Origin of the sequence: Roseovarius sp., from assembly GCF_040219995.1 — a bacterium.
In the GTDB taxonomy this organism is placed as follows: domain Bacteria; phylum Pseudomonadota; class Alphaproteobacteria; order Rhodobacterales; family Rhodobacteraceae; genus Roseovarius.
On record NZ_JAVJUC010000014.1, the window covers coordinates 785,691 to 843,361 of the forward strand.

Here is a 57,671-nt window from a genome sequence, read left to right on the forward strand (position 1 = left end):
CCGCGCGCCCTCGGCCAGATCCTGCTCCTCGGTCACGAACTGCAGAACCGTCTCCGGGCTCTCGCGCTCTTCGGGCAGCGCAAGGGTGCGTGCGATCGGGGCCGTCCCAAGATCGTCCTCGGAAATCTGCGGAAGAACCCCGCGACCGCCAAGCCCGACCGCCATCAACACCGCGTCGGACAGACCCGCCCCGACGTTAAAGCTGGTTTCGCCGATCGTGACCTCGCCGGTTTCCGGGTTGAATTCGAAATCACCCAGGAAGTTGCCTTCGATCACGATCCGGTCATCCTCGTTCAGACCGCTGAACGTATCGCCTGCCAGTTCCGCAAGGGTTCCAGAAATGGTCTCAGGCGTCTCGGGGTCGAGGTCGAACGTCTCCTCAATCGCGCCCGGCTGCACGTCCGGGGTGCCCGCGAAGTCGTAGATGACCGTATTTCCGTCACCCTCGTAGGCCACGGCGATCTGCGCTTCACCGGTCGCGCTCTCGCTTGCGGGGATGAACTGGATGGTCTCGGGGCTGATATTCCCGTTGGCCTCGCTGTCGATATACTGATCAAAGACCGGCGCGGACGGATCGGTGATGTCGAACACCATGATCCCGTTGTCACGCTCCAGCCCGACGAAGGCATAGTAGCGCCCGTCGACCTCGCCTGCCGCAATCGCCTCGGGCTCGACACCCTTGTCGTCCGAGCGGTCGTCAATGTCGCCCTCGTCCTGATTGAACAGGTCGGGGCGGATTTCAGCGATCAATTTCGAGAACTGCGAGCCGCTGTCAAAGACCACGTCCCCCGCCGCGTTGTAGATCGTGAACGAGCGCGACCCGTAGTGGTAGAGCCGGTCGAAATCACCGTCGCCGTCGGTATCGCCGATATCCGAACGCACGTTGAGCCGACCAAGATTCTCATCCAGCTGCAGGATTTCGGCATTCGGGAAGGCAGTGGGATCAAGGGTCAGATCCTTGACCCGCGCTTCCGTGTCATCGCGCGCGTCACCCTCATTGGCGGTAAGGATAAAGGTCTCGCCGCCGATCTCGATCGAGGTGATCGCATCGGGCTGACGCATGCCGAAGAGGTTGTCGTAGTTCTGCAGGTTGATCGCATCATCGCGGTTCGAGGCGTCAAGTTCGTTGCCCGGCAGCGACCGGTCGATCAGCCCGAAGCTGCGGATATCCGTGATCTCGTTCGTGGTCAGATCGATGACCGCGTAGGCATTGGCCTCTTGCAGCGCGACCCAAGCGGTTTCACCATCCGGCAGCACGGTGATGTATTCCGGCTCCAGATCCTCGGAGACGGAATTGCCCGGCTGCAGCAGAACACCAGCCTCGGACAGGGCGTCTTCCTGCCCGTCAAACGCGGTGAAGTCCAGGGTCAGGGCGGTAGCCTCCTCGACCCCACCGGTAAGGTCGATGATCGACACAGACCCGAGCGGATCGGTGCCGTCCACCGGTTCACCTTCGTTGGCGACAAGGATCTTGTTGCCATCGGGGGTAAAGGTCAGCATGTCGGGCAGATTGCCGACCTCGACCGTGTTGAGCAGCGTGCCCTCGCTGTCGAAGATTGCCACAATGCCGTTCTGATCCTCGGGCGTGACCGAGATCGCGGCGGCGACAACACCGTCCTTGGCCGCGACCGACTGCACCCCGTCAAAGCCTTCGACAACGCTCAGGTCGAACTCCGCCAGCTTTTCGCCGGTGGCGGTGCTGAACACGTCGATGCGATCCTGCGCGCCATTGGTGACATAGGTGCGGTCCCCATCGACCGAGACCACCTCGGCCCCGCCGGTGAACAACTCGGTTTCACCGCTGAGCAGTTCGGCGGCGATGCTCGCCTCCAGCTTGGGCTGGTTCTCATCCAGAAGGATGCGGTCCTCGCCCCCGTTGCGCGCCAGTTGCACGATGCGCAGATCGTTGGTGACGTCGGTCTCCGCCTGAGTGAAGGCATTGTCCTCGTCCGGGAAATTCTCCTGCATGAAGTCTGCAAGCGCCGTCTGCTCGCCAAGGCGGTCGACCTCGGGATCAGCGGTCAGGCCGCCCTCGGGTGTCAGGAACTGCACGTTGGAGACCAACTCCTGGAACGGATACCCATCGCCGTTATTGAGCAACAGGAAGTCGAGCGTCACCATGTTGATCGTGTCGGGCGCATCGGCGGTGAATGCACCATCGCGGAAGATCACCATATCCTCGCCGGTCTCGGGATCGATCAGTGCGACAGTCTTGATCCGGTCACCCGCAACCGCGACTTCGGGCATGTCGGTGGCCGGATCGACCACGTAATCGCCGCTCTCGTCGGTCACCAGTTCCTGCGCGGTGCCTGCCTCGTCAAAGGTGACGCGGAAGCCGCCGATCTGAAAGAAGCGGCCCGGCGTGTTGCCGGCCTCGGTGTCGGTATCGGCCACACCATGCTCAAGCAGCATGAGGAAGCCTTCCTTGCTGACCGAGGCGGTCACCAGACCGTTGTTGAAACGCAGCGAATTCTGCACGTCGAGTTGCGACAGGATACCGTCACCCTCATCGGTGCCCTCATTGGTGGCCGAACCGATTTCAGCGCGGATACCGCCACCGTTCTTGAACGACACCATAACCGCCGCATCGGCACCGCGCGCAGCATCGAGATTGGCATCCGCCGTCAGGTTGCCAAGATTGCTTTCCTCGGTACGCACGGTTTCGCGGCGCCCGTCAAGGAACACGTCGTGATTGCCAAAGGCGATTGCATCGGCGGCATCCACGATGGTTTGCACGGCACTGGTCAGATCTTCGACGATATCGGCCTTGAGCGAGCCGTTGATCGCCTCGTCCAGCGTCGTGGCACCGGTCACGTCCAGCACGCCCTGCTCGTCGGTGGCGAAGGTGCCCGAGACGTTCTGGTCAATCGATTCGGCGATCAGGTTGCCGTCTTCATCGAACTCCACCACGAGGCGGCCCAGATAGCTGTACTCTCCATCGGTCGAGACGATGGCCACGTCATTGCCACCCGCATCTGTGGTCAGGAACGGATAGCCCTCGGCGGCCTCGTCTCCATCGCGCAAGCGGTCCTGCGCGTCGGCCTGAAGCGTGTTCGAGCCACCGGCGATGATGATGTCCACACCATTGAGCAACCCGGCCAGTTCCTTTTCCAGCGCGATCTGCTGGAGATGCGACGTCAGGATGATCTTGTTGGCCCCCGCCGCGACCATCGCGTCGATCTGCGGCTGGATCACGGCGGCAAGGGCCGCCATGTCGTTCGCGCCGCCGGTGATCTCGTCGGTGCCGCCGGTGGAAGAGATCGTCTCGATGATCTGCGTTGTGGCCCCCACGATGCCGATCAACTCGCCGTTTTCCTCGATGATGGTGGCCGGTGCAATCGAAGGGGTGTCCGCCAGCGCCGCCAGATCGGCGAGGATGTCACCGGTCGCACCTTCGGTGAGTTCGTCAAGGCGCAGCAGGTCCTCGCTCGCCAGACCCGACAGGTTACCGTCGCCGGAAAAGTCGATATTGCTCGTCAGATAAGGGAAGGTCGCGCCCAGCCACTCGATCAGTGCGCCATCCTCGGTCAGGGAAATCTCGCGGCCGATGATCTCGGAAAACGCGCTCGTGCCGGGGTCGAATTCGTGGTTGCCGACAGCCGAGGCATCGAATTCGAGGATGTTCATGATGGTGATGTCGATACGACCGCCACCGCGCCCGAGATCCAGCTCAATGCCTTCTGCCTCAAGATCGGCCCCGAGCAACTCGGTGAAGAATCGTTCATAGGCCGCAGTCAGCGTGCCACCCATCGAAAAGTCGGCCGCCGTCGAAAAGAACGGACCGGGGATATAGTTGTCGCCCGCCGACAAAAGGATCGTATTCTCGAACGTGTCTTCGAGCGTATCGACGATCGCGGCAAAATTCGGTGCGTTATCAAGCGCGGCGACGCCGCCTTCGAGATCGTTCGCATGCAGCAGCTGAAGCGTATAGGCCATAAAGATCCCACCCTGGATTTTTGAAGAAGATAGGCCGCAGCGATAGAGCCTGTTTGTGACGGCTGTTTGAGGAATCTGTAACGAACGCATGAACCGGGACGCGGCAGCCAAGTTTCTTGCCACTTGCAAAAACTGTTACAAAACGGTCACCTTACAAACCTATACGCCGCCACATTGGCCACTCGGCGCAGCCCCGGGCCGATCCGCGCCCGATACCGAAACACAAGGATCGCCATGACACCGCACGAGAAGATGCAGCAAGCAGGACGCGAGGAGTTGCGCGCCGCCCGCAAACAAAGCCGCGCGCTCTATTGGGTGGTGGGCGTATTCAGCGTGTTTGCCAACCTGCTGATGCTGACCGGGCCGATCTACATGCTGCAGGTCTATGACCGGGTGCTCAGCAGCCGCTCGGTGGAAACGCTGGTCGCGCTGTCGGTGCTGGTGCTGTTTCTCTACACGATGATGGCGTTGCTGGATTTCGCGCGCGGGCGCATCATGGGGCGCGTCGGCGCGCGGTTTCAGGCAACACTCGATAGGCGGGTCTTCGACGCCGTGATCCGAAAATCGGCGGTAAAGCCGGATGAAAGCACCGCCACCGGGCTGCGCGATCTGGAATCGGTGCAGCGACTGATGACATCGCCGGTGCTGCTGGCGCTGTTCGACCTGCCCTGGACCCCGCTGTTCATCGCGGCGATCTGGGTGTTTCACCCCTGGCTCGGCAGCCTTGCACTGATCGGCGGGGCGATTCTGGTAACGGTCACGCTGATCAACCAGATCGTGACGCGCCGCCCCTCGGGGCGAGCGGGCATGGCCGGGGTGCAGGCCGATACCGTCTCGGACCAATTGCGCAACGATGCGGAAATGGTGCAGGCCCTCGGTATGCGCGACGCGGCCTTTGACCGCTGGCAGAAAAGCCGCGAGAGCGCGCTGCGCGATCACCTTCACGCCGCCGATCTCGGCGGCAGTTTCACCAGCGCCAGCAAGGCCATTCGCCTGCTTCTGCAATCGGCGATGCTCGGCCTTGGCGCGCTGCTGGTGCTGCGCAACGAACTGACCCCCGGCGCGATGATCGCAGGCTCGATCTTGCTGGGCCGTGCGCTCGCCCCGCTGGAACAGGTGATCGGCCAATGGGGCGCGGTGCAGCGCGCCAAGCGCGGCTGGGACAATATCGCCAGCCTGCTGGGCGAGGTTCCGCCAGAGCAGCCGCGCACGGCCCTGCCCCGGCCCAAGGCGCGGCTTGCGGTCGAAAAGCTGGTCATCGTGCCCCCGGGCGACAGCCAGGCCGCGCTCAAGAATGTCAGTTTCGCCATCACCCCCGGCCAGGCGCTTGGTGTGATCGGGCCCTCGGGGGCCGGAAAATCCACCCTCGCCCGGGCGCTCACCGGGGTCTGGCGTCCCGCACAGGGCAAGGTGCGGCTCGATGGCGCAGCACTTGACCAGTACAGTCCCGGCGTCTTGGGGCAGTTGATCGGCTACCTGCCGCAAAAGGTGCAGCTTTTCGACGGCACCATCGCCGAGAACATTTCCCGGCTCGCGCCAGAGCCCGATGCCCGCGCCATCGTCGAGGCCGCCAAACGTGCCGACGCGCATGAGATGATCCTCAAACTGCCCGACGGCTACGAGACCCGCGTGACCGCCAGCGGCGGGCGCCTCTCGGGCGGGCAGATCCAGCGCATCGGGCTGGCGCGCGCGATGTATGGCGATCCGGTCGTGCTTATTCTGGACGAGCCCAATGCCAATCTCGACAATGCCGGCAGCGAGGCCGTCAATTCCGCGATCCGCCGTTTCAAATCCGAGGACAAGGCGGTGATCGTGATCGCGCACCGCCCCGCCGTGATCAAGGAATGCGACATGCTGCTGATGCTCGAACACGGGGCCACCCGCGCCTTTGGCCAGCGGGACAAGGTGCTCCAGGACGTGGTGCAGAACCACCAGCAACTGGCCGAGGCCCAGACCGCCGGAGGCGTGCGATGAGCGACAGGACGACAGGCACGGTCTCGACGGTGCGCGGCCCGATGCTGGTGGGGCTTCTGGGGCTCGTCCTGCTGCTGGGCGGCTTTGGCACCTGGGCGGTGACGACCACGATCTCGGGCGCGATCATCGCGCCGGGGCGCATCGAAGTCGATCAGAACCGGCAGGTCGTGCAGCACCCCGATGGCGGCGTCGTCGCCGAGATCAACGTCAAGGAAGGCGACCGCGTGTCCGCCGGGGACGTGCTCTTGCGGCTCGACCCGACCGACTTGCAATCGCAACTGATGATCACCGAGAACCAGCTGGTCGAACTGATGGCCCGCCGCGCCCGTCTCGAGGCAGAGCGTGATCAGCGCAAGGAACTCGATTTCGACCCGCTTCTGGTGCAGATGGTCGCCGACATGCCCGATGCCGCGGCCCTTATGCAGGGCCAGACCACATTGCTGATGGCCCGCGCCGAAACCGCCGAACAGCGCATCGCGCAATTGCACAAGCGCCGCGATCAGACCCGCGACCAGATCAGCGGCATCGATGCGCAAAGCACCGCGCTCTCAAAGCAGCTCGACCTGATCGCGGAGGAACTCGTAAGCCAGCAATCGCTGCTGGACCGGGGCCTTGCCCAGGCGGCGCGCGTGCTCAGCCTGCAACGCGAAGAGGCCCGCCTCAGCGGCCGCATGGGCGAACTGGCGGCACAGCGCGCACAGGCCGAAGGACGCATCACCGAGATCGAGATCGAGATCCTGCAATTGGGCACCGACCGCCGCGAAGAGGCGATCACCACCCTGCGCGACCTGCAATTCCGCGAGTTGGAGCTGCGCGAACAGCGCCGTGCCCTCAAAGAGCGGATGTCCCGGCTTGAGATCACCGCGCCCGTGCCCGGCATCGTTTATAACCTTCAGGTGTTTGCCCTGCGTTCGGTCATCCGTCCCGCCGATCCGGTGCTGTTTCTCATTCCGCAGGATCGCCCGCTGGTGATCAATGCCCGGGTCGAGGCGATCCATGTCGACAAGCTGCATGTCGGTCAGGAGGTGACGCTGCGCTTTTCAGCCCTTGATCAGCGCACCACACCGGAATTGAGCGGTCATGTCACCCAGGTCTCCGCCGACGCCTTCGAGGACGAGGCGACGCGCGCCAGCTATTACCGCGCCGAGGTGGTGCTCGAGCCGGGCGAGACCGACCGCCTGCCACCGGACGTGACCCTGATCCCCGGCATGCCGGTCGAGACCTTCATCCGCACAGCCGACCGCACCCCGATCGCCTATCTGGTCAAACCCTTCACCGATTACCTGACCAAGGCTTTCCGCGAATAGCGAAGGCCACCGGTTTTCCTGGCTCTGGACCGAAATATTGCCCGCATGGGCCCGGTATGTGCGCGGTTCCTGCCGTGAAGGTGATGGCTGAGCCGACCTTGTTTCATGATGCTCATGACGCGCCCACCAATGAGGCCACGAATCAAGCGGCCCAAACACCGCCAAAATCGCGCAAGCACCGAGATCCGCACTGAACCCACTCTATTGGGCGAGCTCGCTTTGAGGCTGCGTGGCGGAGAGAGAGGGATTCGAACCCTCGAGACGGTTTCCCGCCTACACACTTTCCAGGCGTGCGCCTTCGACCACTCGGCCACCTCTCCGTTGCGCGGTTTCTAGACGCAGGACCGGGGGATTTGCAAGAGGCTCTCTTTCGCGATGCGGTGATGATTGTATCTTTCCCGCAATTTCCTGATACTCAGGCTGAATAATCCGTCCAATACGCAAAGATGACAGCGACGAGCCCCAAGTGACAGCCCAAAGCCCGACACCTCGCACCGACCACCCGCCCGCCTCCGAATTGCAGCGCATTCGCACCGTGGCGCAGATCATCATCGCCTTTGCGGTGGTGCTGTTCCTGCTCGTGCAGGCGCGGTTCCTGCTGATCTCGCTGGCCACCGCGATCATCCTCTTCAGCCTGACCTCGGATGCGATCAATTCCATTGCGCGGATGCGGGTCGGGCCGGTGCGGGTGCCCAACTGGCTGGCCAGCATCGTGGCCCTGCTGATGATCTCGACCGCCCTGCTCAGCCTGACGGCAATCATATTGTCACAGGCCAACACCGTGCTTTCGACCACGCTGGCCTATACCGACCGCGCGCCGCAGGCGATTTCGGCGATGTTCAAATGGCTCGGGCCCGATGCCGAAGAGGCGGTGTTCAACTCGGTCGCGACGCTCGACGTGGCGGGTTACCTGCGCACCATCGCGGGACAGGCGGGCGGCCTGATGCAGGGCACGGTGCTGGTCATTCTCTTCGTGGGCTTTCTCTTTGCCGAGCGGGTCTGGTTCGGCACCAAGCTCGAGAGCCTGTTCGGCGACGCCGTGCAGGCCGAGAAAGTGAGCCGCATCATCGGCTCGATCATCCACCGTGTGAACTATTACCTGCTGGTCAAGACGCTGGTGAGCGGGGTAACCGGGCTGCTGGTCTACGGCATCGCGCGGTTCTTCGAGCTTGATCTAGCGGCGGCCCTCGGGATTCTGACCTTCGTGCTGAATTACATCCCCTCGATCGGCTCCATCGTGGCGACGGTCTTGGTGGCGCTGGTGGCCTTCGTGCAACTGGCCGATGGCACACTGACGCTGGCGATCTTCCTTCTGGTCGGCGCGATCCAGTTCTTCTTTGGCAATATCATCGACCCGATGCTGATGGGCCGCGCGCTGCGGGTGTCGTCCTTTGGCATCATCATCAGCCTCGCCTTCTGGGCGGCCGTCTGGGGAATACCGGGGATGTTTCTGGCGGTGCCGATCATGGTCGCCCTGATGATCGTATGCAGTCACGTGCCGGGGCTGCGCGCCGTGGCGGTGCTCCTGTCGCGCGAAGGTTTGCCGGAAACCGACTCCGATCTCGACATCGCACTCCCCAAGGCCCAGAGGCGGCGGACCGGCTGAGCGCGTCTGTCGTTGCAAGACGCCGGGGTTCAGGGGTTTGAGCTGCCATTGCCGTGAGCCGCGCATCGACGGGCCGCGGTACGGCGATCCAACGATAGGTTCCTGGCACTTTATATCAGCCAAATCCGAAAAACATCAGTGCGCAGAGCAGGTTGCAGCCAAATCGCCGTGCCGGGGGGCGGCCCGGCGATGCGCGGCGGCCTTCGGCCGCGTTTCGCGCAGGTGCTTTAATCGGATGTCCGCTCAACGCCATTCCCGGCCCCTCCTAAAAGAGGCCGCACCACGCCACTACCCGTCCAGATGCAAATAGACCCGGCGGTTCTGGCGGCCCTTCTTCTCGATCTTCCCCAGGCGCAGCGCCCCGATCTCGCCGGTGCGCGCCACATGGGTGCCGCCACAGGGTTGCAGATCGACCTCGCGCTCGCCCTGCCCGATCCGGATAAGCCGAACCTGACCCGCCCCCTTGGGCGGACGCACCGACATGGTCTTGACCAGCCCCGGATTGGCGTCGAGATCGGCATCGGTGATCCAGTCCTCAGTCACCGCCAGATCACGGTCCACCAGCAGATTGAGATACTCTTCCAGCGTGTCGCGATCCTCAGGGGCCTCGGCCATGTCGAAATCGAGCCGCGACCGCGTCTCGCCGATCGCCCCGCCGGTGACTGGCAGCGGAATGACCACCGACAGAAGATGCAGCGCTGTGTGCATCCGCATGTGACGGTGCCGCCGCTCCCAGTCGAGATATTGGCGCAGGTCCGTGCCGACCGGCGGCAAGACCTGCGGCTCGGCAGGCACAAGCGCGATCTGTGCTCCCTCGCCCTTGACCGAGGTGGCCACGGTCACACGTCCCTGCCCCCAATCGAGCCGCCCGCTATCGCCCGGCTGGCCGCCGCCCGTGGGGTAAAAGAGCGTCCGGTCAAGCACCACACCCCCTTCGGGCGTATGCGCCACGACACGCGCGTCGGCCTCGGCCAGATAAGGATCGTCAAGAAAGAGCCGCTCGGTCACCGCCCATCGCCCTCGCCACCTGCCGCATCACTATCGAAATCGGCCTCTGTCTTCTGCACCGGGGCAGCGCTTGTGGGGGCTGCTTGCGCAGCCGGGGTAGCCGGCGCGCCCGGCTCTCCGGCCATGGCAGCGGGCATGGCATTGCGGAACCACAGATCCTGTTGCGGAAACGGGATCTCGATGCCCTCCTCGACAAAGCGGCGGGCGATCTCGTGGTTCATGTCGGAATGCACCGTCATCACCCAGTTCACGTCACGCAGGATCGCACGGATTTCGAAATCGAGCGAACTGGCCCCAAAGCCGCGAAAAACAACGTTGGGTGGCGGATTCATCAGCACCATCGGATGATCCTCGGCGACCTCCTGCAGGATCTTCTCGACCTTGCGCGTGTCGGTGCCATAGGCCACCCCCACCGGCACGATCACCCGGCCAACCGTGTTGCCGCGCGTGTAGTTGGTCACCGTGCCGCTGACGAAATCGGCATTTGGCACGATCACGTCAGTGCGGTCGAATGTCTCGATCCGGGTCGAGCGGACCGAGATCGACTTCACATAGCCGTGCTGCCCGCCAACCTCGATCCAGTCGCCTTCGGAGATCGGCCGCTCGATCAGAAGGATGATGCCCGAGACGAAATTCGACACGATGTTCTGCAGGCCGAAACCGATCCCGACCGAGAGCGCGCCGGCAACGATGGCGAGCGAACTGAGATCAATGCCCGCACTGGTAATCGCGATCAGCGCGGCAAGGAAAATCCCGACATAGCCAATGCCTGACACGATGGCATTGCGCCCGCCCGTATCGAGCTTGGTCTTCGGAAGGATCGTGTTCCTCAGCGCGCCCTGCAACAGCCGTGTCGCCAGATAACCAAGCGTGAAGACCAGCGCAAAGGTCAGAAAGATCGCCGGCGAAATCTGCGTGCCGCCAAGGTTGACCCCCTCGGTAAAGCGCGTCCAGAACTCCAATAGCTGCGCCGGGCGCGCGCCCCAGATCAAGGCGAAAACCGGCAGCGACAGCAGCACAAGGACAAAGCCCGCAAGAACCGGAAGAAGGGATTCCTGCGCCTTCTCGCGATTGCCGGTGATCATCACGTAAAGCTCTGTCAGCAGGCGTTGCAGAACCAGAAGCGACGCCAGCAACATGAGCGACAGCGCGGCCGGCAACATCATCGCCTGCGCGGCCTTCACATATCCGACGGCGGCCAGAACCGGCGCCAGCAGCGCCAGCGCTGTCAAAACTCGTGACAGCAATCGCGCAATGCGGTCCCGAAATCCGGCTTCAGCGTCGGCAACGCCTTCGCTCGCGCGGCTGTGCAGGTTCAGCAGGCTGGCCAATCGCCATAGCAAGAGCCCGGTAAGCGCCAGCACCGGGAACACCACGACATTGGTGGCCTCTTCGCTCCAGCTTGCGCCCTCGGCAACCGCTTGAATGAAATAGAAGGCCGCAACCACAAGCCCCATGAGCGCGCCATAAAGGCGGCCCGAATAGCGGCAGCGGTCATCGAGATTGAGCACCGGGCCGCGCGGCTCATGCCTTGGGAAAACCCGCTGCGCCAGCCAGCGTGCCAGAAGAAAGATGAACGCGGCGGGCAGCAGGTTGGACAGCAAAAGATCGGAATACGTCCCGGTCAGACCCGTGGCCTGCACCGCGCGCACCAGCGCATAGACCCCGGCATAGGGCAGGAACCACTCACCAAGCGAAATCAGAAAGGTGCTGATCCAGCGACCGGCGCTTGGCTCTTCCTGGCTCAATTGCCGCATCAGGCGGCTCGACCAGTGCCGCCCGCGCGCCAGCAGGATAAGCCCTAGCAGCAACCAGGCCACGACCGCCGGCAGGCTGTCATTCAGCACCGAACGCCCGACCGGGCTCCTCCATTCGAGCATCACCTCGGAGCGCACCGATTCAGCCAGCCCATAGGCCGCGCGCACGGCTTCCGGCCAGTGCAGGGGATTGACCGGCATCGGCCCCAGACGCAGCAACTCTGCGGTTTGCCGGTCACGGATGACCTGATCGATCCCTTGAATGAGGCCATCGGCGCGGCTGCGGGCAAGGTCCGCCGTGCGCACCGGGGCCTCCAGCCGCGTCAGGCGGCGGTTCAGTTCTTCGCGCTGCTCGGCCACCTCGTCTGGTTCATTGCCATCCTCGGGCACCGGTCCAAGCGCAGCAAGCTGATCGCGCACGGTCTTTATCGGCGTCGCGTTGACGCTTTGTGCATCGACGAACTTCTGTCGGAAATCGACGAGCAGACTACGCAAATCCTCAAGGATCTTGGTATCCACCCGGCCGCTTTCCAGCGCATTCTCGACACGGTCGGCCAGCGATTCCCAGGCCTCGTAGTCAGGTCCGCTCAGCGATTGTTGCGCCTGCGCCATCGGCACGAAAGACACCGCCCCGATGCCGCCAAAGGCCAGGGCCAGAACCAGCGAGAGAAGGCGCAGAAGCTGTATCACTCCGCAAACACTCCGGGGATGGAGCGCGGGGCCTGATCAAGCCAGTTCGGCGTCGGCAGACCCTTTTCGCGCAGGAATTCCGGGTTAAAGAGCTTGGACTGATAGCGGGTGCCGTAGTCGCACAGGATCGTGACGATCGTGTGCCCCGGCCCCATCTCGCGCGCCATGCGCATCGCGCCGGCAACGTTGACCCCGGTCGAGGCGCCCATGCACAGCCCCTCATGCTCCAGCAGATCAAAGACGATGGGCAGCGCCTCCTCGTCGGGGATCTGACAGGCGAAATCAGGCGTGAACCCGTCGAGATTGGCAGTGATCCGCACCTGACCGATCCCTTCGGCGATGGACGAGCCTTCGCTCTCCAATTCGCCACTGGTGTAATAGGAATAGAGCTTGGCCCCCATCGGATCGGCTATGCCCACCTTCACGCCCTTGGGCTGCAATGCCATGCCGACACCCGCGAGCGTGCCCCCCGACCCCACGGCACAGACGAACCCGTCAACCTTTCCGGCGGTCTGCTCCCAGATCTCGGGACCGGTGGTTTCGACATGCGCCTGACGGTTCGCAACATTGTCGAACTGGTTGGCCCAGATCGCGCCGTGAGGTTCGGTTTTGGCAAGTTCTTGAGCCAACCTCTCGGAATAACGGACAAAATTGTTCGGATTTGAATAGGGCGCGGCCGGCACCTGCACAAGGTCCGCCCCCGCCAGACGCAGCATGTCCTTCTTTTCCTGGCTCTGCGTTTCGGGAATGACGATCACCGTCTTGAAGCCAAGCGATGCCCCCACAAGGGCCAACCCGATGCCAGTATTGCCCGCCGTGCCCTCGACAATGGTGCCGCCCGGCTCCAGCTCTCCGCGCGCGATGGCGTCGCGGATGATGTAAAGCGCGGCGCGATCCTTGACCGATTGGCCGGGGTTCAGAAACTCGCATTTCCCGAAGATCTCGCAGCCGGTTTCCTCACTCGCGCGGCGCAGCCGGAGTAGCGGGGTATTCCCGACGGCGGCGGCCAGATCCTGTGCAATGCGCATTCCCGTTGCTCCTGTGCTCGGCATGTTCCCTCGGGTTTAGGCCCTCAGTTGACGGAACTCAAGCCGATGCGCGCAGCCTTGCACGTTCCCGCTCCAGCCAGATCAGGCTCAGCACCAGCGGCCCGTTATTGGCCTCGCCACTGCGCAACAGCGCCATCGCCTGATCGAAATCAATCACATGGCTGCGGATGTCCTCGTTCTCGGTCTCAAGCCCGCCTTGCCCCTGCGCGACATCCGGCAGATCACACAGCCCCAGAAAAAGGTGAAACACCTCCGTGGAATAGCCCGGCGTGCAGTAATGCGTCGAAATTTTCTCCAGCCCGCGCAGATCGATCCGCGCCTCCTCGCGACATTCGCGCAGGGCGGTCTCTTCCGGCGTTTCGCCCGCGTCGATACGGCCCGCCACCGGCTCCAGCATCCATGGACGCGGATCACCGCGCCCATAGGGGCCCATCCTGAATTGCTCGATCAGCAACAGCCGGTCACGCAGCGGGTCATAGGGCAGAACAAGCGCCGCATCGGTCGCCACGAACACCTCGCGATGCAGGACGGGGCTGGCGGTGCCGTCAAAACGCGGATGGCGCAGGTGATAGCCCCGCGTGCGAAAGAACCCGGCATGGGGCGTCTCGACGCGCAGCGCCTCGACACTGTCCGCTCCGGTGGCGCTGCGCAGCTCGGCAGGCACCGCGTCGCGGGCGGCGACCCGCGCCGCAGCGCGCGACAGGATCATCGCCCGCGTGGCCGCCAGATCGGCTGCCGGACGATGCGCCATATCCTCCACGATCTCGCGCACTGCCTCGCACAGCGTCAACTGTGACGCCCCCGACCAGCAATCAGCCTGCCAGGCCAGCGTGCCGGGCCGCCCGGCCAATGCGCGCGCCGGGATCTCCTGACCCTCGCAAGACAGCCGCACCTGCTGCACGGGCTCAAGCCCCAGCACCTCGCCGATATAAATCAACCGCGCGACCGCCTCCGCATCGCTGACGATCCGCCCCCTGACGGCCCCGACACCGCCGCTGAGGCCCGGAAGGGGCAGCGATACAGGCGCGGCGCTCGGGGCGTGATCGGGCAGCACCGCCTCCGGCGCAAGGCCGGGGTTGGCTGAACCCAAAGCCGCCTCCAGAAAATCCTGTTCTGCCATCGGCCCGTAAAGGAACAGCGGATTGGTCATGGCCAGCGGCGCGCCACCCACTCCGAGATCACACCGACCAACACGCCGCCTGCCAGCAACGCACCGATCAGCGTCCCGTCAACCATGGTCAGCGCATATTCCGTCGCCAGTTCGAACATCGAGGTAATGCCCTCGACCGCGCCGTCATAGCGATTATCGAGCGCCCGCTTGAGCATTTCGTTCAGGCTCTGCAGAAAGATCGCCCAGAACACCAGCGCGCCCAATCCGGTCAACCCCGCGCTGAAGCCTTCGGCATAGCCGCGCCCCAGCCGCGTGCCCGTCACCCGCCAGCCGCAGATCACCCCAAGCACGACATTGACGTAATTGAACCAGCCGAAATTGGTGTCGTCCGGCATCAACGGGCGGAACAATTCGGACCCGACCCAGCCCACGATGCCGAGCCCGATCGCGGCAGCCAGCTTGCCCATCGTGGGCATACGGTCGGTTACAGGCATCTATCCGGGCCTTGCGATGGTGATCTGTGTCACATCGCAACTACCCCCTTTGAAGGCCCCCGCGCAAGAGGTGAGGTAGAAATTCCACATCCGGCGGAACCGCTCGTCAAAGCCCATATCGGCGATCTCACCCCATTTCTCGTTGAAACTCTGATGCCAGCGGCGCAGCGTCTGGCTGTAGCTTTCCCCGAATTCGATCGAGCCCGCGACGGTCAGCCCGGCGCGCTCGATCTGCTGGCGCAGCACCGTCGGGCTGGGCAGCATGCCGCCCGGAAAGATGTATTTCTGAATGAAATCAACGTCATTGCGGTAGCTGTTCCACCGGCTGTCCTCGACCGTGATGATCTGCAAGGTGGCCTGCGCCCCGGGGCTGAGCCGGTCGCGCAGGCTCTCGAAGAACACCGGCCAATATCGCTCGCCCACGGCCTCGAACATCTCGATGCTGGCGATGCCGTCATAGGTGCCGCGCTCGTCGCGGTAATCCTGCAACTTGAGCGTCACCTTGTCCGACAGCCCGGCCCGTGCAATCCGCTCGCGCGCGTATTTCAATTGTTCCTCGCTGATCGTGAGGCCGGTCACGCGCAGCCCACGCTCGCCCGCCGCATATTCCGCGAAGCCGCCCCAGCCACAGCCGATCTCCAGCACGTGATCGCCGGGTTTCACACCCATCTGATCGACCATGCTGGCATATTTCGCGATCTGCGCCTGCTCCAGGCTGTTGCGCCCCTCGTCGAAGATGGCGCTGGAATAGGTCATCGTGTCATCCAGCCACAGCCGGTAAAAATCATTCCCCAGATCGTAGTGATAGCTGATGTTGCGCCGCGCCTGAGCCTTGGAATTGCGCTTGAACCAAAAGCGGATGCGCTCATAAAGCTGTGCGATCTTCTGGCCGGGATAGCCGTTATAAATCCCGTCATCATCGTTCAGCAGATCCATGAAGGATTGCAGGTCCGGCGTCGACCAGTCACCGTCAAGATAGGCCTCGCAAAACCCCAGATAGCCCTCGCGCACCAACCGGGCAAACACCTCCGGGTCGTGGATCTCCAGCACCGCCACCGGGCCGGGGCGCGGCCCTTCGGCGCGAAAGATCCGGCCATCGGGTAGCACGATATCGATCCGCCCGGCGCTGATCTGGCGGGCCACGCCAAAAGAGCGGGCGAAATAGCGTGGCAGGTCGGTCTGGCCGGTGGTATCGGTCAGGATCATGCGATTATTTCCTCGTTTCTCTTCGTCAAGGCTATTGGCATCGGTCCCGCGCGGGCAAGATTTTTCAACTGCGGCACTGCCCATTCAGAACCCCCGTCCTTGATATGCGGCAAGCGCGCGTTCGCGCCCCTCTTTCAGACCGACCACCGGGGCCGCGTAGCGATCCTGCGGCGAGAGGCCCCAGGCACGCGGGATCGCATCGAAATAGGACAGCGCCGTCTCGCTCGGGCTGCGCGTGCCTTCCGCGATCCAGCGGCGGATGTACGCGCCCTCGGGATCAAACTTATGCAGCTGCGTTTCCGGATTGAAGACGCGGAAATACGGCGCTGCATCCGGCCCGCAGCCCGCCGCCCATTGCCACCCCATGGCGTTCGAGGCCGGATCCCAGTCGGTCAGGCAATCGGCGAACCACTCAAGGCCGATCTTCCAGTGGGTCATCAAATGCTTGGTCAGGTACGACGCCACGATCATCCGGGCGCGGTTGTGCATGGTGCCGGTGACATACATCTCGCGCATCGCGGCATCGACAAAGGGCACGCCGGTGCGGCCCTGTTTCCAGGCGATCACCTCGGGTCGTGTCGCGTCCTCGTTCCACGGAAACGCATCCCATTCCTCGCGCCAGTTGCCGGACGCGATGCGGGGCGTGTGATAGATCAGGTGATAGGCAAACTCGCGCCACACGAGCTCCTTGAGCCACGTCTCGGCCCCATGTGCCCCCTCGTGCAGCGCACGCAGCCCGGCATGCCAGCACTGGCGCGCGGATACTTCGCCATAGGTCAGGTTCTCGGACAGGCCCGAGGTGCCGGGCTTGGCGGGCAGGTCGCGAGCGGTCGCATAATCGGCGATCACCCCGCCGACGAAGGCCCCAAGTCGCCCCTGCGCCGCCGCCTCGCCCACGCATTGATGCGGCAGGCAAACCTCGGCCCCGCGCTGCATGGCGGCCCCAAGGTTCCAATCCTCCAGACGCTCGCTCTCGGGCCAGGCCTCGGGCGCAGGAATGCGCTGTGGCGCGCTCTCGGGCGCGGGCACGTCGCGGTCCTTCACCGCACGCCAGAACGGCGTGTAGACCTTGTAGTACCCGCCCTGCTGCGTCTCGACCGTCCAGGGCTCGAACAGCAGATGCGCGTTGTGGCTCTCGGCCTCGACACCACGCGCCTTGAGCGCGGATTTGATCGCACTGTCGCGGGCAATCGCCTCCGGATCGTAGAGCCGGGACCAATGCACCGCCTCCGCCCCCGTCTCATTAATCAGATCGAGCAGCACATCGCACGCGTCGCCGCTGCGCAGGATCAAACGGCCACCCTTCGCCGCCAGCGCGTCCGCGAGGTCACGAAGCGACAGGCCAAGCCGCCATTTCGGCGCGGCACCCAACCGCGCGATGCTGTCATCATGAATGAACACGACAATGACCGGCCCGCCACGCGCGCAGGCCGCCGCCAAGGCAGGGTTGTCGCTCAGCCGCAGATCACGGCGTAGCCATACGATACTCGGTGTTATGTCGGTCATCCCCTGCCCCGGTCTTTAACTGTCTTACGCAAGGCCGCCGGGGCCGGATCAAAGAATATCGTCGAGCGCACTCAGAAGCTTATCCACCTCCGCGCGCGACGTGTAATGCACAAAGCTCAGCCGCAGCACGCCCTTCTCGGTATCCACGCCCATGGCCTGCAATGGCCGCACCGCGTAGAAATCACCGCCCCCCGCCATGATGCCATGCGCGGCCAGATCCGCCGCGGCCTCAACCCCCGGACGGTTGAGGGCAACGGCCACGGTCGGGGCTTTGGCCGCCGCATCGGTCCGCCCGATCAGGCGCACGGAATTGCGATCCTTCAGATAATCGAGCAGCGGCTGCAACAGCGCCGTTTCATGTGCGCGCATCAGGTCATGCACCCCCGCATTGCGCGCACCCGCCTCGCCGTCGATCCCATGATGCGCCGCGAGCGCGTCAATGTAATCGGCCATGCCAGCACTTGCCGCGACCTGCGCGTGATCGGGTCCGGCGGGGGTAAAGCGCTTGTAGAGCGTATCGGCATTGAAATAATGTGCCTGATTGGGCAGCAGGTTGCTCAACTCGCGGCGCATCACCATGATACCTTGATGCGGCCCGTAGGTCTTGTAGGCCGAAAAAAGGTAGATATCAGGGCCCATGCCGCCCACATCGGGCAGGCCGTGCGGCGCATAACTCACGCCATCGACGCAGACAAACGCCCCCGCAGCATGGGCAAGCGCGGTGACCTCGACCACCGGGTTGATCGCCCCCACCACGTTGGAGCAATGCGGAAAACACACCAGCCGCACCCGCTCATCCAGCAGGTTCTCCAGATCGGCAGGGTCAAGCAGGCCGGTGTCCGGGTCGATCCGCCACTCGCGCAGCTCGAACCCCTCATCGGCCAGCCGCCGCCACGGCCCGGAATTGGCCTCGTGATCCTGATTGGTCACGATGATCGCATCGCCCGGCTGCATCCATTGCCGGAACGCCTGCGCCAGAACATAGGTGTTCTGCGTGGTCGAAGGGCCAAAACTGACCTCGTCGGTGGCCACCCCCATCATCGCCGCCAGCCGCGCCCGCGCCTCATCCATCTCTTCACCAGCCAGACGGCTGGCCTCATATGGCGCATAAGGCTGCACCTTGCGCTGCCGGTAATACCGCTCCAGCCGGGCAATCACCGGCGCGCAGGTAAAAGACCCGCCCGCATTCTCGAAAAACGCCTGGCCCGCAAGCGACGGCTCGGAAAATGCCGGAAACTGCGCGCGCACGAATTCATTGTCCAGTATCACGACCCCAAGTCCCCCCATCATGATTTCGGCATAGCAAATAGCAAAGCCCCCCGGGGTGCAACACCCGGGGGGCCTCTCATTGGGTTAGGTCAGGCTGGGATCAGCGCTTCTCGGACGCCAGTCCCTTCCAGATCGCGTAGCACATCACCAACAGCACCAGCGTGAACGGCAGACCCGTCGAGATCACCGCCGATTGCAGGGCCGCAAGGCCCCCGCCGATCAGCAGCACGATCGCGACCGCGCCTTCGAAGATGCACCAGAACACACGCTGCGACACCGGCGCGTCGACCTTACCGCCCGCCGTAATCGTGTCGATCACGAGCGACCCGGAGTCCGACGAGGTGACGAAGAACACGATCACCAGGACGATCCCGATCACCGAGGTGATCGTCGCCAGCGGCAGTTCCGCAAGCATCTGGAACAGCTTGAGTTCAAGCGCCGCATCCTGCGCACCGGTATAGCCATCGGCCACCACCTGATTGAGCGCGGTGCCCCCGAAGACAGTCATCCACAGGATGCAGACCGTCGTCGGGATGATCAGCACGCAGATGATGAACTCGCGCACCGTGCGGCCACGGCTGACGCGCGCGATGAACATGCCGACGAAGGGCGACCAGGAAATCCACCAGGCCCAGTAGAACGATGTCCAGCCCTGCATGAAGTTGGTGTCTTCACGCCCGAACGGATTGCTCAGGGCAAAGAGGTTCTGGAAATACGCCCAGATGCTGTCGAAAAACAGCGTCAGCAGGAAGATCGGCCCACCCACGAAGAACACGAACAAGAGCAGGATCGCCGCCAGCCCCATGTTGATCTCCGAGAGCACCTTGACGCCACCGTCAAGGCCACGCACGACCGAGACCAGCGCGACAGCGGTGATCGCGGAAATCAGGATCACCAGCAGAAGCGGGTTGTTGGCCACGCCCGACTCGTCGCTGTTGCCATAGGTGATGCCCATGAAGGAGCGTGTCCCCTCTGCCGCGTCACCCGACCCGAAGAGGAAGGTCAGACCCGAGGCCGTCTGCTCCGCACCAAAGCCGAGCGAGGTGGCCAGACCGAAGAGCGTGGCAAACACCGCCAGCGTGTCGATGATGTGACCCCACCAGCCCCAGACACGCTCGCCCAGAAGCGGGTAGAACGCCGAGCGCAGCGTCAGCGGCAGGCCCTTGTTATAGGAGAACAGCGCAAGCGCCAGCGCCACGACAGCATAGATCGCCCAAGGGTGCAGACCCCAGTGAAAGATCGTCGCCGCCATGCCAAGCCGCTGTGCCGCCGCCGCGTCACCGCCTGCCGCACCCAGAGGGGCCCAGTCGGTGCGCGCGCCGTCTTCCATAGAGGTGCCGCCGAGCGACGACGAGAAGTGGCTCATCGGCTCCGAGACGCCGAAGAACAGCAGGCCGATGCCCATGCCCGCGGCAAACAGCATCGCGAACCAGCCGATATAGCTATAGTCCGGCGAGGCTTCAGTGCCGCCCAGCCGGACCGAGCCATAGGGCGTCACGATCAGCACCAGGCAGAAGATCACGAAGATATTCGCGGCTCCGAGGAAGAACCAGTCAAAGCCCTTGGTCACCGCCGAAAAGAGCCAGCTAAAGACACTTGCCGCCTGCTCCGGCAGGGCCAGCGTATAGAAGACGAAGGCCACCACCGCGAGGCCCGAGATCATGAAGACGGGGTTGTGAATATCGAGGCCGAAGGGCCCGATCTTGGTCGTGATGTTGTCCTGACCGATCTCGTAATCGGTCTCGATGATATCCGAGTCGCCCGTGGGCGCAGGGATACCCTGGTTCTCTGTTTCGTCGGCCATTGAGGCCCTCCCTTGTCCCTTTGCCATGTCGCGTAACACACCCCGAACACGCCTTTCACAGGCCGGCTCGGACGCACGCGGCGCGCTGGCGTTTTCAGCATTCAGAACCGGGAAGCACTCTTACCCGGGACGTCTTCAGGTGAAGGCCCCCGATCCCATTCGCCCGTTGAGGGTAACAAGCCCGGTTGCGTAAACGCAACCAATCAGCGGAGGATTGGGTGTGAAAAGCGACACTTTAAGAGGTGCGGCCCCCTAAGACCGACCCGGATTCCTACGCTCAGCGCGAGTATCAATCGGCATTTTTCGCGCGAAAGTGGCGCAGGACATGCACCCGGATCGCCGAGGCAAGGCCCGCCTCGATGCCGCGCTCCGCGTCGATCCGGGCGGCCAGCGCGTTCAGCGCGATGCCCTCCTCGGCGGCGATCTCGCGAAACGCGCGCCAGAACTCTTCCTCCAGCGAGACGCTGGTGCGATGGCCGCGCAGGGTCAGCGAATGTTTGACCGGGCGCGCGTTCATGGCTGGCCATGTCCGGGGGCGCTGCCCCCATCGCCGCACGCGGCGATTCCCCCGGGATACTTATCGCAAGATGAAACCCGCATCAGTCATCCTCGCGGCGGTGCAGGTCGAGGATGCGGCGCGCCTTTTCGGCCTGCGTCTCTTCAACGGTCTTCTGCGCCTTGGTCCGCCCGAAACGCGCCGAATTCTCGTCGGCGCGGGCCTTGTTCTCAGCCCGCACCTTTTGCTTGCGTACCCGGTTCAGGTTGACCGGCCTGTCGCTCATTTCGGGCCGATCATGTCTTCGGGCCGCACCACGCGGTCAAAGGTCTCCGCATCCACAAAGCCGAGCGCGATCGCTTCTTCCTTCAGCGTTGTGCCGTTCTTATGCGCGGTCTTGGCAACCTTGGTGGCGTTGTCATAGCCAATCGTGGGCGCAAGCGCCGTCACCAGCATCAGGCTTTCCGTCATCAGCTTCTCGATGCGCGACTCGTTGGCTTCGATGCCCATCAGCATCCGCTCGGTAAAGCTGTCGGTGGCATCCCCCAAAAGCTGAATGGATTGCAACAGGTTATAGGCCATCATCGGGTTGTAGACATTGAGCTCGAAATGCCCTTGTGAGCCAGCGAACTTGATCGCAGCGTCATTGCCCATGACATGGGCGGCCACCTGTGTCAGCGCCTCGGCCTGCGTCGGGTTGACCTTGCCGGGCATGATGCTGCTGCCCGGCTCGTTTTCGGGCAGGATCAATTCGCCGAGGCCCGAGCGCGGGCCAGAGCCGAGAAACCGGATATCGTTGGCGATCTTGTAGCAAGAGCCCGCCACCGTCGCGAGCGCCCCCGACAGGAACACCATCGCGTCATGCGCCGCAAGCGCCTCGAACTTGTTGGGCGCCGTGACAAACGGCAGGCCGGTGATCTCGGCCATGTTGGCCGCAACCGTCTCACCCCAGCCATGCGCTGTGTTGAGCCCGGTGCCCACGGCGGTGCCGCCCTGCGCCAACTCGTAAATGCCGGGCATGCAGGCCTGCACCCGCGCGATCCCCTGCCGCACCTGATGCGCATAGCCCGAAAACTCCTGCCCCAGCGTCAGCGGCGTGGCGTCCTGCGTATGGGTGCGGCCGATCTTGATGATGTCCTTGAACTCGGCGGCTTTCGCCTCCAGCCCCGCCGCCAGCTTGCCCAGCCCCGGCAGCAGCACATCGCGCACGCTCATCGCGGTGGCGATATGCATCGCCGTGGGGAAGGTATCGTTCGAGGACTGCCCCATGTTGCAATGGTCATTGGGATGCACCGGATCTTTCGATCCGATCTCGCCCCCGAGGATCTCGATGGCGCGATTGGCGATCACCTCGTTGGAATTCATGTTGGACTGCGTGCCAGACCCCGTCTGCCAGACCACCAGCGGGAAATTGTCGTCGAACTTGCCCTCGATCACCTCGCCCGCCGCCTGAATGATCGCATCCGCCAGCCGCGCATCAAGCTTGCCGCTCGCCTTGTTGGCCTGCGCGCAGGCCTTCTTGATCACGCCCAGGGCGCGCACGATAGCGATGGGCTGCTTTTCCCAGCCGATCGGGAAATTCATGATCGAGCGCTGCGTCTGCGCGCCCCAATACTTGTCGGCAGGCACGTCGAGCGGGCCGAAACTGTCGGATTCGGTGCGGGTGGCAGTCATTGCGGAATCTCCTTGACGGTTTGCCCCGTTCATAGCGAAGCCGGGCAAAAGATCAATGCTGTATACAATGGAATACCGGTGGGCGCAGCAAGCACCCTGCCCTATTTCCGAAAGCTGTCGAGGCTGACCACATCCGCCTCGGTGGGCGCGTCACCCTCGGCATCCAGATCGTCGACATCCTCCTCGTCGTCCTCGTCCTCGACCTCCTGCGTCTCGAATCGCAGGCCGAATTCGACCGAAGGATCAACAAAGGTCTGGATCGCGTCATAGGGCACATAGAGCCGCTCCGGCGCATCACCGAAATTCAGCGTGACGCTGAACCCGTCATCCGTCACCTCCAGCCCGTCATACCAGTGCTGCATCACAACCGTCATCTCGGACGGGTAGCGGTCGCGCAACCAATCGGCGAGTTCCGCCTTGGGATGCGTGGTGTCAAACGTGATGAAGAAATGATGCGCGCCGGGCAGCCCGTTCATCTGCACGTCGGTCAGAACCTCCTGAATGAGGCCACGCATGGCGCGATGCATCAGGTTTCCGTAATCGATCGAGCGCGACATTCTTTACCTCGGGTGAGTTCTAGCGATCAGCATAGGGGATTCGGGACAAAACAAAAGACCCGCAATACGCACGTTAAATCAATAGATGCCACGCCCCCGCGAGCACCGCAAGCAGCGTCAGGACCCAGACCATCGACAGCCGCGCGCCCAGCAAAAGCACCGCCGCCAGCAGCACGAAGACAAGGCTGAGTGGGCTGAATGTCCCCCAGTCCGGCACCGGGCCAAAGCTCGTGTCACGCACGCGCTCAAACAGAACATGCAGCGCGAACCAGACCGAAAGATTCAGGATCACGCCAACCACGGCCGCCGAAATGCCGGCCAAGGCCCCCTTGAGCCGGGGCCGCGCAAGGATCTGCTCGATATAAGGCGCGCCGGTGAATATCCACAGAAAACAGGGCGTAAAAGTCACCCAGAGCGTCAGCAGCGCCGCCAGCACGGCCATCCCCACCCCGCCCTGCGCGTACCCTGCCAGCAGACCGACAAATTCGGTCACGAGGATCAGCGGCCCCGGCGTCGTCTCGGCCAGCCCGAGCGCGTCGATCATCTGCGCCGTGCTCAGCCAGCCCTTGGTCACCACCACCGTCTCGGTCATATAGGCCAGCACCGCATAGGCCCCGCCAAAGGTCACCACGGCCAGCTTGCTGAAGAACAGCGCCAGATCGGTGAGGAAATCGGCCCCTGCCGCCCACACCACCAGCACCGGCGCAGCCCAGAGCGCACCCCAGATGGCGACGGTGACCAGCGTGCCGCGCAACGGCACGGCGGCGGGCAGCGCGGTCTCGGCCTCTCCGTGCGCGCTCAGATACCCCCAGAGCGCCGCCAGCGCGATGATGATGGGAAACGGCACCGACAGCATGAACATCGCCACAAAGGCGAGGCCCGCCAGCACCCAGCTTGCCCGGTCCTGCAGTGACTTGCGGGCGAGGTTCAACAGCGCCTGCAACACGATCGCCACCACCGCCGCCTTGACCCCGACAAACAGCGCCTGCACCAACGGCACCCCGCCATAAAGCGCATAGCCCAGCCCAAGCGCCATGATCACCAGCGCCCCCGGCACCACGAAGAGCAGCCCCGCGATCAGCCCCCCCGGCACGCCCCTAAGCCGCCAACCCGCATAGGTGGCCAGCTGCATCGCCTCGGGGCCCGGCAGCAGCATGCAGAACGACAGCGCGCCGAGGAATTGCCGCTCATCCAGCCAGCCCCGCCGTTCGACCAGTTCGGCATGCATCATCGAGATCTGCGCCGCCGGTCCACCAAAGGACAAAAGGCCGATGCGTAGGAATACAGCTACCAGATCATTGAGCGCAGGGGTCATGGCGCAAGTGGTAGCCGCCTGATCAAGGCACGCAAGCGCAATTTTCAACGCATAGAAAATATGACACGGAATTGTCGTGCGGCATCGTCAGACAGTTCTGCCGGACTTGTGCGAGACCAGGACGAGGTCAGCCCGAATGACAGGCTGACGCTCGCTCAATTCGGCTATGCCCTTCAGTTGCGCGACGGGAAGATGCCCTGAAGCGCCACACAATACCGTATCACCAGGTAGGGCTGCATGTTGTCGATCGGCTGACCGCCACCTGTGCTGCCGATTGCATTGCCGCTCATCGTCGCATCGGGACTTTGACCCGTGTAATCCCGGTCGCGCCCGGTGCCCGCCAGATAGGTGCCCTGCGGCGTCGTCGTGCTGCCATTGGACCGTGAAACGTTGATCGAATGCGAATGAGCGGGCATTTGGGCCGCCGACAACGTGTTGGTTTCGGTGCCGCCCTTTTGCCCGCTCTGCCGGGAGGCAAGACCAGGTCCCTGACCGGTATGCATCGGCACGCGGCCCCGAAGATCCGGCAAGGCAAAGGTCGTGCGCCCGTCCCCGCCAAAGGTCGTGCCATACAACGAAAACAGTGCGGCATTCGACGAAATCGGCAAAAGCTGGCCATCCGCATTCGCCCAACCGCGTGGGCAGAAGTTATATCCCGCCATCATGATCTGGCCGATGAACGGGTCGGCCTGCGCCTCGGCGGGTTTCGGAGACAGCAGGGCTGCGGTTGACAAGGCCACGGTTGCGGCAAGGGTCTTGATCCTGTTTGGCATGGAGTTCTCCTATTCACTTTCAGCTAAAATGGATTGCGAAAAATGCAGCACCGTGAATACCTTGCGCAGTCGGCGTAATCTCCGCCGGTGGATGCGCAAGGGAACAATCGCTGACGCGCGATGCGTCAACTTGGACCTAAAGTGTCTTGCGACGCCGCAAGAGCGCCAGCCCCCCCAGACCGGCCAGCAATAACGGCAGGCCGGCGGGCAGTGGAACAGGGCTGGGGGGCGGGGCGGTGCCTGCCAGATCAAAGGTCAGCGAAAAGGCGCTGAGCCCGGCCGTGGCACCGTCGCCAAGGGTCAAGCCCCCAACGGTCCCGAATAAATCCAGTGAGCTTAAACCGCCCAGCATCTCGGTGTCGCTGGTCTGACTGCCCGTCAGAGTATCCTCGAAAATCTCAAGCTCGACCGACGGCAAGTTTATGCCGTCAACAAAGATAACTTCAGAGAAAGCATCCACTGTGGCGAAGAGGTCGCCACCACCCAGCGTTACATCACTCAATGTGCGCGTGGACCCGCCTGCCACGGCCACATTGAAATCGACGAAAAAGCTGAACATGTGCCCAAGACTGGACGCAGTGTCAAAGCCAGAGATACTCGCCCCGGGGTCTAGATTGAAGGACAGCGTCGTCGTTGATGCCGTCGAGGACGTCGTCACTTCGATGCCGTTAGCATCGGCGACAAAATCACCGGCAAAGGCCGGTGTTCGCACGTTGTCAGTAAACGCAAACCCCGAAAACGTCACGTCGCCCTCAGTCAGGGTCGCCCCCCCAACAAGATCAGAGAGCGTCGCCGCATATGCCGGGCCGGAGGAGATGTACAACGCGGAAACTGCCGCAAGCGCAATGCTTTTCATTTTCACTATCCTTAATAAAAAATCAAATATGCGTGAATGGTCCCACCGACCGGACTGTATTGCAAGACGAATATTTTAGGGACAGCTCAACCTAAAGAAGAGTTCGATGCATCAGGTCTGCCTGAAACACGCGAAAATGTCAAAAAATCAGGAAAGTGCAGGCTTCTGTTGCCAGGTGCCTGCGAACCCCGCCTTACGCGGCTAGGCGCAAGGGCTTAAGTTTCGGTCTTGTTACTGCTTACGCAGCAACGGCGACCGGAGCACGGTTGTCATTTGCAACTGTACGTTTCGGACCGATAACGGTGGTACCTCACCGGGACAAAGCATAACCCCTTTAGACGTTCGTCGATCCTGTTTCGGCCCCATGATCCCCAAATGAAGGATGATTGGTGGAGCCGCCGGGTACCGCCCCCGGGTCCGATCCGCTTATTACGAGCGCGTTTATGTCCATAGTCCCCATTGCCGGGAACACCTCATACATAGGCGCTTTGGCCGGGCTTGCAAAGGGGTCAGCGCGGCGAAATCGCCAGCCAGATACCGTCGCGCCCGCGCACCGTCAGATGCGCCACCGGCATCGCCGGGCGGTCCGGCACCGCGTCAAAGCGATAGGCCCGCACCAGCATCGCCAGCAAGAGCGGCCCCTCGATCATCGCAAACCCCGCCCCGGTGCAGACCCGCTGCCCGGCGGAGAACGGGATATAGGCGGTACGCAGGCAAGTCTTGCCATTCTCGGTGCCATAACGCGCCGGGTCAAAACCGTCGGGATTGTCCCACAGCCGTTCATGCCGGTGCAGATGCCACGGGCTGATCACCACCTGCGCGCCGGGTTTGACATCGCGATTGCGAAAGCGTTCGGGGCACGTGCTCTCGCGCACCATCATCGGCACGGGCGGATAAAGGCGCAGCGTCTCACGAAACACATCCCGCGCCACGCGCAGCCGCGACATGTCCGAAAACTCGGGCGTGCAGCTGCCAAACACCGCCTCGGCCTCTTCGGCAAGCCGGTCCTGCCAATCAGGGTACAGCGCCAGCAGATACAGCGCCCAGGCCAGTGCCGAGGCGCTCGTTTCATGCCCCGCAAGGAAAAAGATCGCCACCTGATCGACCATTTCCTGCGTGTCGAACCGCACGCCGGTCTGCGGGTCGGCGGTGGTCATGATCTTGGTGGCCAGATCGTCGGGCGCGGTCCCGGCTTCGATCTCCCCCATGCGCTGCGCCGTCAGCTGCGTGATCAGCGCGCGGATGCTGCGGGCGGTCTCTCGTGTTTTCCGGCGATGAAAGCGCGGAAACCAGCGCGGCAGCGGCACAAAGGCCGCGAGGTTCAGCACCGGCTGCGTGCGCTGATGCTCCTTGAACTGCTCGAACACCGCGCTCGCGGTCTCGTTCTCGATCGGGATCGAGAACAGCGTGCGAAAGATCACGTCGGCGGCGGCATGGCTCGTGTGCGGCTCGATATCGCGCGGCGCGCCATCGGCCAAGGGCTCAAGCCGCGCCACCGCGCCCTGCCCGGCCCTGACCATCGCCGCAAAGGTATCGCGCAGCCGCCCGCCCTCGAAGGCGGGGAAGATGATCCGCCGCTGCCGCTTCCAACTCTCTCCATTGGTGACGAACACTGACTGCCCCAGCAAAGGCCGCAACCCTTCGGACACCCGCGCGGATTTCGGAAAGTCATCGGGCCGCGCGCGCAGCACCAGATCGACGAGGTCGGGCTCATTGCACAGGTAAGAGCGAAAGAACGGCGTGCGAAATTCGGCCATCCACGCCCGATAGAGCCGCGCGGGCTGCGCCGAGAGGATATCAGCCCGAAACAGCCGCATGTAGCGCCACAATGACACGCGATCCGGCCGCGCGGGGGGCTTGGGCGGTCTCATGGCGCAACGCTCGTGTAACCCGAGGTCGCCCGCTCGATCCGGCTCTTGGACGCGGGCCGCCCGGCAAAGCGCTGCGCAAGGGTCTGCGGCCCGGCGGTGATGCGGAAATAGTCGTAATCCTTCGGCCGGTCAAAGGCGCAAAGATATTGAAAATGCAGCCGGAAAAACCGCCAGCGCAGTGCGCGCCACCGCTCGGCACTCAAGCTTTGCGTGAACGCCGCCGAAATCACCAGCGGCCAGCGTTTCCCCGCTGGGGCCACGCCACTCACGCTCACCGGATCACACAGCGCAAAGGCGCAGCCATCGCCCGGCGCGGTCACGTCGAGCCAGAACACCTCCTCGCGCGTGCTCAGATAGGCCAGATCGGCGCGCAACCGGTGCGCGCGCGGCAGGAAAGACACCATCGGCACCACCTGCCCGAGACTGAGGAATGACAGCGCGGGGCCACCCGCAGGCACATGCCCGGCGCGGATCAGATCGGCGAGGATCGACACCCCCAGATGCGCGCCCGAAGAATGCCCGACAACCAGCACCTCGTCGCACTCTCCTTGCAAGGCCTGCGCGATCTCGGCGGTGAACTCGGCCATCCGCGCCTCCAACTCCGGCGGGTTGGCCCCCAGATGCCGCGCCGAATAGGCATAGTCATGCATCAGGTAATAGGCGAAAAACCGGCCATCCATGCGGCGAAACCATCCAAGGATCAGCGGCACAACGACCAGCCCGCCCCAGGCCGCCAGCGGATGCAGCACGGCCAGACCCTGACCCAGACCCCACGCCGCCAACAGCGCCAGACCCAGTTGCGTCAGCAGAACCCCAACCGGGTAAAGCGCCGCAATCACCGGACCTTTGCGCAAACGCATCAGCCGAAACAGCGCGCCGGTTCCGATATAGGTGGCGGCGGTGCGGATCAGTTGGGCATAGGTGGCAAGAATGCCCTGATCCATGCTGTCCTTGACAATGTCGGACCAGACCAGCACCTCGATTTGGGCATCCACCTCGGCCCCCTCTATCCGGCCCTGCACACCCCAACCGAATCTCGCCTTAGCTTCGCTCGGCAAGATACTGATTTCATATCCGGAAATACCCGCCTGCGCGGCGCTTTCCTTGCGATAAAGCTCGCGGTAGCGGCGCGGCGGGATCGGATCGTAACCCGGAATGTAAAACACACGCCTATGCCGCACAGGCGCGTTAACGGGGGCGTTGCTGCTCATGACCAACCTCTTGTCGGCCAGAGCCTAGCGCGAAAATCAGGCGAGCGTAAGACGTTATCCAAGCACCGCGAGGGCCGGGAACGTCTCCAGCAGCCAGAACGAAAACGCCGAGAAGCCGCCGGTCAGCATCAGTAGGCCGATGGTCCACAACAGCAGGCCCATGACCCGCTCGATCTGTTCCATGTGCCGCTTCATCCAGCCCATAAGCCCTTGAAGACGCGGCAGGAATGCCGCCACCAGAATGAAGGGCACACCCAGCCCGATGGCATAGACCGCCAGCAATGAGGTGCCCCGCGCGACATTGGCCTCGGAGGCGGCAAGCGACAGGATCGCGCCCAGTTGCGGGCCGATGCAGGGCGTCCAGCCAAAGGCGAAGGCCAGACCGAGAATATAGGCCCCAAAGGACGATCCCCCCCGGTCGCCCGCATCAAGCCGCGCCTCGCGGTCGAGGAACCCGAAGCGATAGACGCCCACGAAATGCGCCCCGAAGGCCATGACAAGTATGCCCGCTATCGCGTTGAAATAGCCTTGGTATTGCAGAAACACCGTACCGATGGCCGACGCGGTGAAGCCCAGAAACAGGAACACCGTCGACAGCCCCAGCACAAAGAATAGCGCGGGCATCACGGCGCGCGCGCGTTGGCTGCCGCTCTCGGTCAGGTCATTGAGGCTGACACCGCTGATATAGGCCAGGTAAGGCGGCACGATCGGCAGCACGCAGGGGCTTAAAAACGATATGATTCCAGCAACTAAGGCCACGAGCATGGCCGGCAGCAAAGCGGCGTCTATGATTTCGATTCCGAACATGGGAACACACATAACCCGTCCACCCCGCTGCGTCACGCAGCAAAGGGTCACATCCTTGTGGACAGGCTGTAACAAGGCCGCTATCTGATTGGGCATGACCCCGAATGATACGCTCGACGCCTGTGGCCTCTTGTGCCCCCTGCCCGTTCTCAAGCTGCGCAAGCGCTTGAAATCATTGGACGTTGGCGCGCTGGTCGCGCTCTACGCCGATGATCCGGCGGCAGTGATCGATGTGCCGCATTTCTGTGCCGAATCCGGCCATGAACTGATCTCGTCCAGCGACGAGGCCGGGGTGCAGACCTATCTCATCCGCAAGGCGGGCTAAGGCCGCGGCATGGAAAAGCCGCGCCCGTGAAACGGGGCGCGGCTTTTCTCGGAAATGTCCCGCTGTTTAGCCGAGTGACCACCACCCGCGCCGCTTGGGCTTGGCCGGGGCCGGGTCTTCGGTGACGGTTTCGGTTTCCGGCTCGGGCTCGGGGGCCTTGGCGGGCTCTTCCGCGACCGGCTCAGGGGTCGGCTCCGGTTCCGGTGCAGGCTCCGGTTGAGGCTTGACCTCCGCCTCTGCGGCTGGCGCCGGTTCCGCCTCGGGGATGGGATCAGCCGCAGCGGCGACCTCTTCCACGACCGGGCTCGCCTCGGGCTCTTTCTTCTTGCGCGAGACAGAGCGCGAGCGCGGCTTGGGCTTGTCCTGAGCCACGTCCTCGGGCTTGGCCTCCGGTGTCGCCTCGGCGTCTGCCGGGGCCGCATCACCATCCGCCTTGGCCGGCGTCTTCTTGCGCGAACGGCTCGGGCGTTTGGGCTTCGGCTTGGGTGTCTCTGCCTCGGCCTCGGCCTGTTCGGCGGCAGGGGCGGTCTCGGCGTCGGTCTGCGCCGCGGCATCGCCACCGGCCTCGACCGGCGTCTCCTGACCCTGATCCCCGGCCCCACTCGAAGCCTCGGCCTGGCCGTTCTCCTGCTGCCCCTCGCCACCATTCTTGGGCTTGCGGCGGCCACGGCTGCGCGAGCGGCGGCGCTTTTTCTTGGGCTTGTCGCCGTCGTCACCATTGGCCTCGGGCGTGGGTTCCACCTCGTCGGCGACCACGTCTTCCTCGGTCTCGTCGATCTCGACCATCAGCGCCGCCCCGGCAGAGACGAACTGCGCCGCATCGGGCTCGGGCACGGTGCGCGTCGCGGTCTTGAACTTCTCCATCGTGAAATCGGGGCTGACCAGCGTCGGGTCTCCCTCGACCCGGACGGAAAGACCATAGCGCGCCTCGATCTGGGCCACGTGATCGCGTTTCTGGTTCATCAGGTAGTTGGCGATGCCCACCGGGCATTTCAATAGCACCTCGCGCGAGCGGCGGCGCACGCCCTCTTCCTCGACCTGGCGCAGGATCGACAGCGCAAGGTTGTCATCCGAGCGGATGAGGCCTGTGCCGTGGCAGATCGGGCAAGGCTGTGTGGTCGCCTCGATCATGCCGGGGCGCAAACGCTGGCGCGACATTTCCATAAGGCCAAAGCCCGAGATGCGCCCCACCTGAATGCGGGCGCGGTCGGTCTTCAGCCGCTCCTTCATCCGTTTTTCGACAGAGGCATTATTGCGGCGCTCGTCCATGTCGATGAAGTCGATCACGATCAGCCCGGCAAGGTCGCGCAAGCGCAACTGACGGGCGACCTCGTCGGCGGCCTCAAGGTTGGTCTTGGTTGCGGTTTCCTCGATCGAGCCTTCCTTGGTGGCCCGGCCCGAGTTGACGTCGATGGCGACAAGCGCCTCGGTCACGCCGATCACGATATAGCCACCGGATTTGAGCTGCACCGTCGGATTGAACATGCCGCTGAGGTAGCTTTCAACCTGATGGCGCGCGAAAAGCGGCTGCTGATCGACATAGTGTTTCACGTTCTTGGCGTGGGACGGCATGATCATCTTCATGAAGTCCTTGGCGATCCGGTAGCCCATCTCGCCCTCGACCAGAACCTCGTCAATCTCGCGATTATAGAGATCGCGGATCGAGCGTTTGATCAGGTTGCCCTCCTCGTAGATCTTGGCGGGCGCGATGGATTTGAGCGTCAACTCCCGGATCTGCTCCCACAACCGCTGGAGATATTCGTAATCGCGCTTGATCTCGGCCTTGGTGCGCTTGGCCCCCGCCGTGCGGATGATCAGGCCCGCGCCCTTGGGCACGTCGATCTCGGTGGCGATTTCCTTGAGCTTCTTGCGGTCGGCCGCCAGCGTGATCTTGCGAGAGATGCCGCCGCCACGCGCGGTATTGGGCATCAGCACGCAATACCGACCGGCGAGGCTGAGATAGGTGGTCAGCGCCGCGCCCTTGTTGCCGCGCTCTTCCTTGACGACCTGCACGAGCATGATCTGGCGGACCTTGATCACCTCCTGTATCTTGTAGCGACGCGCGCGCGGCTTGCGCACCGGGCGCAGATCCTCGCTGTCATCCTCATCGGCGACGGATTCGATGCTGTCATCGTGGCTGGCGTGATCGCGGGTATCGCTGTCATCCTCGTCGCCCTCGGGCGTCGCGGTGTCGGTGCCCTGTTCTGCGGCGCTGTCTTCGGCGGGTTCCTCGACCGGGGTCTCGGCCACGCGCTCCATCGGCGACGTGCCTTCCTCCTCGTCAGCGTCTAGGTCGATGGTCTCCATGCCGGAAATATCGCCGGTGGTCACCGCGTCATCCGACGTGGTCTTTTCCGCCTTGGGTTTCGCGCGCGACCGCGACCGGGAGCGAGAGGAGCGCTTGGGCTTTTCCTCTTCCTCCTGCTGGGCCTGGGCGAGCGCCTCTTCCTCGGCCATCAGCGCCTCGCGGTCGGCGACCGGGATCTGATAGTAATCGGGGTGGATTTCCGAAAAGGCGAGGAAACCGTGCCGGTTGCCGCCGTAATCGATGAACGCCGCCTGAAGCGACGGTTCGACCCGGGTTACCTTTGCGAGATAGATGTTGCCAGCAAGCTGGCGCTTGTTCTCGGATTCGAAATCGAATTCCTCGACCTTGTTTCCGTCGACCACCACGACGCGGGTTTCCTCCGCGTGGGTGGCATCAATAAGCATTTTCTTGGCCATGTTTTCCGTATGCATCGCGGCGCGGCACACGCCCCCGGGGGGGCGGCGCGTTGCGGCTGATGTCTGATAGGGGCGATAGCGGGCGTGCGCATGGGCGGGACGCATGTGGTCCCTGCCTGTATGACGCTGTCAGTGCTCGCGCGCTTCATCGCGGTTCTTCTTCTCCGGCCCTTGCGGGCCAATTCAAGGCCTGAGGCACCTTGTCGGGGTTTCAGGCGTGTATGCAGCCCCGGTCCGGGGCCCAATCGGTCTGTTCGGCCCTCGCGGATTTGTCGGTCCGGCAGGAGGCTGAAACAGCGAATCTCTTGTGGTCGGGGCAAAAAATCGCACCCGTCACCGCAATTTCACACTAAAGCGTTGCGGGCGGCAATTACAATGGAGAAAATGCACAGCGGATGTCGCGGCCCCCGATCCGCAGACCTGCGGCATCGGCAATGATTGCGCAGGCGGCACGGGGTTGGTAAAGCATGTTTACCAATTTCCGGAGTGCCCCCATGCCCGTCATCACCAATATCGACGATCTCAAGCGGATCTACCGCCGCCGCGTCCCCAAGATGTTCTATGACTACGCGGAATCGGGCAGTTGGACGGAACAGACCTTTCGCGAGAACACCTCCGATTTCGACCGCATCTATCTCAAACAGCGCGTCGCCATCGACATGACCGGGCGCAACCTGTCGACAAAGATGATCGGGCAGGACGTGGCGATGCCTTTAGGGCTCGCGCCGGTGGGTCTCACCGGCATGCAGAACGCCGATGGCGAGATCAAGGCCGCCCGCGCGGCCGAGAATTTCGGCGTGCCCTTCACCCTTTCGACAATGTCGATCTGCTCCATCGAGGATGTGGCCGAGCACACCACCAGGCCGTTCTGGTTTCAGGTCTACACGCTCAAGGACGACGATTTCATGCAGCGCCTGTTCGATCGGGCGAAGGCCGCCAAATGTTCGGCGGCGATGATCACCGTCGATCTGCAGATGCTGGGACAGCGTCACAAGGATCTCAAGAACGGTCTTTCCGCCCCGCCCAAGCTGACCCCCGCCAGCGTCGCCAACATGATGACCAAGGTGCACTGGGGCCTCGGCATGCTGGGCACCAAACGGCGCAGCTTCGGCAATATCGTGGGCCACGCCAAGGGTGTCTCGGACCCCTCCTCGCTCAGCACATGGACGTCAGAGGCGTTCGATCAGGCGCTCGACTGGGACCGCATCCGCGTGTTCCGCAAGATGTGGGACGGCCCGCTCATCATCAAGGGCATCATGGACCCGCGCGATGCGCTCGAGGCACTGAACGTGGGGGCAGACGCGATCATCGTCTCGAACCACGGCGGGCGGCAACTTGACGGCGCGCTCTCGGCCATCCGCGCCCTGCCCGCGATCATGGATGCCGTGGGCGACAAGATCGAGGTGCATCTCGACAGCGGCATCCGCTCGGGTCAGGACGTGCTCAAGGCCCTCGCCATGGGTGCGAAAGGCACCTATATCGGCCGCGCCTTCGTCTACGGGCTTGGCGCAATGGGCGAGGCGGGCGTCACCAAGACACTGGAGGTGATTCAAAAGGAGTTGGACACCACCATGGGCCTCTGCGGGCGGCGCGACGTGCATGATCTCGACCGCGATATCCTGATGGTGCCCAAAGGCTTTTCGGGCGAGTGGGAGTGACACGCGCTGGCACCCGGCGGAATTTGAGTATTTTTGCCAAGAAGAAGCCGCAGACCATGCCGTTTGGCCCTTTTCAAGCAAGCCAGCGTGCTCTATAGGCGCAATTTCACGCGGGGCTACAGCCTTGGAGGAGCCCCGCTCTAACCTATGGAGAATTCAAAATGGCTGGAGAAATTCCTGATCTTCACGCCCAGGAACGCACGGGGACGGGCAAGGGCGCCGCTCGTGCGGTGCGCCGTGCGCATCTGGTTCCGGGTATCGTGTTCGGTGGCGACAAAGAGCCGCTGGCAATCCAACTGCCCTATAACGCGCTGATCAAGCGCCTGAAGGCGGGACGTTTCAAGTCCACGCTCTTCAACCTCAAGGTCGATGGCCACGAGGATGTGCGCGTGATCTGCCGCGACGTGCAGCGCGATATCGTCAAGGACCTGCCGACGCATGTCGATTTCATGCGCCTGCGCCGGACCACGCAGATCAACCTCTTCATCCATGTCGACTTCGAGGGCGAGGAAGAGTGCAAGGCCCTGCGCAAGGGCGGCGTTCTGACCCTGGTGCGCCCCGAGATCGAGCTTGTGGTGACCGCAGGCGACATCCCCGAGAAGATCGTCGTGGACCTGACCAAGATGGAAAACATCGGCGACACGCTGACGATTTCCATGGTCGACCTGCCCGCGGGCACCAAGCCGACCATCGACCGCGACTTCGTGATCTGCAACATCTCCGCCCCCTCTGCACTGCGCAGCCAGGAGGACGACGAGGATGAGGATCAGGCCGAGGTCGAAGCCGAAGAGGTCGCAGCGGAGGAGTGATCCGCCGCCGCCTCAGCGCAACATAAAACGACGCGGCCCCGGAAACGGCGGCCGCGTTTTTCGTTCACTGCCCGCGCACCCGGCGAAAGCACAGGATGCGCCCGCGCGAGGGCCCCGGATCATAGGTCAGACCCGAAACCGACATGCAATCCACGATCCGCTGGATCACCGTGTCCGGGTAGCGCCCCGGATGCAGTTCCATCATCACCGAATGAACATGATCCGGCCAGGGCGCGTCAAACAGATGCTCTTCCGCGCCTTCGATATCCATGATCACCAGATGCGGGCGCGCTATGTCCAGCAGCGCATCGAGCCCGAGCGCCGGCACCTCGATCAGCCTGTCGGAGGCGCTCTCCTCATCGGCGATATGCCCGGCCCAGAATGTGCGCGCGCCGTCAAAGGCGATGGCGTCGCGGTCATCCCTGCGCCCCGTCACCGCGCCATGCAGCAGCGTCACGGCTCCCGCCCCGTTGCGGTCAAGGTTGGCGCGGATCACCGGCAGCAGCGCCGGATTGGCCTCGACCGTGGTCACATTTGCCGGTCCCGCCACCCGCGCGCAAAGCGTCGCGATATAGCCGATCCCCGCCCCCAGCTCCAGCACCCGCTGGCCCTCGCGCAGGCGCATCCGGGCCGCCGCCGCCTCCTGCCCCTCGTATTTGCCCGAGGCCAGTTTCGCCGCGATCCGGTCATTGATATGGCTGTCGGGCACATCAAGCGTCAGGCCGTCGATCTCATACTCCGCCATGCCACCCTGCCCCTTGGTTGATTCCGCCGGGCCAAGGCCCTAGACCATCCTAAAGTGACGCGGGAGAAATGGGCAATGCAGCTCTTTGTGGGCCTCGGCAATCCGGGCGCGAAATATGCGGGCAACCGCCACAATATCGGCTTCATGGCCGTCGACCGGATCGCCGAGGATCACCGGTTCGGCCCGTGGCGGACCAAGTTCCAGGGCCACGTCACCGAGGGCGTGCTGGAGGGCGAGAAGGTGATCCTGCTCAAGCCCGGCACCTTCATGAATCTCAGCGGTCAGTCGGTGGGCGAGGCGATGCGCTTTTACAAACTGACGCCGGTCGACGTGACCGTCTTTCATGATGAGCTCGACCTTGCCCCCGGCAAGCTGCGCGTCAAGACCGGTGGCGGCCATGCCGGCCATAACGGTCTGCGCTCGATCCACGCCCATATCGGCGCGGAATATGCCCGCGTGCGCCTTGGCATCGGGCATCCGGGACACAAGGACCGGGTGGCGGGCTATGTCCTGCAGGATTTCGCCAAGGCCGATCAGGACTGGCTCGACGACATGATGCGCGGCATTGCGGACGGTGCGCCATGGCTGGCACAGGGCAAGGCCGACAGGTTCCAGAACGCGGTCGCGCAGCGCATGACCCCACCGCGCCCCAAGCCCGAGCGCAAGGCAAAACCCGCGCCAGAGCCCGCGGCCGAACCGCCCCAAGAGGCCGCCGAAGACACCCGCAGCGCTTTGCAGAAACTCGCGGACCGGTTTCGGTAGGCCACTGTCTCGACGGCCCCCCGCGCGCCTCAGACCGGCTCGATATCCCCCTCGGCCCGCAGCGCATGAAACGCCGCCTCCCACGCGGCGAACCGTCCCTCAGAAATCGCCGCGCGCATGCCCGCCATGATCTCCTGATAATAATGCAGATTGTGCCAGGTCAGCAGCATGCCCGAGATCATCTCCTGACTGCGGAACACGTGATGCAGATAGGCGCGGGAATAATTCCGACAGGCCGGACAGCCACAGGCCTCATCCAATGGCCTCGGATCATCCTGATGCCGCGCGTTCTTGATATTGACCTGCCCGCGCCGCGTCCAGGCCTGCCCGGTGCGCCCCGAGCGGCTTGGCAACACGCAATCCATCATGTCGATGCCGCGCTTCACCGCGCCCACAATGTCATCAGGCTTGCCCACCCCCATCAGATAGCGCGGCTTGTCCTCGGGCAGGAACCCCGGCGCATATTCCAGCACGCCGAACATCGCCTCTTGCCCCTCGCCCACGGCCAGACCGCCGACCGCATAGCCGTCGAACCCGATCCCGGTCAGCGCCGCAGCGCTCTCCTCGCGCAACTCGGGCGTGACCCCGCCCTGCATGATCCCGAAAAGCGCATGCCCCGGCCGGTCCCCGAACGCCTCTTTCGACCGCGCCGCCCACCGCATGCTGAGCCGCATGCTCTCGGCCACAGCCTTGTCACTCGCGGGCAGCGCCGGGCATTCGTCGAAACACATCACGATATCACTGCCCAATAGCCGCTGGATCTCCATCGACCGCTCCGGCGTCAACTCATGCTTTGATCCGTCAATATGACTGCGAAACGTCACGCCTTGCTCGGTCAGCTTGCGCAGCCCGGCAAGGCTCATCACCTGAAAGCCCCCCGAATCCGTGAGAATGGGCTTCTCCCAGTTCATGAACCGGTGCAGACCACCCAACCGCGCCACCCGCTCCGCGCCGGGGCGCAACATCAGGTGATAGGTGTTGCCCAAGAGGATATCCGCCCCCGTCGCCGCCACGCTCTCAGGCATCATCGCCTTCACCGTCGCCGCCGTGCCCACCGGCATAAAGGCCGGCGTCCGGATCTCGCCGCGCGGCGTGGAAATCACACCCGTGCGCGCCAAACCGTCAGTTCCCTTGAGTTTATAGTTGAATAATGCTGTCATCTTGGCCCCATAGCGCGAGACAGGTCATATCCGACGAATCCGCGCCCATGACAAGGAGCCATAGCCCATGAGCGATACGCCAGACACGCCCCAGCCCCTGCAATTCGGCTGGGAGGAATGGATTTCGCTCCCCGATCTGGGCGTCCCCGCATTGAAGGCCAAGGTCGATACCGGCGCGCGCACCTCCGCGCTGCATGCCTTCGACATCGAGACCTTCGGGCCGTCCGCGAAACCCAAGGTCCGCTTTACCGTGCATCCGATTCCGGGCCGCGACGATCTGGTCATCCCCTGCTCCGCTACCATTCTCGATCGGCGCGAGGTGGCCTCCTCCAATGGCGAGCGCGAATTGCGCTACGTCATCCAGAGCACGCTGTCGGTCAACGGCGACAGCTGGCCGATCGAGATCACCCTCACCAACCGCTCGACAATGGCCTCGCGCATGCTGCTCGGGCGGCAGGCGCTCAAGGATCATATTTCCATCGTCGCCACCGACCGCTTCCTGCAGCCTGAACTTAGCTATGACGTCTATCACACGTCTAAAATGCGCGCCGCGCAGCCCAAACGCGCCCTGCGCATTGCCGTGCTCAGCCGCGAGAACAACTATTCCACCCGCCGCCTCGTCGAAGAGGGCGAATCCCGCGGCCACACCGTCGAGGTGATCGACACCACGCGCTGCTACATGGCGATCAACGCGCTTGCCCCCGAGGTGCATTACGACGGCAAACGCCTGCCGCGCTACGACGCCGTGGTGCCGCGCATCGGGGCCTCGGTCACCGCCTACGGGGCCGCCGTCATCCGCCAGTTCGAAACCATCGGCACCTATAGCGTCAACACCTCGGCGGGCATCATTGCCAGCCGAGACAAGCTTTATGCCCATCAGCTGATGGCGCGCGCGCAGGTCGGCATGCCCAACACCGCCTTTGCCGCCTCGCCCAAGGATACCGGCAACCTGATCGGCCTCGTCGGCACCGCCCCGCTGATCGTCAAGCTGCTCGAATCGACCCAAGGCAAGGGCGTGGTTCTGGCCGAAACGAAAAAGGCCGCCGAATCGGTGATCGACGCCTTTCGCGGCCTCAAGGCCAATTTCCTCGTGCAGGATTTCGTTAAGGAAGCGGCGGGCGAGGATATCCGCTGCCTCGTCATCGGCGGCAAGGTCGTGGCCTCGATGAAACGCACCGGCGCAGACGGCGATTTCCGCTCCAACCTGCATCGCGGCGGCTCGGCCAAATCCGTGCGCATCACCAAGACCGAACGCGACACCGCGATTCGCGCCGCCAAGGTGTTCGATCTCAACATGGCGGGCGTCGATCTCCTGCGCTCCGAAACCGGGCCCAAGGTGCTCGAGGTCAATTCCTCGCCGGGCTTCGAGGGCATCGAGGGCTCCACCGGCAAGAACATCACCGGCGCGCTCTACGACATGATCGAGGCGCGCGTGCGCCCTGCCCCGGTCCGCCGCCGCAAGACGGCTGGAAAATCCGACGGCTAGACCCGGGGCGCATGCAACCGCGCCCTCTGGACGCGAGGGTTTATAAAACTTATATGTTTGCTCAGGATAACCGCAGGACACGATCATGATGAATTCATCCGAGCCGCTTGAAGGGGCCCCGCTCATCGCCCCCTCCAGCACCGACCACCCGCTCTACGATCAGGTGGTCGAGGCGTGCCGTGGCGTCTATGACCCCGAAATCCCGGTCAACATCTACGACCTTGGCCTGATCTACACGATTGATATTGATGGCGAAAACGCCATCAACGTCACCATGACCCTGACCGCGCCGGGCTGTCCCGTGGCCGGTGAAATGCCCGGTTGGGTCGCTGAGGCGATCGAGCCTTTGGCAGGCGTCAAGCAGGTCGACGTCCACCTCGTCTGGGAGCCGCCCTGGGGCATGGACATGATGAGCGACGAAGCCCGGCTTGAGCTGGGTTTCATGTAATGACATCAAGCGACTGAAAGGCGAACCTCATGTTTGGCATTCCCGGAAAGCAGGCGGTCTCCATGACCCCGACCGCCGCCACGCAGATCGCGAAACTGATGGGCCGGGACGGTCATCAGGGCCTGCGCATCGGCGTCAAGAAGGGCGGCTGCGCGGGCATGGAATACACGATGGAGTATGTGACCGAAGTTGACCCCCATGACGAGGTGGTTGAACAGGACGGCGCGCGGGTGATGATCGCCCCGATGGCGCAGATGTTCCTCTTCGGCTCCGAGATCGACTACCAGACCTCGCTGCTGGAATCCGGTTTCGTGTTCAACAATCCGAACGTGACAGAGGCCTGCGGCTGCGGCGAGTCGATCAAGTTCGAGGGCATGTGAGCTTCGCCTCATAACCCGCTGCTTTAGAATATAAAATCAGGATAATGAGTGCATGAAACGCAAGCTCGCCGCCGGCAATTGGAAGATGAACGGCACCAATGCCAGCCTCGGCGAACTGCAAACCCTCACTGCCGCGCATCCCGACCCGCGCGTCGATATCCTGATCTGCCCGCCCGCCACCTTGATCGTGCAGGCCGCAGCCCTCACCGCCGACAGCCCCTTGATGATCGGCGGGCAGGATTGCCACACCGCCCCGTCCGGCGCGCATACCGGCGACATCTCCGCCCCGATGCTGGCCGATGCAGGCGCGATCGCCGTCCTGCTCGGCCATTCCGAGCGGCGCGAAAGTCATCATGAAACCAACGATTTGGTCGCAGAGAAGGCTTCCGCCGCATGGTCCGCCGGCCTCACCGCCGTGATCTGCTTGGGCGAGACGCTGGCGCAGCGCGAGGCGGCCCAAACCCTCGACGTGATCGCCACGCAACTCGACGCCTCGCTTCCCGACGGCGCAACCGGTGCCAACACCGTCATCGCCTATGAGCCGGTCTGGGCCATCGGCTCCGGCCTCACCCCCACAACTGCGCAGATCGCCGAAGTGCATGATTTCCTGCGCGCCCGCCTCACCGACCGCCTGGGCGAGGATCAGGCCTACACCATCCGCCTGCTCTATGGCGGTTCGGTCAAACCCGCGAACGCCGCCGAGATCTTCGCCACCTCGAATATCGATGGCGCACTCGTCGGCGGCGCGAGCCTCAAATCCGCCGACCTCTCGCCAATCATCACGGCACTGGAACAGGCCTGACCCCGCTTCTTTTTGGAACAAATACTCCGGGGGAGGTCGCCAGAGGCGACCGGGGGCAGCGCCCCCTTGCCACGCTCAAATCGGCAGCATCGTCGTCGACTTGATCTCTTCCATCGACAAAAGCGCCGTGACGTTATGCACCTTCACCTCTGAAATCAGCGCCTGATAGAACACGTCATAGGCCCGCGCATTGGCCACCCGCACCTTGAGGATATAGTCGATATCCCCCGCCAGCCGGTGCGCCTCCATCACCTCGGGCCGGGCATTCAGCGCGTTCAGAAACTGCGCCTGCCAGCCCGCATCATGCTCTGACGTGCGGATCAGGACAAAGAAACACGCCTCGAATCCAAGCGCCTCGGCATCCAGCAGATAGGTCTGCTGCCGGATCACCCCGCCCTCGCGCATCTTGCGAATCCGGTTCCATACGGGCGTCTTGGAACTGCCCACGGCCTTGGCGATATCGTCCAGCGATTGCCCCCCATCCTCCTGCAGCTGCACGAGGATTTTCCGATCCAGATCATCGAGACGGACAGTCATTCCAAGTTTTCCTTTCCGATGGAATTTTCCACCCAACAGCCGCGCCAATCAGAACATATATCCTTATTCACGCGGCCATATGGCGTTGAACCGGGAATATTTCCTATATTGCAGGGGAAGTCAAACCGCTTGCAAAAGGTCGCGCCATGTCCCGCACTCCGCTCCAACCCGGCACCGTCGCCTTTGTCGGCGCAGGCCCCGGCGACCCCGACCTGCTCACCGTCAAGGCCCTGCGCGCCCTGCAACAGGCCGATGTGGTGATCCATGACCGGCTGGTCGCCCGCGACATCCTCGATCTCGCCAACCCGGCCGCGCAACTCCTCAACGCGGGAAAGGAAGGCTTCGGCCCCTCCATGTCGCAGGATGACATCAACGCTCTGATCGTCGCACAGGCCCTCACCGGCGCGCGCGTCGTCCGCCTCAAGGGCGGCGATCCCACCGTCTTTGGCCGCCTTGACGAGGAACTCGACGCGGTTACCGCCGCCGGCATCGACTGGCACGTCGTGCCCGGCATCACCGCCGCCTCCGCCTCGGTCGCCACCATCGGGCAGAGCCTGACGAAACGCGGCCGCAACGCCGCGGTGCGCTTTCTGACCGGCCACGACATGAAGGGCTTTGCCGATCACGACTGGCGCACGCTGGCCCGCCCCGGCGAGGTCGCGGCGATCTACATGGGCAAGAAATCGGCGCGCTTCATCCAGGGCCGTCTGATCATGCACGGCGGCGATCGCGCCACGCCCGTCACCGTGATCGAGAACGCCTCGCGCCCCGATCAGCGCGTGCTCTCCACCACGCTGGAGCGTCTTCCTGCCGATCTGGCCGAGGCCAACCTGACCGGCCCCGCGCTGACCTTCCTCGGCCTCGCGCCGCGCGCCGCCGAAGCGGCCCTAGTCCACTCGAAACAGGAGCTTGCCTGACATGCCCCGAGACTTCACCCCCAAGGTCGTGACCGCCAATGCCCTCATCGAGGGCGATGTCGTCTATCTCACCGTCGATGACCGCTGGACGCGGCATCTCTCGGAGGCCGAGGTGCTGACCGACGAGGCCGATGCCGACTATCGCCTGCTTCAGGCACAGGCCCGCGCCGATGAAATCGTTGGCGCCTATCTCGCGGATGTGCGCCCCGGTCCCGACGGCCCCGAGCCCACCCATTTCCGCGAGGATTTCCGGCGCACCGGCCCCTCGAACCTTTTTCACGGCAAACAGTCCGAAGGACTGTCCCGGGCTTGACCCGGGACCTCCCAAGGTAAGGAACCCAGAATCATGTATCAATACAACGACTTCGACGCCGCTTTTATCGCTGAACGCAACCGCCAGTTCCGCGCCCAGGTCGAGCGCCGTATTGACGGCAGCCTGACCGAGGACGAGTTCAAACCGCTGCGCCTGATGAACGGGCTCTACCTGCAACTGCACGCCTACATGCTGCGCGTGGCGATCCCCTACGGCTCGCTCGATCCGGCGAAACTGCGCCAGCTGGCCTATCTGGCCGAGCGGTGGGACAAGGGCTACGGCCATTTCACCACCCGCACCAATATCCAGTATAACTGGCCGCAACTGCGCGATATTCCCGACATGCTCGACGCGCTGGCCGAGGTGGACATGCACGCCATCCAGACCTCCGGCAACACCATCCGCAACGTGACCTCCGACCATTTCGCAGGGGCGGCGGCGGATGAGCTGGAAGATCCGCGCCCGGTGGCCGAACTGATCCGGCAATGGTCCACCGACCACCCGGAATTCCAGTTCCTGCCACGCAAGTTCAAGATCGCCGTGATCGCCTCCGAGGCGGATCGCGCTGTGATGAAGAGCCACGATATCGGCGTGAAAATCGTCGAGCGTGACGGCGTTCGAGGCTACGAGATATGGGTCGGCGGCGGCATGGGCCGCACGCCCATGGTCGCCAAGCTGCTCAAGGAGTTCGTGCCCCGCGCCGATCTCCTGCCCTATCTCGAATCGATCCTCGCGACCTACAACCGCCTCGGGCGGCGCGACAACAAGTACAAGGCGCGGATCAAGATCACCGTGCACGAAAACGGGCTGGATGAGATCCGCGATCTGGTCGAGGCCGAGTTCCCGCGCCGTCGCGCGGCCTTTTCGGGCGTCGATCAGGCGTGGCTCGACCTGATCAATGCCGCTTTTATCACCCCCACCCTGCCCGAGCGCGACGCGCAAGACTTTTACGCCGCCCGCGACGACGACCCGGTGTTCCGCACCTGGACCGACACCAATGTGACCCCGCACAAGCACGCCGATCACGGCATCGTCACCATCAGCCTCAAGGCGCATGGCGCGACTCCGGGCGATGCGAGCGCGGATCAGATGCGTGTGGTCGCGGACCTCGCCGAGCGCTACGGCCATAACGATATCCGCGCCAGCCACGCGCAGAACCTCGTGCTGCCGCATGTGGCGCTCGCCGACATCCCTGCCGTCCATGCCGCGCTGCGCGAGGTGGGGCTGGCCACCGGCAATATCGGGCTCGCCTCGGATATCATCGCCTGCCCCGGCATGGATTACTGCGCGCTCGCGACCGCCCGTTCGATCCCCGTGGCCCAGGGCATCGCCACCCGGCTGGACGCGCTCAAGATCGAGCATGACGTGGGCCATCTCCAGATCAAGATCTCGGGCTGCATCAATGCCTGCGGGCATCACCATGTGGGCCATATCGGCATTCTGGGCCTCGACCGCGCGGGGGTGGAAAACTACCAGATCACCCTCGGCGGCGATGCCTCCGAAAGCACGGCAATCGGCACCCGCACCGGACCGGGCTTTGCCTATGACGAGATCGTGCCCGCGATCGAGCGGCTCATCTTCGCCTATCTCGACCTGCGCGAAGGGCCCGAGGAGACGTTCCTCGAGGCTTACAATCGTCTCGGCCTCGCGCCGTTCAAATCCGCGCTCTACGATCACGAGGCCCGGGCCCATGCCGCAGAATGATCTGCACGACCGGGTTCAGGCGCTCAACGACCGCTATCGCCATCACTCGGCGATCTCGGTGCTGGAGCACGCGCTGCGCGACCCCCAGGCGGGCAAGCTGGCGCTCGTCTCAAGCTTCGGGGCCGAATCGGTCGTGCTGTTGCACATGGTCTCGGTCACGCAGGCCGCGACGCCGGTGATCTTCATCGACACAGAGATGCTCTTTGCCGAGACGCTGGTCTATCAGCAGGAACTGGCAGAGCGGCTCAACCTGCGCGATCTGCGCATCATTCGGCCCGACGCGCACGACCTTGCACACACCGACGCAAAACAGACGTTATACCGACGCGATACCGACGCGTGTTGCGCCCTGCGCAAGACCCGCCCCCTGCAACGCGCCCTCAGCGGTTTCGACGGCTGGATCACCGGGCGCAAACGCTATCAGACCGGCACCCGCGCCACCCTCGACTTCTTCGAGATCGAGGACAGCACCGACCGGATCAAGGTCAACCCGCTGGCCCATTGGGCCCGCGACGACATCCGAACCTACATGGAGGAAAACCGCCTGCCCCGGCATCCGCTGGTGAGCCAAGGCTACCCCTCCATCGGCTGCATGCCCTGCACGACGCCCGTGAAACCGGGCGAAGACCCAAGATCTGGCCGCTGGCGCGATCAGGACAAAACCGAATGTGGCATCCATTTTGTGAACGGCAAACTGGTGCGAAAAGGAGTTTCCGCATGACTGTCATCGTCACCGACACGGGCTTTGGCCCCGAAACCTGGACCACCCCCATCGTGCCTCTGGAAGAGGCCCGCCGCGGCGTCGGCATCACCCTGCCCTCCAGCGCCGACCCGCTGGAACTGGCCGGTCGCCTGCCCGATGTGCAGATGATCAAGGTCCATTTCCCGAGCTTCGCCGACGGGCGCGGATTCAGCATCGCGCGGCAATTGCGGCTGATGGGCTACACCGGGCGGTTGCGCGCCTATGGCCACGTGATCGCCGATCAATACGCCATGGCGCGGCGCGCGGGTTTTGACGAGGTCGAGATATCCGACGATCTCGCCGCCCGGCAGCCCGAGGATCAGTGGCTCTCTCGTGCCAACTGGCAGGCCCACGACTACCAAGAGCGGCTGCGCGGCTGAATACCGCTTTTACCTGACCTGAATCAAAGATTAGAAGAGGATGTCGGTTTAAATGACCGGCAGTTGACACCATGAACGAGATGACCGCCGTGACCCAAGCGACCGCAAAAGCGCCCAAGACCCTCGCGCTGCCCGATGCGCAGACAGTAACGCAGGTAACACACTGGACCGACCGGCTGTTTTCCTTCCGGGTCACGCGACCGGCGAGCCTGCGCTTTCGGTCGGGCGAATTCGTGATGATCGGGCTGATGCAGACGGATGAGAAAACCGGCCGCGAAAAGCCGCTGCTGCGCGCCTATTCCATTGCCTCGCCGTCCTGGGATGACGAGTTGGAATTCTACTCGATCAAGGTGCAGGACGGCCCGCTGACCTCGCGCCTGCAACATATCGAGGTCGGCGACGAGATCATCCTGCGCCCCAAGCCTGTAGGCACGCTGGTGCATGACGCGCTGCTGCCCGGCAAACGGCTGTGGCTCTTTGCCACCGGCACCGGCTTTGCCCCCTTCGCCTCGCTGCTGCGCGACCCGCAGACCTATGAGGACTACGATGAGGTGATCGTGACCCACACCTGCCGTGAGGTGGGCGAATTGCAATACGGGGCCGAGTTGATCGACAGCATCCGCAAGGACGAAATGCTGGCTGAGTTGATCGGCGAAGGCTTTGCCGACAAGCTGCGCTATTACCCGACCACCACCCGCGAGCAGAGCCCCAAGATGGGCCGCATCACCGATCTGATGCGCTCGGGCGAGGTGTTTGCGGACCTTGGCGTTGCCCCCCTCGCCCCCGAAACCGACCGCGCCATGGTCTGCGGCAACCTTGCCTTCAACCTCGAGATCAAGGAGATGCTGGAGGAGTATGGGCTGCGCGAAGGGGCCAATTCCGACCCCAAGGAATACGTGGTCGAAAAGGCGTTTCTGGACTGAGGGGTGACAGACCAAGAGATCCTCCGGTCAAGCCGGAGGATGACGCCTACCCCAGATGCCCGTCACCCTCGGGCTCGACCCGAGGGTCTCCCGTAACCGGAGACATGCCGACGCTGCCACAAAAAAAGCCCGCGCAAGCAGCACCTTGCGCGGGCTTATCAATGTTTGGACTGGCTCAGTAACCGAGCGCCTGACGTGCCGCCTGAAGCGCGGATTGCAGCAATTCAGGATTGTCCTGCGCTGCCCTGATCCCCTCGATCAGCAGGTTCTCCTGCATCGAGCCCAGGTCGGACCCCTCGATCAGGCCGCGCACCCGCTCCATGTCAAAGCCGTCCACGGTCAGCGCCTCGGGGGCCTGCTCGCCACCGCTTGCAGCGGCGTCGCCCGTGGCACTCTCACCCGCTTCGGCAGCGGCCTCTTCGGTGGCCTCGGTTGCGCCATCCGCAGCCCCCTCAGCAGCAGCTTCGGCTTCGGTCGCCGTCTCGCTCGCCGCGTCCACCGCCTCTTGCGAAGCGGCTTCGGTTTCAGCGGCAGCATCAGAGGCGGCCTCTGTGGTGGCATCGACGGCCTCGTCCGCGGTTTCGGTCACCGCCTCGGTCGCGTCGCCTGCAGCATCGGTTGCCTCATCAGCTGTACCGGTTGCTGCGTCCACTGCCTCTTCTGCGGCCTCCTGAGCCGCTTCCGTGGCTTCGGCGGCAGTCTCTTCGGCGGCCTCGACAGCGCCTTCGACGGCATCAGATGCCTCACTTGTCGCCTCGCTCGTGGTCTCTTCAACCGCCTCTGCCGCCTCTGTGGCTGTGTCCTCTGCCGCATCGACTGCGTCACCCGCCGCATCCGCCGCCGCGTCGGCGGTCTCGCCCGCAGCCTCAGCCGCATCTTCAAGCGCTTCGGGGGCCTCGACCTCTTGCGTGGCTCCGCTCACCTCGTTCACGACCTCATCGACAGACTTGCCGGTAAAAAGCATGTAGCCACCGCCCAGCACGATGACCGCCAGAACGATCCAAATCAGGTTTTTCATACCCATCTCCCAGAATAACAGACAGGCCCTCGCGTTAATCGCCACGGCCCTTTGTGACACTCCTTCCCAAATGCGGCTTGCAAAGAAAAGCCGCAAGGGGGAAATGGTGACAGTTCGGCTCATATCAGCCGATTTTGCGGCTTGAAAGCCGCCGCACCGCCGTTTACCTTGCACCGTCAAATTCACCCGACAATGTTCAACAATCGAAGGATTGAAGCCATAGCCCGCAGACCCCATAACGCGCCGCCCACTCGTGACACCGGTCCCCGGATCAACGACCGCATCCGCGCCGACGAAATCCGCCTGATCGGAGCAGAAGGCGAGAACGTAGGCGTCGTCACCCCACGCAGGGCGCTAGAGATGGCAGAGGAGGTCGGGCTCGATCTGGTCGAAATCTCGCCAAGCGCCAATCCGCCGGTCTGCAAGATCATGGATTACGGCAAGTACAAGTACGAACAGCAGAAGCGCGAATCCGAAGCACGCAAGAAGCAGAAGATCATCGAGGTGAAGGAGGTCAAGTTTCGGCCCGGCACCGACACTCACGACTACGACGTCAAGATGCGCAATGTGCTGAAATTCCTCGAAGGCGGCGACAAGGTTAAGATCACCCTGCGCTTCCGTGGCCGCGAGATGGCGCATCAGGATCTGGGCCGCAATCTGCTCGAGCGGATCGCCGAGGACGTCAAGGAGGTGGGCCGGGTCGAGAACATGCCCAAGATGGAAGGCCGCCAGATGATCATGATCATCGGACCGGGCGCGAAATAATCCGCCCGGCACCGGAGCCCCACGCGACCCCCGGCCATCGGTCCGGGGGTTTCATTTTGCCCGCTTGCACCGCCCGGCTGATCGCGTAGGATCAGCGACCGTGAACTGATCGGAGCCGTCCATGTCGCAATTCGAATACAAGGTCCTTCCGGCCCCGACCCGCGGCCGCAAGGCTGCCGGAGTCAAGACCCCCGAGGCCCGCTTTGCCCTCGGGCTCGAAGAGACGCTGAACGAGATGGCCCGCGATGGCTGGACCTACCTGCGCAGTGATATCCTGCCAAGCGAGGAACGTCAGGGTCTTACCTCGACCCATACCGTTTATCGCTCGGTTCTGGTCTTTCAGCGCGAGATCAGCGTACGCCGCGTTCCAGAGCCGCCGGTGTTACAAGAGGCGGTGACGGCGGAACCGCTCGCACAGAGCCTCTCCCCATTACCAGATCGCGATTGAAAACCGCAGGGTCTCCGGCTGGTGCCGGGGCACACATGTCAACGGTGACCCCCGGCACCGGTCACCCGCGAAAAAGCGCCGCGCTCGCGGAAAATTTTGCGCTGACCCCCTTCAATTCGACGCGTTTTGGCATACACTCTGCGTCCTGACTCACAAAGGTGTGCTCGATGTCCAAATCAGATCCATTCGGTTTCGATATGTCGGTCTCTTCGGCCAAGAAGAAGAACCCGCGTGGCCGGCGCGGCATGTCGGGTGCATCCGAAACCTCGACCCGCGTCTGCGACCATGACGGCTGCAACGAACCCGGCAAGTATCGCGCGCCCAAGGCGCCGGACGTGCTCGACGACTATTTCTGGTTCTGCCAGCAGCATGTGCGCGAATATAACCTCAAGTGGAACTTCTTCGACGGCACCACCGAGGCGGAACTGAATGCGCAGATGTCCAAGGACAAGGTCTGGGAGCGCGAAACCAAGCGGTTCAACGACCCCGAGGCGCGGGCCTGGGCACGGCTGGGCATCGAGGACCCTCATCAGGTACTGGGCGGCAACGCCACGCAAAACCCCGGCAAGAGGAAGGGCGGCGGGCGCAAGCTGCCCCCCACAGAGCGGCGCGCCATCGAGATCCTCGAGGCCGAGGACACCTGGACCAAGGCGGAACTCCGCAAGGCCTACAAGTCTCTGATCAAAGTGTTGCACCCCGATATCAACGGCGGCGACCGCAGCCAGGAAGAGCAGTTGCAACAGGTCGTCTGGGCCTGGGACCAGATCAAGGACAGCCGCAATTTCAAATGAGCCTCGGGAATGTGACCAGATCACAGACCCGAAGGCGGCAGTCGTGGCACACTTGATGGGTAATTCACTGGCCGGTTCAGGCCGCTACCCGAAAGGTGTCCCCATGCTCAAGAAAAACGTCGGTACGATCGATCGCACATTGCGCATCATCCTCGGACTTGGCCTGCTGGCCGGGTTCTTTCTCAACCGCGAGGGGGCCTATAGCTGGCTCTACCTGATCGGCATCATTCCGCTGGTTACAGGCCTGATGTCGTCCTGCCCGCTCTATTCGATCTTCGGGCTCTCGACCTGCCCCCTAAAGAAGCAGTAAACAATAGGGACGGAGTGCGCCATCACTGGTCAAACTCCAAAGTCGCGTCCCGGCGGGCCATCATTACTCACGGATTAATCCGGGGCTTGCCGGGACGCGCGCATCACCTCATTCGACAAGGTTGCAGCCTTTGTTCCAGTCATCCTCGGGCCCGACCCGAGGATCTCCACGCTCGGTGAGATCGTCCAGTCACCCCGTAGGATGACGTCGAGTGGCGCACCGCCCCTACTCCGCCGCCACCTTGCGCGCGTTCAGCATGTCCTTGAGATAGCGCCCGGTATGGCTGCGCGGCTCCTCCGCAACCACCTCGGGCGTGCCCACGGCGACGATCTCACCACCGCCGTCGCCACCCTCGGGGCCGATGTCGATGATGTGGTCCGCGGTCTTGATGACGTCGAGATTATGCTCGATCACCACCACGGTATTCCCGGCCTCCACCAGCTCGTGCAGTACTTCCAATAGCTTTTTCACATCCTCGAAATGCAGCCCCGTGGTCGGCTCGTCGAGGATATAGAGCGTGCGCCCAGTGGAGCGTTTGGCAAGTTCTTTTGACAGCTTCACCCGCTGCGCCTCGCCACCCGAAAGCGTCGTCGCCTGCTGCCCCACCTTGATATAGCCGAGGCCCACGCGCATCAGCGCATCCATCTTCTCACGGATCGAGGGCACCGCCTTGAAGAACTCCTGCGCCTCTTCCACGGTCATATCAAGAACGTCCGCTATGCTCTTGCCCTTGAAACGAATTTCCAGCGTCTCGCGGTTGTAGCGCGCGCCCTTGCAGGTCTCGCATTCGACATAGACGTCCGGAAGGAAATGCATCTCGATCTTGATCACCCCGTCGCCCTGACACGCCTCGCAGCGCCCGCCCTTGACGTTGAACGAAAACCGCCCCGGCTTGTAGCCGCGCGCCTTGGCCTCGGGCAGCCCGGCAAACCAGTCGCGAATGGGCGTGAAGGCCCCGGTATAGGTCGCGGGGTTACTGCGCGGTGTGCGCCCGATCGGGCGCTGGTCGATGTCGATCACCTTGTCGAGATGCTCCAGCCCCTTGATCGTCTCGCAGGGCGCGGGCGTCTGACGCGCACCGTTAAGACGCATCGAGGCGGTCTTGAACAGCGTCTCGATGGTTAGCGTCGATTTACCCCCGCCCGAGACACCCGTCACGCAGACAAACTTACCCAAAGGAAACTCGGCGGTGACGTCTTGCAGGTTGTTGCCGTTGGCCTTGACCACGGTCAGTTTCTTCTTGTTGCCCTTGCGCCGCTTGGGCGGGACGGCAATCTCGCGCGTGCCCGAGAGGTATTGCCCGGTGATCGAGGCCGGATCGGCGGCGACGTGATCCGGCGTGCCGTGGCTGACCACTTGGCCGCCATGCACCCCCGCCCCCGGGCCGATGTCAAACACGTAATCGGCGGTGCGGATCGCCTCCTCGTCATGTTCGACCACGATCACCGTATTGCCCTGATCGCGCAGGTTGCGCAGCGTCTGCAAGAGCCGCCCGTTGTCACGCTGATGCAGCCCGATGGAGGGCTCGTCGAGCACGTAGAGCACGCCGGTCAGGCCCGACCCGATCTGGCTCGCCAACCTGATCCGCTGGCTCTCGCCCCCGCTGAGCGTGCCGGCGTTGCGGCTAAGCGTCAGATAATCGAGGCCCACATTGTTGAGAAAGCCAAGCCGCTCGCGGATCTCCTTGAGGATCGCGCGGGCGATCTCGTTCTTCTGCTTGCCAAGGTGTTCCGGCACCGTCTCGCACCAATCATAGGCCTCGCGGATCGACATCTGCACCACATGCCCGACATGCAGGCACTCGTCACGCCCGCCTTTGGCGGGACCGATCCGCACCGCCAAAGCCTCTTCCCGCAGCCGGTAGCCGCCACAGGCGCCACAGGGGCGGTTGTTCTGGTAGCGCTCGAATTCCTCGCGAATCCAGTTCGAATCGGTCTCGCGATAGCGCCGCTCCATGTTCGGGATCACCCCCTCGAACACGCGGCTGACCTGATAGACGCGGCCCCCCTCGTCATAGCGGAACGGGATTTCCTCATCGCCCGAGCCATGCAGGAACACCTGTTTCACATGGGCAGGCAGATCCTTCCACGGGGTCGTCTCGTCAAACTCGTAATGCTTGGCGATGGCATTGATGGTCTGGGTGAAGTACGGGCTCTTGCCCTTGCGCCACGGCGCAATTGCCCCGTCACCGATGCGCAGCGCCTCGTCCGGCACGACCAGCTTTTCGTCAAAGAACAACTCCGCCCCCAGCCCGTCACAGTCCGGGCAAGCCCCGAAGGGGGCGTTGAAGGAAAACAGCCGCGGCTCGATCTCTGGGATGGTGAAGCCACTGACCGGGCAGGCGAATTTCTCGGAGAAGGTCATCCGCTCCGGCTCGCCCTCGCGCGGGGCGGTTTCCAGCACGGCGATGCCATCGGCCAGGTCAAGCGCGGTGCGCAGGCTGTCGGCGAGCCGCGTCTCCAACCCCTCCTTCACCACCAACCGGTCAACCACGACATCGACATCGTGGCGGAATTTCTTGTCGAGCGTGGGCGGCTCATCGAGTTCGTAAAATTCACCATCCACCTTGACCCGCTGAAAGCCGGATTTGCGCAGTTCCAGAAATTCCTTGCGATATTCCCCCTTGCGGTCGCGCACGATGGGGGCCAGCAGGTAGGCGCGCGTGCCCTCATCCATCGCCATCACGCGATCCACCATGTCCTGCACCTGCTGCGCCTCGATGGGCAGGCCGGTGGCGGGGGAATAGGGCGTGCCGACGCGGGCAAACAAGAGCCGCATGTAATCGTAAATCTCGGTCACCGTGCCGACGGTCGAGCGCGGGTTCTTCGAGGTCGTCTTCTGCTCGATGGAAATCGCAGGTGACAGCCCGCTGATGTGGTCCACATCCGGCTTTTCCATCATGTCGAGGAATTGCCGCGCATAGGCGCTGAGCGATTCGACATAGCGCCGCTGCCCCTCGGCATAGATCGTGTCGAAGGCGAGCGACGACTTGCCCGAGCCGGAAAGCCCGGTGATCACAACCAGTTGGTCGCGCGGAATATCCACGTCGATATTCTTGAGGTTATGCTCGCGCGCGCCGCGCACCTCGATATATTTCAGATCGGCCATTCTGACCCCCGGGCTTTATCCTCGTCACACATAGAAGAGACGCGGCCCGGGTCCAAGTCAATTGTGCGAACATTACAGGAACGGAGCCCGTAGCCGCCTATTTCTGCGCCAGGGCCCAGGCACAAATCGGGAACTGCGGATCGTTGGTCAGGTCGTCGGTCTCGGGATCATGCGCCGGGGGCCATTGGTCTTCGAGATTACGGGCGGCGGCAGCGCGGTTTCCCCATTGCCGCGCGGTGATCCGGTCCTCGTGAAACCCGGCCTCGATCAGCAGGTTCTTGAGACCCCGCGCGCTCCAGCGCGAACAATCGACCGGGTCGCCATGATAGGGTATGTAGAACGGCACCGCCAGCCAGAACCAGCCATCGGGGCGCAGCATTTCGCGCACATGGCGGGTGGCGGCATAGGGCCGGTCGAGATGTTCCCAGACCTGATTGGCGAGGATAATATCGAATTGCAGCACCGCCCCGCCCTCGCCGGTATAGGGCCCGTTGCAGATGTCGTATTTCGGATAGCGAAACCGGGTATAGCTGCGAAAGCTGTAACGATGCCCGTATTTGCCCGAAATCTCGGCGGCGTCCATTTCTTCGGTATCAAGCGCACGCAGCCAACGGCGCGAGACCTGCTGCATTACGATCCGGTTCAGACTGGCCACGCGGGATCCCCTGTTTACGCTTGTACTTTGCCCCGCAAAGACAAGGGGCGCAAGCCTTGGCCCACGCCCCTCTGCATTCAATGGAACAACTGCCCCGCTCAGATATGGATCACCCGGTCGTAGGCGTCGAGCACGCTTTCATGCATCATCTCGCTGAGCGTCGGATGCGGGAAGACGGCGTGCATCAAATCCTCTTCGGTGGTCTCAAGCTGACGGCCGACCACGTAACCCTGGATGAGCTCGGTCACCTCGGCCCCGATCATATGCGCGCCCAGAAGTTCGCCGGTCTTTTCGTCAAACACCGTCTTGATCATGCCCTCGGCCTCGCCCATGGCGATTGCCTTGCCGTTGCCGATGAAGGGGAAACGGCCAACCTTGATCTTGTGGCCCTTCTCCTTGGCCTGCGCCTCGGTCAGGCCGACACTGGCGACCTGCGGGTGACAATAGGTGCAGCCGGCGATGCTGTCGGGATCGACCGCATGCGGATGCCCGCCCGCGATCAACTCGGCCACCATAACCCCCTCGTGGCTGGCCTTGTGCGCGAGCCACGGCCCGTTGGTCGCGTCCCCGATCACGTAGAGACCCTCGACACCGCTGCGGCAGAACTCGTCGGTCACGACAAAGGATTTCTCGATCTTCGCGCCCAGCTTCTCGAGCCCAAGACCCTCCGTATTGGCGACGATGCCGACGGCGGAGATGACCGAGTCGAACTCGTGCTTCTCGACCTTGCCATCGACCTCGATATGCGCGGTCACCTTGTCCTTGGCGCGGTCCAGCTGCTTGACCATGGCCTTGACCTTGATCTTCATCTTCTGCTTTTCAAAGGCTTTCTTGGCGAAGGCGGAAATCTCGGCATCCTCGACGGGCAGGATGCGGTCCATCACCTCGACCACCGTCGTATCGGCCCCAAGCGTGTTGTAAAAGCTGGCAAATTCGATCCCGATGGCACCCGAGCCGATGACCAAGAGCTTCTTGGGCATATGCGGCGGCACCAGCGCGTGCTTGTAGGTCCAGACCCGTTCACCATCGGCCTCCAGCCCCGGCAATTCGCGCGCCCGCGCGCCGGTGGCCAGCACGATATTCTTCGAGGTCAGCTCCTCGGTGCCCTTGTCGGTCTTGACGCTGACGCGGCCCTTGGCAGGTAGCGTCGCCTCGCCCATCACCACGGTGATCTTGTTCTTCTTCATCAGATGCGCGACGCCCGAACTCAGTTGCTTGGCCACCCCGCGCGAACGTTTTACCACCGCGTCGAGATCATAGCCGATCCCCTCGGCCTTGAGCCCGAATTCCTTGGCGCGATGCATCAAGTGAAACACCTCGGACGAGCGCAGCATCGCCTTGGTGGGGATACAGCCCCAGTTGAGGCAGATGCCACCCATGTGCTCGCGCTCGACGATGGCCACATTGAGGCCCAGTTGCGCGCCCCGGATCGCGGCGACATAGCCGCCCGGCCCGGCCCCGATCACGATCATGTCATAGCTGTTCGACGCCATGTGGCCCTCCGCTTGCAAATTTAGTTTGGTATTAAACTATTTTTGGAACGATCACAACGCGCCAAAGCCCACCGGTTGCGCAAACACCCGGCAGACGCCTGTTTTCTCTGGCTTGAGGATCGCTTCAGGCGTCCGCCATCACCTGACGCAACGTGGCCCCGTATCCGCCTTCGGCCTCATAGGCACGCTCCAACGCGGTAGAGGGACGCGCCAAAGCCTCGTTGCGATAGGGAAAGCGTCCGAACTGGCGGATCACTTCGCGATGCGCGCGCGCATGCGTCATGTTCTCGGGGCCCTGCTCCGGCATCCGCTCGCAGATCAGGCGCACGCAACGCTCCTGATCACACAGATTCTCGGAATGCATCAGCGGCACATAGAAGAATTGCCGTGCCGGCTCATCGATCTTGAAATCCCAGCCCCGGTTGATCGCCACCTTCGCCGCCGCAAGCGCCGCCTTGTCGGTGGCAAAGGCCCGTGCCTCATTGCGGAACATGTTGCGTGGAAACTGATCGGTCAGGATGATATAGGCGAGCGTGCCGGTCGGATAGGTCAGCCAGAGGCTATAAGCCCCCGCGCGGGCGTTTTCCCAACCACTTTGAAATCGCTCTCGCACGGTGGCGTCCAATGTATCGCACGCCTTGTACCACCCTTGCGGACCCACCTCGTCCAACCAGAACCCAAGAACATCTTCGGGCGAAACCATAGGACTCTCCTCATTCCCCTATGACAATAAAATGACGTTAACGCGAGTTAACCGCACTTTCACAGTAAAATAATACTTCAAGAGGGACATAAACACCGGATTACCCCTGATTTTCGTCCTGTGCACTCTCGATGGCGACTTCCTGCGCAAATTCGACGGCCATTGGTGAAGATGACGGCGAGACCGGCATATAGCTCTCGGTCTGTGCCACCGTCGGTGCCGCGCGCTGCGTCATACGGTAGATCGCATAGGCCACCATCGCGAACATGAGTATGGCGATATAGAGGAAATACCCCCCCGGCCCGATGGCCCCCATCATCCAGCCCACCATCAGCGGCCCGGCGATTGCGCCCAATCCGTTGATGAACACCATGCCGCCCGCCGCAGCGGCCATATCGTCATGATCGAGAAAGTCATTGGTATACGCGATCAGCAGGGAATAGAGCGGGTTCGACGAACCTCCGACCAACACCGCCGCGAGCAGCAAGAACCAGAAATTGTCGCCCAGCATCATGCCGACCACGCCACCCAGACCGGTGACAAGCGACACGGCCGCGATCAGCTTGCGCCGGTCCATCCGGTCCGACAGCCAGCCAAGCGGGTATTGCGCCACAACCGCCGCCACGTAGAAGGACGCAACGAAGGTCGAAATCTCACCGACGCTCAGCCCCGCCTCGGCCCCGTAGACTGCCGCCATGCCGAATTGCGCGGCAAACACTCCGCCGGTGAGCAGCATGCCGACGCAGCCCAATGGCGAGATCTTCATGATCTGACGCAGCGACAGCGGCTTGGTCGTGTCAAAGGCGGGCGTCGGGCTGACCGACAGCAGGATCGGCGCAAAGGCCAGTGACACCAGCACCGACGGGATCACGAAGAGCACATATCCCGACGGATCGGCCAGCACCATGATACCCTGCGCCGACACGATGCCGACCATCTGCACCATCATGTAAAGCGACAATGCCTTGCCACGCGTTTCATTGCTCGCGGAATTGTTGAGCCAGCTTTCCGCCGTGACATAGACGCCCGAAAAACAAAACCCGATCAGCACCCGGCCGACCGACCAGGCCCAGGGTTCCGTCACCGTGGGATAAAGGATCAGCACGGCCGAGATCATCGAACCAAGCGCGGCGAAGACCCGCACATGACCGACCCGGCGGATCATCTCGGGGGCCAATCGTGATCCGAACAGGAATCCGAGGAAATAGGACGACATCACGATCGACATCTCGAGGGTCGAAAATCCTTCGAGCGCCCCCCGGATACCCAGAAGCGTGCCCTGCATGCC

Annotated in this window: 51 protein-coding genes, 1 tRNA gene and 1 other RNA gene (2 of these 53 cut by a window edge); 21 read left to right on the forward strand and 32 right to left on the reverse strand. The window is 63.3% G+C overall.

Features of this window, described 5'->3' with window-relative positions:
• Window positions 1–3,936, reverse strand: partial view of a choice-of-anchor I family protein gene (locus RID11_RS08050; protein WP_350137385.1) — the 5' portion only. It extends 573 nt beyond the left edge of the window; only the first 3,936 of its 4,509 coding nucleotides appear in the window; its start codon is at window positions 3,934–3,936; its stop codon lies off the left edge, out of view.
• A gap of 234 nt (window positions 3,937–4,170) precedes the next feature.
• Here RID11_RS08050 and RID11_RS08055 point away from each other — a divergent pair, with 234 nt between their 5' ends.
• Window positions 4,171–5,910 carry a type I secretion system permease/ATPase gene (locus tag RID11_RS08055; protein WP_350137388.1) on the forward strand — a complete coding sequence of 580 codons (1,740 nt, stop codon included), beginning with the start codon at window positions 4,171–4,173 and terminating at the stop codon, window positions 5,908–5,910.
• Window positions 5,907–7,217 (forward strand): HlyD family type I secretion periplasmic adaptor subunit, encoded by a 1,311-nt coding sequence (locus tag RID11_RS08060; protein ID WP_350137391.1) that lies wholly within the window; start codon window positions 5,907–5,909, stop codon window positions 7,215–7,217. The genes RID11_RS08055 and RID11_RS08060 overlap by 4 nt, the downstream gene beginning before the upstream one ends.
• Window positions 7,218–7,447: 230 nt before the next feature.
• Here RID11_RS08060 and RID11_RS08065 read toward each other — a convergent pair.
• Window positions 7,448–7,537, reverse strand: a tRNA-Ser gene (locus tag RID11_RS08065).
• Window positions 7,538–7,752: 215 nt separating this feature from the next.
• Here RID11_RS08065 and RID11_RS08070 point away from each other — a divergent pair.
• Window positions 7,753–8,823 carry an AI-2E family transporter gene (locus tag RID11_RS08070; RefSeq protein ID WP_479604838.1) on the forward strand — a complete coding sequence of 357 codons (1,071 nt, stop codon included), beginning with the start codon at window positions 7,753–7,755 and terminating at the stop codon, window positions 8,821–8,823.
• Window positions 8,824–9,111: 288 nt separating this feature from the next.
• Here the strand turns inward: RID11_RS08070 and RID11_RS08075 are convergent, their stop codons facing one another.
• From RID11_RS08075 to RID11_RS08170, 20 genes are all read right to left on the reverse strand, one after another.
• Window positions 9,112–9,831 carry an alanyl-tRNA editing protein gene (locus tag RID11_RS08075; RefSeq protein ID WP_350137396.1) on the reverse strand — a complete coding sequence of 240 codons (720 nt, stop codon included), beginning with the start codon at window positions 9,829–9,831 and terminating at the stop codon, window positions 9,112–9,114.
• A complete protein-coding gene (locus RID11_RS08080; RefSeq protein WP_350137398.1) occupies window positions 9,828–12,278 on the reverse strand; it encodes a DUF3772 domain-containing protein in 2,451 nt (816 codons plus the stop codon). The genes RID11_RS08075 and RID11_RS08080 overlap by 4 nt, the downstream gene beginning before the upstream one ends.
• Window positions 12,275–13,306, reverse strand: a complete 1,032-nt coding sequence (locus tag RID11_RS08085) for a cysteine synthase A (RefSeq protein ID WP_350137401.1) — start codon at window positions 13,304–13,306, stop codon at window positions 12,275–12,277. Before RID11_RS08085 ends, RID11_RS08080 begins: the two co-directional genes overlap by 4 nt.
• A 58-nt stretch (window positions 13,307–13,364) precedes the next feature.
• A complete protein-coding gene (locus RID11_RS08090) occupies window positions 13,365–14,477 on the reverse strand; it encodes an NUDIX domain-containing protein (protein WP_350137403.1) in 1,113 nt (370 codons plus the stop codon).
• Complete coding sequence (locus tag RID11_RS08095) at window positions 14,474–14,932, reverse strand: TrgA family protein (protein WP_350137406.1); 459 nt, start codon at window positions 14,930–14,932, stop codon at window positions 14,474–14,476. The genes RID11_RS08090 and RID11_RS08095 overlap by 4 nt, the downstream gene beginning before the upstream one ends.
• On the reverse strand, window positions 14,933–16,138 hold the full coding sequence (locus RID11_RS08100) for a class I SAM-dependent methyltransferase (RefSeq protein ID WP_350137408.1): 1,206 nt from the start codon (window positions 16,136–16,138) through the stop codon (window positions 14,933–14,935).
• An 84-nt stretch (window positions 16,139–16,222) separates the two neighbouring features.
• Window positions 16,223–17,644 (reverse strand): cryptochrome/photolyase family protein, encoded by a 1,422-nt coding sequence (locus RID11_RS08105; protein ID WP_350137411.1) that lies wholly within the window; start codon window positions 17,642–17,644, stop codon window positions 16,223–16,225.
• A 48-nt stretch (window positions 17,645–17,692) separates the two neighbouring features.
• Entirely contained in the window at window positions 17,693–18,913 is a 1,221-nt protein-coding gene (locus tag RID11_RS08110) for an aminotransferase class V-fold PLP-dependent enzyme (RefSeq protein ID WP_350137776.1), read from the reverse strand.
• 100 nt (window positions 18,914–19,013) lie between these two features.
• Window positions 19,014–20,717: a BCCT family transporter gene (locus tag RID11_RS08115; RefSeq protein WP_350137414.1), complete on the reverse strand. Its 1,704-nt coding sequence runs from the start codon at window positions 20,715–20,717 to the stop codon at window positions 19,014–19,016.
• A gap of 289 nt (window positions 20,718–21,006) precedes the next feature.
• Complete coding sequence (locus RID11_RS08120; RefSeq protein WP_350137417.1) at window positions 21,007–21,234, reverse strand: ribbon-helix-helix domain-containing protein; 228 nt, start codon at window positions 21,232–21,234, stop codon at window positions 21,007–21,009.
• 82 nt (window positions 21,235–21,316) lie between these two features.
• A complete protein-coding gene (locus RID11_RS08125; protein ID WP_350137419.1) occupies window positions 21,317–21,499 on the reverse strand; it encodes a DUF4169 family protein in 183 nt (60 codons plus the stop codon).
• Complete coding sequence (gene fumC / locus RID11_RS08130) at window positions 21,496–22,887, reverse strand: class II fumarate hydratase (protein ID WP_350137421.1); 1,392 nt, start codon at window positions 22,885–22,887, stop codon at window positions 21,496–21,498. Before fumC ends, RID11_RS08125 begins: the two co-directional genes overlap by 4 nt.
• Before the next feature lie 101 nt (window positions 22,888–22,988).
• Complete coding sequence (locus RID11_RS08135; RefSeq protein ID WP_350137424.1) at window positions 22,989–23,444, reverse strand: SspB family protein; 456 nt, start codon at window positions 23,442–23,444, stop codon at window positions 22,989–22,991.
• A gap of 73 nt (window positions 23,445–23,517) precedes the next feature.
• Window positions 23,518–24,759: a chromate efflux transporter gene (gene chrA / locus RID11_RS08140; protein ID WP_350137426.1), complete on the reverse strand. Its 1,242-nt coding sequence runs from the start codon at window positions 24,757–24,759 to the stop codon at window positions 23,518–23,520.
• Between the two features lie 173 nt (window positions 24,760–24,932).
• Entirely contained in the window at window positions 24,933–25,532 is a 600-nt protein-coding gene (locus RID11_RS08145; protein ID WP_350137428.1) for a phage tail protein, read from the reverse strand.
• Between the two features lie 136 nt (window positions 25,533–25,668).
• Window positions 25,669–26,388: a VPLPA-CTERM sorting domain-containing protein gene (locus RID11_RS08150; protein WP_350137431.1), complete on the reverse strand. Its 720-nt coding sequence runs from the start codon at window positions 26,386–26,388 to the stop codon at window positions 25,669–25,671.
• A gap of 154 nt (window positions 26,389–26,542) precedes the next feature.
• Window positions 26,543–26,897: a transfer-messenger RNA gene (ssrA, locus tag RID11_RS08155) on the reverse strand.
• On the reverse strand, window positions 26,898–28,259 hold the full coding sequence (locus RID11_RS08160; RefSeq protein ID WP_350137433.1) for a cytochrome P450: 1,362 nt from the start codon (window positions 28,257–28,259) through the stop codon (window positions 26,898–26,900).
• The gene (locus RID11_RS08165) at window positions 28,256–29,470 is read right to left on the reverse strand and encodes a hypothetical protein (protein WP_350137435.1); all 1,215 of its coding nucleotides are present in this window, start codon (window positions 29,468–29,470) and stop codon (window positions 28,256–28,258) included. The genes RID11_RS08160 and RID11_RS08165 overlap by 4 nt, the downstream gene beginning before the upstream one ends.
• Before the next feature lie 54 nt (window positions 29,471–29,524).
• A complete protein-coding gene (locus RID11_RS08170) occupies window positions 29,525–30,277 on the reverse strand; it encodes a cytochrome c biogenesis CcdA family protein (RefSeq protein WP_350137437.1) in 753 nt (250 codons plus the stop codon).
• Between the two features lie 94 nt (window positions 30,278–30,371).
• On the opposite strand from RID11_RS08170, the gene RID11_RS08175 reads away from it, so the two are divergent.
• Window positions 30,372–30,602 (forward strand): sulfurtransferase TusA family protein, encoded by a 231-nt coding sequence (locus RID11_RS08175; protein ID WP_350137439.1) that lies wholly within the window; start codon window positions 30,372–30,374, stop codon window positions 30,600–30,602.
• 66 nt (window positions 30,603–30,668) lie between these two features.
• On the opposite strand, the gene RID11_RS08180 is transcribed toward RID11_RS08175, so the two are convergent.
• Window positions 30,669–33,326, reverse strand: coding sequence for an Rne/Rng family ribonuclease (locus RID11_RS08180; RefSeq protein WP_350137442.1), 2,658 nt, complete (start codon window positions 33,324–33,326; stop codon window positions 30,669–30,671).
• 494 nt (window positions 33,327–33,820) lie between these two features.
• Here RID11_RS08180 and RID11_RS08185 point away from each other — a divergent pair, with 494 nt between their 5' ends.
• Together RID11_RS08185 and RID11_RS08190 are read left to right on the forward strand one after the other, a co-directional pair.
• On the forward strand, window positions 33,821–34,984 hold the full coding sequence (locus RID11_RS08185; RefSeq protein ID WP_350137445.1) for an alpha-hydroxy acid oxidase: 1,164 nt from the start codon (window positions 33,821–33,823) through the stop codon (window positions 34,982–34,984).
• Window positions 34,985–35,145: 161 nt separating this feature from the next.
• Window positions 35,146–35,793, forward strand: coding sequence for a 50S ribosomal protein L25/general stress protein Ctc (locus tag RID11_RS08190; protein ID WP_350137447.1), 648 nt, complete (start codon window positions 35,146–35,148; stop codon window positions 35,791–35,793).
• A gap of 64 nt (window positions 35,794–35,857) precedes the next feature.
• Here RID11_RS08190 and RID11_RS08195 read toward each other — a convergent pair whose 3' ends face one another.
• Window positions 35,858–36,538: an FkbM family methyltransferase gene (locus RID11_RS08195; protein WP_350137449.1), complete on the reverse strand. Its 681-nt coding sequence runs from the start codon at window positions 36,536–36,538 to the stop codon at window positions 35,858–35,860.
• Window positions 36,539–36,613: 75 nt separating this feature from the next.
• On the opposite strand from RID11_RS08195, the gene pth reads away from it, so the two are divergent.
• On the forward strand, window positions 36,614–37,300 hold the full coding sequence (gene pth, locus RID11_RS08200; protein ID WP_350137451.1) for an aminoacyl-tRNA hydrolase: 687 nt from the start codon (window positions 36,614–36,616) through the stop codon (window positions 37,298–37,300).
• 29 nt (window positions 37,301–37,329) lie between these two features.
• Here pth and tgt read toward each other — a convergent pair whose 3' ends face one another.
• A complete protein-coding gene (gene tgt, locus RID11_RS08205; protein WP_350137453.1) occupies window positions 37,330–38,460 on the reverse strand; it encodes a tRNA guanosine(34) transglycosylase Tgt in 1,131 nt (376 codons plus the stop codon).
• 67 nt (window positions 38,461–38,527) lie between these two features.
• Here tgt and rimK point away from each other — a divergent pair, with 67 nt between their 5' ends.
• From rimK to tpiA, 4 genes are all read left to right on the forward strand, one after another.
• Window positions 38,528–39,946, forward strand: coding sequence for a 30S ribosomal protein S6--L-glutamate ligase (gene rimK / locus RID11_RS08210; protein WP_350137455.1), 1,419 nt, complete (start codon window positions 38,528–38,530; stop codon window positions 39,944–39,946).
• A gap of 85 nt (window positions 39,947–40,031) precedes the next feature.
• Entirely contained in the window at window positions 40,032–40,394 is a 363-nt protein-coding gene (locus RID11_RS08215; protein WP_050662415.1) for an SUF system Fe-S cluster assembly protein, read from the forward strand.
• A gap of 29 nt (window positions 40,395–40,423) precedes the next feature.
• Entirely contained in the window at window positions 40,424–40,774 is a 351-nt protein-coding gene (locus RID11_RS08220) for a HesB/IscA family protein (RefSeq protein ID WP_350137459.1), read from the forward strand.
• A gap of 52 nt (window positions 40,775–40,826) precedes the next feature.
• Entirely contained in the window at window positions 40,827–41,576 is a 750-nt protein-coding gene (gene tpiA / locus RID11_RS08225) for a triose-phosphate isomerase (RefSeq protein ID WP_350137462.1), read from the forward strand.
• A gap of 75 nt (window positions 41,577–41,651) precedes the next feature.
• Here tpiA and RID11_RS08230 read toward each other — a convergent pair whose 3' ends face one another.
• On the reverse strand, window positions 41,652–42,113 hold the full coding sequence (locus tag RID11_RS08230; protein WP_350137465.1) for an Lrp/AsnC family transcriptional regulator: 462 nt from the start codon (window positions 42,111–42,113) through the stop codon (window positions 41,652–41,654).
• Window positions 42,114–42,259: 146 nt separating this feature from the next.
• On the opposite strand from RID11_RS08230, the gene cobA reads away from it, so the two are divergent.
• From cobA to RID11_RS08260, 6 genes are all read left to right on the forward strand, one after another.
• Complete coding sequence (gene cobA, locus RID11_RS08235) at window positions 42,260–43,030, forward strand: uroporphyrinogen-III C-methyltransferase (protein ID WP_350137467.1); 771 nt, start codon at window positions 42,260–42,262, stop codon at window positions 43,028–43,030.
• Between the two features lies 1 nt (window position 43,031).
• The gene (locus RID11_RS08240) at window positions 43,032–43,343 is read left to right on the forward strand and encodes a DUF2849 domain-containing protein (protein ID WP_350137469.1); all 312 of its coding nucleotides are present in this window, start codon (window positions 43,032–43,034) and stop codon (window positions 43,341–43,343) included.
• A gap of 33 nt (window positions 43,344–43,376) precedes the next feature.
• Entirely contained in the window at window positions 43,377–45,047 is a 1,671-nt protein-coding gene (locus RID11_RS08245) for a nitrite/sulfite reductase (protein ID WP_350137471.1), read from the forward strand.
• The gene (locus RID11_RS08250; RefSeq protein ID WP_350137473.1) at window positions 45,034–45,768 is read left to right on the forward strand and encodes a phosphoadenylyl-sulfate reductase; all 735 of its coding nucleotides are present in this window, start codon (window positions 45,034–45,036) and stop codon (window positions 45,766–45,768) included. Before RID11_RS08245 ends, RID11_RS08250 begins: the two co-directional genes overlap by 14 nt.
• Entirely contained in the window at window positions 45,765–46,169 is a 405-nt protein-coding gene (locus RID11_RS08255; protein WP_350137475.1) for a DUF934 domain-containing protein, read from the forward strand. Before RID11_RS08250 ends, RID11_RS08255 begins: the two co-directional genes overlap by 4 nt.
• A 71-nt stretch (window positions 46,170–46,240) precedes the next feature.
• Window positions 46,241–47,092 carry a ferredoxin--NADP reductase gene (locus RID11_RS08260; protein ID WP_350137476.1) on the forward strand — a complete coding sequence of 284 codons (852 nt, stop codon included), beginning with the start codon at window positions 46,241–46,243 and terminating at the stop codon, window positions 47,090–47,092.
• Window positions 47,093–47,267: 175 nt separating this feature from the next.
• On the opposite strand, the gene RID11_RS08265 is transcribed toward RID11_RS08260, so the two are convergent.
• Window positions 47,268–48,110, reverse strand: a complete 843-nt coding sequence (locus tag RID11_RS08265; protein ID WP_350137479.1) for a translation initiation factor 3 — start codon at window positions 48,108–48,110, stop codon at window positions 47,268–47,270.
• A 192-nt stretch (window positions 48,111–48,302) separates the two neighbouring features.
• Here RID11_RS08265 and infC point away from each other — a divergent pair, with 192 nt between their 5' ends.
• The 4 genes from infC to RID11_RS08285 all read left to right on the forward strand — a co-directional run bounded on the left by infC (window position 48,303) and on the right by RID11_RS08285 (window position 50,424).
• Complete coding sequence (infC, locus tag RID11_RS08270; protein ID WP_350137481.1) at window positions 48,303–48,875, forward strand: translation initiation factor IF-3; 573 nt, start codon at window positions 48,303–48,305, stop codon at window positions 48,873–48,875.
• 121 nt (window positions 48,876–48,996) lie between these two features.
• Window positions 48,997–49,323 (forward strand): DUF4177 domain-containing protein, encoded by a 327-nt coding sequence (locus RID11_RS08275; RefSeq protein WP_350137483.1) that lies wholly within the window; start codon window positions 48,997–48,999, stop codon window positions 49,321–49,323.
• Window positions 49,324–49,490: 167 nt separating this feature from the next.
• Window positions 49,491–50,114, forward strand: a complete 624-nt coding sequence (locus RID11_RS08280) for a J domain-containing protein (protein WP_350137485.1) — start codon at window positions 49,491–49,493, stop codon at window positions 50,112–50,114.
• A gap of 103 nt (window positions 50,115–50,217) precedes the next feature.
• Entirely contained in the window at window positions 50,218–50,424 is a 207-nt protein-coding gene (locus tag RID11_RS08285) for a YgaP family membrane protein (protein WP_350137487.1), read from the forward strand.
• A gap of 225 nt (window positions 50,425–50,649) precedes the next feature.
• Here RID11_RS08285 and uvrA read toward each other — a convergent pair whose 3' ends face one another.
• From uvrA to RID11_RS08310, 5 genes are all read right to left on the reverse strand, one after another.
• Complete coding sequence (gene uvrA / locus RID11_RS08290; RefSeq protein ID WP_350137489.1) at window positions 50,650–53,532, reverse strand: excinuclease ABC subunit UvrA; 2,883 nt, start codon at window positions 53,530–53,532, stop codon at window positions 50,650–50,652.
• A gap of 97 nt (window positions 53,533–53,629) precedes the next feature.
• On the reverse strand, window positions 53,630–54,187 hold the full coding sequence (locus RID11_RS08295; protein ID WP_350137492.1) for a class I SAM-dependent methyltransferase: 558 nt from the start codon (window positions 54,185–54,187) through the stop codon (window positions 53,630–53,632).
• Between the two features lie 98 nt (window positions 54,188–54,285).
• The gene (gene lpdA / locus RID11_RS08300; protein ID WP_350137495.1) at window positions 54,286–55,680 is read right to left on the reverse strand and encodes a dihydrolipoyl dehydrogenase; all 1,395 of its coding nucleotides are present in this window, start codon (window positions 55,678–55,680) and stop codon (window positions 54,286–54,288) included.
• Between the two features lie 124 nt (window positions 55,681–55,804).
• Window positions 55,805–56,383: a DUF924 family protein gene (locus RID11_RS08305; protein WP_350137497.1), complete on the reverse strand. Its 579-nt coding sequence runs from the start codon at window positions 56,381–56,383 to the stop codon at window positions 55,805–55,807.
• A 100-nt stretch (window positions 56,384–56,483) separates the two neighbouring features.
• Window positions 56,484–57,671, reverse strand: partial view of an MFS transporter gene (locus RID11_RS08310; RefSeq protein ID WP_350137499.1) — the 3' portion only. 66 nt of this gene lie beyond the right edge of the window; 1,188 of the gene's 1,254 nt are visible here — the last part of the coding sequence; its start codon lies beyond the right edge, outside the window; its stop codon occupies window positions 56,484–56,486.

Bases quoted from the DNA above. Each gene is read 5' to 3' on its own strand.
- tpiA (WP_350137462.1), top strand. From the start codon at position 40,827: ATGAAACGCAAGCTCGCCGCCGGCAATTGGAAGATGAACGGCACCAAT.
- chrA (WP_350137426.1), bottom strand. From the start codon at position 24,759: ATGACCCCTGCGCTCAATGATCTGGTAGCTGTATTCCTACGCATCGGC.
- RID11_RS08095 (WP_350137406.1), bottom strand. From the start codon at position 14,932: ATGCCTGTAACCGACCGTATGCCCACGATGGGCAAGCTGGCTGCCGCG.
- RID11_RS08135 (WP_350137424.1), bottom strand. From the start codon at position 23,444: ATGTCGCGCTCGATCGATTACGGAAACCTGATGCATCGCGCCATGCGT.
- fumC (WP_350137421.1), bottom strand. From the start codon at position 22,887: ATGACTGCCACCCGCACCGAATCCGACAGTTTCGGCCCGCTCGACGTG.
- RID11_RS08170 (WP_350137437.1), bottom strand. From the start codon at position 30,277: ATGTTCGGAATCGAAATCATAGACGCCGCTTTGCTGCCGGCCATGCTC.
- infC (WP_350137481.1), top strand. From the start codon at position 48,303: ATGTTCAACAATCGAAGGATTGAAGCCATAGCCCGCAGACCCCATAAC.
- RID11_RS08060 (WP_350137391.1), top strand. From the start codon at position 5,907: ATGAGCGACAGGACGACAGGCACGGTCTCGACGGTGCGCGGCCCGATG.
- uvrA (WP_350137489.1), bottom strand. From the start codon at position 53,532: ATGGCCGATCTGAAATATATCGAGGTGCGCGGCGCGCGCGAGCATAAC.
- tgt (WP_350137453.1), bottom strand. From the start codon at position 38,460: ATGACAGCATTATTCAACTATAAACTCAAGGGAACTGACGGTTTGGCG.
- RID11_RS08240 (WP_350137469.1), top strand. From the start codon at position 43,032: ATGCCCCGAGACTTCACCCCCAAGGTCGTGACCGCCAATGCCCTCATC.
- RID11_RS08255 (WP_350137475.1), top strand. From the start codon at position 45,765: ATGACTGTCATCGTCACCGACACGGGCTTTGGCCCCGAAACCTGGACC.
- RID11_RS08220 (WP_350137459.1), top strand. From the start codon at position 40,424: ATGTTTGGCATTCCCGGAAAGCAGGCGGTCTCCATGACCCCGACCGCC.
- RID11_RS08055 (WP_350137388.1), top strand. From the start codon at position 4,171: ATGACACCGCACGAGAAGATGCAGCAAGCAGGACGCGAGGAGTTGCGC.
- RID11_RS08280 (WP_350137485.1), top strand. From the start codon at position 49,491: ATGTCCAAATCAGATCCATTCGGTTTCGATATGTCGGTCTCTTCGGCC.
- RID11_RS08175 (WP_350137439.1), top strand. From the start codon at position 30,372: ATGACCCCGAATGATACGCTCGACGCCTGTGGCCTCTTGTGCCCCCTG.
- RID11_RS08275 (WP_350137483.1), top strand. From the start codon at position 48,997: ATGTCGCAATTCGAATACAAGGTCCTTCCGGCCCCGACCCGCGGCCGC.
- RID11_RS08195 (WP_350137449.1), bottom strand. From the start codon at position 36,538: ATGGCGGAGTATGAGATCGACGGCCTGACGCTTGATGTGCCCGACAGC.
- RID11_RS08150 (WP_350137431.1), bottom strand. From the start codon at position 26,388: ATGAAAAGCATTGCGCTTGCGGCAGTTTCCGCGTTGTACATCTCCTCC.
- cobA (WP_350137467.1), top strand. From the start codon at position 42,260: ATGTCCCGCACTCCGCTCCAACCCGGCACCGTCGCCTTTGTCGGCGCA.
- RID11_RS08090 (WP_350137403.1), bottom strand. From the start codon at position 14,477: ATGACCAATCCGCTGTTCCTTTACGGGCCGATGGCAGAACAGGATTTT.
- RID11_RS08145 (WP_350137428.1), bottom strand. From the start codon at position 25,532: ATGCCAAACAGGATCAAGACCCTTGCCGCAACCGTGGCCTTGTCAACC.
- RID11_RS08260 (WP_350137476.1), top strand. From the start codon at position 46,241: ATGAACGAGATGACCGCCGTGACCCAAGCGACCGCAAAAGCGCCCAAG.
- RID11_RS08185 (WP_350137445.1), top strand. From the start codon at position 33,821: ATGCCCGTCATCACCAATATCGACGATCTCAAGCGGATCTACCGCCGC.
- rimK (WP_350137455.1), top strand. From the start codon at position 38,528: ATGAGCGATACGCCAGACACGCCCCAGCCCCTGCAATTCGGCTGGGAG.
- RID11_RS08215 (WP_050662415.1), top strand. From the start codon at position 40,032: ATGATGAATTCATCCGAGCCGCTTGAAGGGGCCCCGCTCATCGCCCCC.
- RID11_RS08265 (WP_350137479.1), bottom strand. From the start codon at position 48,110: ATGAAAAACCTGATTTGGATCGTTCTGGCGGTCATCGTGCTGGGCGGT.
- RID11_RS08115 (WP_350137414.1), bottom strand. From the start codon at position 20,717: ATGGCCGACGAAACAGAGAACCAGGGTATCCCTGCGCCCACGGGCGAC.
- RID11_RS08180 (WP_350137442.1), bottom strand. From the start codon at position 33,326: ATGGCCAAGAAAATGCTTATTGATGCCACCCACGCGGAGGAAACCCGC.
- RID11_RS08230 (WP_350137465.1), bottom strand. From the start codon at position 42,113: ATGACTGTCCGTCTCGATGATCTGGATCGGAAAATCCTCGTGCAGCTG.
- RID11_RS08245 (WP_350137471.1), top strand. From the start codon at position 43,377: ATGTATCAATACAACGACTTCGACGCCGCTTTTATCGCTGAACGCAAC.
- RID11_RS08190 (WP_350137447.1), top strand. From the start codon at position 35,146: ATGGCTGGAGAAATTCCTGATCTTCACGCCCAGGAACGCACGGGGACG.
- lpdA (WP_350137495.1), bottom strand. From the start codon at position 55,680: ATGGCGTCGAACAGCTATGACATGATCGTGATCGGGGCCGGGCCGGGC.
- RID11_RS08165 (WP_350137435.1), bottom strand. From the start codon at position 29,470: ATGAGCAGCAACGCCCCCGTTAACGCGCCTGTGCGGCATAGGCGTGTG.
- RID11_RS08105 (WP_350137411.1), bottom strand. From the start codon at position 17,644: ATGACCGACATAACACCGAGTATCGTATGGCTACGCCGTGATCTGCGG.
- RID11_RS08085 (WP_350137401.1), bottom strand. From the start codon at position 13,306: ATGCGCATTGCACAGGATCTGGCCGCCGCCGTCGGGAATACCCCGCTA.
- RID11_RS08160 (WP_350137433.1), bottom strand. From the start codon at position 28,259: ATGAGACCGCCCAAGCCCCCCGCGCGGCCGGATCGCGTGTCATTGTGG.
- pth (WP_350137451.1), top strand. From the start codon at position 36,614: ATGCAGCTCTTTGTGGGCCTCGGCAATCCGGGCGCGAAATATGCGGGC.
- RID11_RS08125 (WP_350137419.1), bottom strand. From the start codon at position 21,499: ATGAGCGACAGGCCGGTCAACCTGAACCGGGTACGCAAGCAAAAGGTG.
- RID11_RS08250 (WP_350137473.1), top strand. From the start codon at position 45,034: ATGCCGCAGAATGATCTGCACGACCGGGTTCAGGCGCTCAACGACCGC.
- RID11_RS08285 (WP_350137487.1), top strand. From the start codon at position 50,218: ATGCTCAAGAAAAACGTCGGTACGATCGATCGCACATTGCGCATCATC.
- RID11_RS08100 (WP_350137408.1), bottom strand. From the start codon at position 16,138: ATGATCCTGACCGATACCACCGGCCAGACCGACCTGCCACGCTATTTC.
- RID11_RS08305 (WP_350137497.1), bottom strand. From the start codon at position 56,383: ATGGTTTCGCCCGAAGATGTTCTTGGGTTCTGGTTGGACGAGGTGGGT.
- RID11_RS08120 (WP_350137417.1), bottom strand. From the start codon at position 21,234: ATGAACGCGCGCCCGGTCAAACATTCGCTGACCCTGCGCGGCCATCGC.